Source organism: Microbacterium sp. 22303, from assembly GCF_052045265.1.
In the GTDB taxonomy this organism is placed as follows: Bacteria; Actinomycetota; Actinomycetes; order Actinomycetales; family Microbacteriaceae; genus Microbacterium.
Genome location: NZ_JBQEOQ010000007.1, coordinates 55,882 through 110,845, shown reverse-complemented (window position 1 = coordinate 110,845; position 54,964 = coordinate 55,882). Strand labels below are relative to the sequence as shown.

General features: G+C 70.9%; 54 protein-coding genes (2 of these 54 running past the window's edge). 27 read left to right on the top strand and 27 right to left on the bottom strand.

Features of this window, described 5'->3' with window-relative positions; genetic code table 11:
• A protein-coding gene (locus ACTJI8_RS18205; RefSeq protein ID WP_440734850.1) for a siderophore ABC transporter substrate-binding protein crosses the window boundary here: on the bottom strand, nt 1-895 show its 5' portion. Its footprint begins 98 nt before the window's first position; only the first 895 of its 993 coding nucleotides appear in the window; the start codon lies at nt 893-895; its stop codon lies off the left edge, out of view.
• 102 nt (nt 896-997) lie between these two features.
• Between ACTJI8_RS18205 and ACTJI8_RS18200 the strand changes: the two genes are divergently transcribed.
• The 4 genes from ACTJI8_RS18200 (at nt 998) to ACTJI8_RS18185 (ending at nt 3,219) form a co-directional block, all read left to right on the top strand.
• Nucleotides 998-1,765 carry a siderophore-interacting protein gene (locus tag ACTJI8_RS18200; protein WP_440734849.1) on the top strand — a complete coding sequence of 256 codons (768 nt, stop codon included), beginning with the start codon at nt 998-1,000 and terminating at the stop codon, nt 1,763-1,765.
• 56 nt (nt 1,766-1,821) lie between these two features.
• The gene (locus ACTJI8_RS18195) at nt 1,822-2,238 is read left to right on the top strand and encodes a VOC family protein (protein ID WP_440734848.1); all 417 of its coding nucleotides are present in this window, start codon (nt 1,822-1,824) and stop codon (nt 2,236-2,238) included.
• 59 nt (nt 2,239-2,297) lie between these two features.
• Nucleotides 2,298-2,711 (top strand): VOC family protein, encoded by a 414-nt coding sequence (locus tag ACTJI8_RS18190; protein WP_440734847.1) that lies wholly within the window; start codon nt 2,298-2,300, stop codon nt 2,709-2,711.
• Nucleotides 2,712-2,802: 91 nt separating this feature from the next.
• Complete coding sequence (locus ACTJI8_RS18185; RefSeq protein ID WP_440734846.1) at nt 2,803-3,219, top strand: VOC family protein; 417 nt, start codon at nt 2,803-2,805, stop codon at nt 3,217-3,219.
• A gap of 70 nt (nt 3,220-3,289) precedes the next feature.
• Here ACTJI8_RS18185 and ACTJI8_RS18180 read toward each other — a convergent pair whose 3' ends face one another.
• Complete coding sequence (locus ACTJI8_RS18180; protein ID WP_440734845.1) at nt 3,290-3,916, bottom strand: MarR family winged helix-turn-helix transcriptional regulator; 627 nt, start codon at nt 3,914-3,916, stop codon at nt 3,290-3,292.
• Nucleotides 3,917-4,009: 93 nt separating this feature from the next.
• Here ACTJI8_RS18180 and ACTJI8_RS18175 point away from each other — a divergent pair, with 93 nt between their 5' ends.
• Nucleotides 4,010-6,178, top strand: a complete 2,169-nt coding sequence (locus tag ACTJI8_RS18175) for an MMPL family transporter (RefSeq protein WP_440734844.1) — start codon at nt 4,010-4,012, stop codon at nt 6,176-6,178.
• A gap of 19 nt (nt 6,179-6,197) precedes the next feature.
• Here ACTJI8_RS18175 and ACTJI8_RS18170 read toward each other — a convergent pair whose 3' ends face one another.
• From ACTJI8_RS18170 to ACTJI8_RS18160, 3 genes are all read right to left on the bottom strand, one after another.
• Nucleotides 6,198-7,661: an MFS transporter gene (locus ACTJI8_RS18170; protein ID WP_440734843.1), complete on the bottom strand. Its 1,464-nt coding sequence runs from the start codon at nt 7,659-7,661 to the stop codon at nt 6,198-6,200.
• 84 nt (nt 7,662-7,745) lie between these two features.
• Complete coding sequence (locus tag ACTJI8_RS18165) at nt 7,746-9,077, bottom strand: M20/M25/M40 family metallo-hydrolase (RefSeq protein ID WP_440734842.1); 1,332 nt, start codon at nt 9,075-9,077, stop codon at nt 7,746-7,748.
• 64 nt (nt 9,078-9,141) lie between these two features.
• A complete protein-coding gene (locus ACTJI8_RS18160; RefSeq protein WP_440734841.1) occupies nt 9,142-9,930 on the bottom strand; it encodes a lysostaphin resistance A-like protein in 789 nt (262 codons plus the stop codon).
• 56 nt (nt 9,931-9,986) lie between these two features.
• Here ACTJI8_RS18160 and ACTJI8_RS18155 point away from each other — a divergent pair, with 56 nt between their 5' ends.
• Nucleotides 9,987-10,754: an SDR family NAD(P)-dependent oxidoreductase gene (locus ACTJI8_RS18155; protein ID WP_440734840.1), complete on the top strand. Its 768-nt coding sequence runs from the start codon at nt 9,987-9,989 to the stop codon at nt 10,752-10,754.
• A gap of 75 nt (nt 10,755-10,829) precedes the next feature.
• Here the strand turns inward: ACTJI8_RS18155 and ACTJI8_RS18150 are convergent, their stop codons facing one another.
• Nucleotides 10,830-11,483 (bottom strand): response regulator, encoded by a 654-nt coding sequence (locus ACTJI8_RS18150; protein WP_440734839.1) that lies wholly within the window; start codon nt 11,481-11,483, stop codon nt 10,830-10,832.
• Nucleotides 11,480-13,189, bottom strand: coding sequence for an ATP-binding protein (locus ACTJI8_RS18145; protein WP_440734838.1), 1,710 nt, complete (start codon nt 13,187-13,189; stop codon nt 11,480-11,482). Before ACTJI8_RS18145 ends, ACTJI8_RS18150 begins: the two co-directional genes overlap by 4 nt.
• A 144-nt stretch (nt 13,190-13,333) precedes the next feature.
• Between ACTJI8_RS18145 and ACTJI8_RS18140 the strand changes: the two genes are divergently transcribed.
• A complete protein-coding gene (locus tag ACTJI8_RS18140; RefSeq protein WP_440734837.1) occupies nt 13,334-14,878 on the top strand; it encodes a CitMHS family transporter in 1,545 nt (514 codons plus the stop codon).
• An 18-nt stretch (nt 14,879-14,896) separates the two neighbouring features.
• Here the strand turns inward: ACTJI8_RS18140 and ACTJI8_RS18135 are convergent, their stop codons facing one another.
• Complete coding sequence (locus tag ACTJI8_RS18135) at nt 14,897-15,826, bottom strand: DUF1684 domain-containing protein (protein WP_440734836.1); 930 nt, start codon at nt 15,824-15,826, stop codon at nt 14,897-14,899.
• 226 nt (nt 15,827-16,052) lie between these two features.
• Between ACTJI8_RS18135 and ACTJI8_RS18130 the strand changes: the two genes are divergently transcribed.
• Nucleotides 16,053-16,640: a flavin reductase family protein gene (locus ACTJI8_RS18130; protein ID WP_440734835.1), complete on the top strand. Its 588-nt coding sequence runs from the start codon at nt 16,053-16,055 to the stop codon at nt 16,638-16,640.
• Nucleotides 16,641-16,650: 10 nt separating this feature from the next.
• Here ACTJI8_RS18130 and ACTJI8_RS18125 read toward each other — a convergent pair whose 3' ends face one another.
• Nucleotides 16,651-18,138, bottom strand: a complete 1,488-nt coding sequence (locus ACTJI8_RS18125; RefSeq protein WP_440734834.1) for a protein adenylyltransferase SelO — start codon at nt 18,136-18,138, stop codon at nt 16,651-16,653.
• 187 nt (nt 18,139-18,325) lie between these two features.
• On the opposite strand from ACTJI8_RS18125, the gene ACTJI8_RS18120 reads away from it, so the two are divergent.
• From ACTJI8_RS18120 to ACTJI8_RS18090, 7 genes are all read left to right on the top strand, one after another.
• Nucleotides 18,326-18,703: a carboxymuconolactone decarboxylase family protein gene (locus tag ACTJI8_RS18120; protein ID WP_440734833.1), complete on the top strand. Its 378-nt coding sequence runs from the start codon at nt 18,326-18,328 to the stop codon at nt 18,701-18,703.
• On the top strand, nt 18,700-20,016 hold the full coding sequence (locus ACTJI8_RS18115) for a M20/M25/M40 family metallo-hydrolase (protein ID WP_440734832.1): 1,317 nt from the start codon (nt 18,700-18,702) through the stop codon (nt 20,014-20,016). Before ACTJI8_RS18120 ends, ACTJI8_RS18115 begins: the two co-directional genes overlap by 4 nt.
• A gap of 220 nt (nt 20,017-20,236) precedes the next feature.
• Nucleotides 20,237-21,277: an amino acid ABC transporter permease gene (locus ACTJI8_RS18110; RefSeq protein WP_440734831.1), complete on the top strand. Its 1,041-nt coding sequence runs from the start codon at nt 20,237-20,239 to the stop codon at nt 21,275-21,277.
• Complete coding sequence (locus tag ACTJI8_RS18105; RefSeq protein WP_440734830.1) at nt 21,274-22,065, top strand: amino acid ABC transporter ATP-binding protein; 792 nt, start codon at nt 21,274-21,276, stop codon at nt 22,063-22,065. Before ACTJI8_RS18110 ends, ACTJI8_RS18105 begins: the two co-directional genes overlap by 4 nt.
• A 67-nt stretch (nt 22,066-22,132) precedes the next feature.
• Complete coding sequence (locus tag ACTJI8_RS18100) at nt 22,133-23,131, top strand: ABC transporter substrate-binding protein (protein WP_440734829.1); 999 nt, start codon at nt 22,133-22,135, stop codon at nt 23,129-23,131.
• 73 nt (nt 23,132-23,204) lie between these two features.
• Entirely contained in the window at nt 23,205-24,353 is a 1,149-nt protein-coding gene (locus ACTJI8_RS18095) for an LLM class flavin-dependent oxidoreductase (RefSeq protein ID WP_440734828.1), read from the top strand.
• Nucleotides 24,350-24,886: a GNAT family N-acetyltransferase gene (locus ACTJI8_RS18090; RefSeq protein ID WP_440734827.1), complete on the top strand. Its 537-nt coding sequence runs from the start codon at nt 24,350-24,352 to the stop codon at nt 24,884-24,886. Before ACTJI8_RS18095 ends, ACTJI8_RS18090 begins: the two co-directional genes overlap by 4 nt.
• A 174-nt stretch (nt 24,887-25,060) precedes the next feature.
• Here the strand turns inward: ACTJI8_RS18090 and ACTJI8_RS18085 are convergent, their stop codons facing one another.
• The 8 genes from ACTJI8_RS18085 to ACTJI8_RS18050 form a co-directional block, all read right to left on the bottom strand.
• Nucleotides 25,061-25,948: a DUF1684 domain-containing protein gene (locus ACTJI8_RS18085; RefSeq protein WP_440734826.1), complete on the bottom strand. Its 888-nt coding sequence runs from the start codon at nt 25,946-25,948 to the stop codon at nt 25,061-25,063.
• On the bottom strand, nt 25,945-27,330 hold the full coding sequence (locus ACTJI8_RS18080) for an NtaA/DmoA family FMN-dependent monooxygenase (protein ID WP_440734825.1): 1,386 nt from the start codon (nt 27,328-27,330) through the stop codon (nt 25,945-25,947). Before ACTJI8_RS18080 ends, ACTJI8_RS18085 begins: the two co-directional genes overlap by 4 nt.
• A gap of 19 nt (nt 27,331-27,349) precedes the next feature.
• A complete protein-coding gene (locus ACTJI8_RS18075; protein ID WP_440734824.1) occupies nt 27,350-28,540 on the bottom strand; it encodes an LLM class flavin-dependent oxidoreductase in 1,191 nt (396 codons plus the stop codon).
• A gap of 86 nt (nt 28,541-28,626) precedes the next feature.
• Nucleotides 28,627-29,649 carry an LLM class flavin-dependent oxidoreductase gene (locus ACTJI8_RS18070; protein WP_440734823.1) on the bottom strand — a complete coding sequence of 341 codons (1,023 nt, stop codon included), beginning with the start codon at nt 29,647-29,649 and terminating at the stop codon, nt 28,627-28,629.
• On the bottom strand, nt 29,649-31,304 hold the full coding sequence (locus ACTJI8_RS18065; RefSeq protein ID WP_440734822.1) for an ABC transporter substrate-binding protein: 1,656 nt from the start codon (nt 31,302-31,304) through the stop codon (nt 29,649-29,651). The genes ACTJI8_RS18070 and ACTJI8_RS18065 overlap by 1 nt, the downstream gene beginning before the upstream one ends.
• A 62-nt stretch (nt 31,305-31,366) precedes the next feature.
• On the bottom strand, nt 31,367-33,064 hold the full coding sequence (locus tag ACTJI8_RS18060; protein WP_440734821.1) for a dipeptide ABC transporter ATP-binding protein: 1,698 nt from the start codon (nt 33,062-33,064) through the stop codon (nt 31,367-31,369).
• Complete coding sequence (locus tag ACTJI8_RS18055) at nt 33,061-34,014, bottom strand: ABC transporter permease (RefSeq protein WP_440734820.1); 954 nt, start codon at nt 34,012-34,014, stop codon at nt 33,061-33,063. Before ACTJI8_RS18055 ends, ACTJI8_RS18060 begins: the two co-directional genes overlap by 4 nt.
• Nucleotides 34,011-35,078: an ABC transporter permease gene (locus ACTJI8_RS18050; protein ID WP_440734819.1), complete on the bottom strand. Its 1,068-nt coding sequence runs from the start codon at nt 35,076-35,078 to the stop codon at nt 34,011-34,013. The genes ACTJI8_RS18055 and ACTJI8_RS18050 overlap by 4 nt, the downstream gene beginning before the upstream one ends.
• Nucleotides 35,079-35,346: 268 nt before the next feature.
• Here ACTJI8_RS18050 and ACTJI8_RS18045 point away from each other — a divergent pair, with 268 nt between their 5' ends.
• From ACTJI8_RS18045 to ACTJI8_RS18025, 5 genes are read left to right on the top strand one after another with little or no spacing between them, the layout of a single operon-like run.
• The gene (locus tag ACTJI8_RS18045) at nt 35,347-36,078 is read left to right on the top strand and encodes a GNAT family N-acetyltransferase (protein WP_440734818.1); all 732 of its coding nucleotides are present in this window, start codon (nt 35,347-35,349) and stop codon (nt 36,076-36,078) included.
• A complete protein-coding gene (locus tag ACTJI8_RS18040) occupies nt 36,075-37,397 on the top strand; it encodes an O-acetylhomoserine aminocarboxypropyltransferase/cysteine synthase family protein (protein ID WP_440734817.1) in 1,323 nt (440 codons plus the stop codon). The genes ACTJI8_RS18045 and ACTJI8_RS18040 overlap by 4 nt, the downstream gene beginning before the upstream one ends.
• Nucleotides 37,394-38,722 (top strand): NtaA/DmoA family FMN-dependent monooxygenase, encoded by a 1,329-nt coding sequence (locus ACTJI8_RS18035; protein WP_440734816.1) that lies wholly within the window; start codon nt 37,394-37,396, stop codon nt 38,720-38,722. Before ACTJI8_RS18040 ends, ACTJI8_RS18035 begins: the two co-directional genes overlap by 4 nt.
• Before the next feature lie 28 nt (nt 38,723-38,750).
• Entirely contained in the window at nt 38,751-39,275 is a 525-nt protein-coding gene (locus tag ACTJI8_RS18030; RefSeq protein ID WP_440734815.1) for an NADPH-dependent FMN reductase, read from the top strand.
• Complete coding sequence (locus tag ACTJI8_RS18025; protein WP_440734814.1) at nt 39,272-39,538, top strand: hypothetical protein; 267 nt, start codon at nt 39,272-39,274, stop codon at nt 39,536-39,538. The genes ACTJI8_RS18030 and ACTJI8_RS18025 overlap by 4 nt, the downstream gene beginning before the upstream one ends.
• 89 nt (nt 39,539-39,627) lie before the next feature.
• On the opposite strand, the gene ACTJI8_RS18020 is transcribed toward ACTJI8_RS18025, so the two are convergent.
• Nucleotides 39,628-40,899, bottom strand: a complete 1,272-nt coding sequence (locus ACTJI8_RS18020; RefSeq protein WP_440734813.1) for a DUF222 domain-containing protein — start codon at nt 40,897-40,899, stop codon at nt 39,628-39,630.
• Nucleotides 40,900-40,991: 92 nt separating this feature from the next.
• A complete protein-coding gene (locus ACTJI8_RS18015) occupies nt 40,992-41,507 on the bottom strand; it encodes a methylated-DNA--[protein]-cysteine S-methyltransferase (protein ID WP_440734812.1) in 516 nt (171 codons plus the stop codon).
• A 486-nt stretch (nt 41,508-41,993) separates the two neighbouring features.
• Between ACTJI8_RS18015 and ACTJI8_RS18010 the strand changes: the two genes are divergently transcribed.
• The 5 genes from ACTJI8_RS18010 to ACTJI8_RS17990 all read left to right on the top strand — a co-directional run bounded on the left by ACTJI8_RS18010 (nt 41,994) and on the right by ACTJI8_RS17990 (nt 45,468).
• Nucleotides 41,994-42,452: a carboxymuconolactone decarboxylase family protein gene (locus tag ACTJI8_RS18010; protein WP_440734811.1), complete on the top strand. Its 459-nt coding sequence runs from the start codon at nt 41,994-41,996 to the stop codon at nt 42,450-42,452.
• 33 nt (nt 42,453-42,485) lie between these two features.
• Nucleotides 42,486-43,409, top strand: a complete 924-nt coding sequence (locus tag ACTJI8_RS18005; RefSeq protein WP_440734810.1) for a sigma-70 family RNA polymerase sigma factor — start codon at nt 42,486-42,488, stop codon at nt 43,407-43,409.
• Nucleotides 43,410-43,499: 90 nt separating this feature from the next.
• Nucleotides 43,500-44,081, top strand: coding sequence for a cation transporter (locus ACTJI8_RS18000; protein ID WP_440734809.1), 582 nt, complete (start codon nt 43,500-43,502; stop codon nt 44,079-44,081).
• A gap of 20 nt (nt 44,082-44,101) precedes the next feature.
• Nucleotides 44,102-44,464, top strand: coding sequence for an ArsR/SmtB family transcription factor (locus ACTJI8_RS17995; protein WP_440734808.1), 363 nt, complete (start codon nt 44,102-44,104; stop codon nt 44,462-44,464).
• Nucleotides 44,461-45,468: a cation diffusion facilitator family transporter gene (locus tag ACTJI8_RS17990; RefSeq protein WP_440734807.1), complete on the top strand. Its 1,008-nt coding sequence runs from the start codon at nt 44,461-44,463 to the stop codon at nt 45,466-45,468. Before ACTJI8_RS17995 ends, ACTJI8_RS17990 begins: the two co-directional genes overlap by 4 nt.
• Nucleotides 45,469-45,485: 17 nt before the next feature.
• Here ACTJI8_RS17990 and ACTJI8_RS17985 read toward each other — a convergent pair whose 3' ends face one another.
• On the bottom strand, nt 45,486-46,238 hold the full coding sequence (locus ACTJI8_RS17985; protein ID WP_440734806.1) for an AAA family ATPase: 753 nt from the start codon (nt 46,236-46,238) through the stop codon (nt 45,486-45,488).
• Nucleotides 46,239-46,402: 164 nt separating this feature from the next.
• Between ACTJI8_RS17985 and ACTJI8_RS17980 the strand changes: the two genes are divergently transcribed.
• Nucleotides 46,403-47,350: an endonuclease/exonuclease/phosphatase family protein gene (locus ACTJI8_RS17980; protein ID WP_440734805.1), complete on the top strand. Its 948-nt coding sequence runs from the start codon at nt 46,403-46,405 to the stop codon at nt 47,348-47,350.
• 63 nt (nt 47,351-47,413) lie between these two features.
• Here the strand turns inward: ACTJI8_RS17980 and ACTJI8_RS17975 are convergent, their stop codons facing one another.
• Both ACTJI8_RS17975 and ACTJI8_RS17970 read right to left on the bottom strand, forming a co-directional pair.
• On the bottom strand, nt 47,414-48,046 hold the full coding sequence (locus tag ACTJI8_RS17975) for a hypothetical protein (RefSeq protein ID WP_440734804.1): 633 nt from the start codon (nt 48,044-48,046) through the stop codon (nt 47,414-47,416).
• Nucleotides 48,021-49,289: an ammonium transporter gene (locus tag ACTJI8_RS17970; RefSeq protein ID WP_440734803.1), complete on the bottom strand. Its 1,269-nt coding sequence runs from the start codon at nt 49,287-49,289 to the stop codon at nt 48,021-48,023. Before ACTJI8_RS17970 ends, ACTJI8_RS17975 begins: the two co-directional genes overlap by 26 nt.
• 166 nt (nt 49,290-49,455) lie before the next feature.
• Here ACTJI8_RS17970 and ACTJI8_RS17965 point away from each other — a divergent pair, with 166 nt between their 5' ends.
• Nucleotides 49,456-50,499, top strand: a complete 1,044-nt coding sequence (locus ACTJI8_RS17965) for a zinc-dependent alcohol dehydrogenase family protein (RefSeq protein ID WP_440734802.1) — start codon at nt 49,456-49,458, stop codon at nt 50,497-50,499.
• A 25-nt stretch (nt 50,500-50,524) separates the two neighbouring features.
• On the opposite strand, the gene ACTJI8_RS17960 is transcribed toward ACTJI8_RS17965, so the two are convergent.
• From ACTJI8_RS17960 to ACTJI8_RS17940, 5 genes are all read right to left on the bottom strand, one after another.
• Nucleotides 50,525-51,433: a CPBP family glutamic-type intramembrane protease gene (locus ACTJI8_RS17960; RefSeq protein ID WP_440734801.1), complete on the bottom strand. Its 909-nt coding sequence runs from the start codon at nt 51,431-51,433 to the stop codon at nt 50,525-50,527.
• Between the two features lie 112 nt (nt 51,434-51,545).
• Nucleotides 51,546-52,532, bottom strand: coding sequence for a DNA topoisomerase IB (locus ACTJI8_RS17955; RefSeq protein ID WP_440734800.1), 987 nt, complete (start codon nt 52,530-52,532; stop codon nt 51,546-51,548).
• 255 nt (nt 52,533-52,787) lie between these two features.
• Nucleotides 52,788-54,008 (bottom strand): RNA polymerase sigma factor, encoded by a 1,221-nt coding sequence (locus ACTJI8_RS17950; protein WP_440734799.1) that lies wholly within the window; start codon nt 54,006-54,008, stop codon nt 52,788-52,790.
• Entirely contained in the window at nt 54,005-54,373 is a 369-nt protein-coding gene (locus tag ACTJI8_RS17945) for a YciI family protein (protein WP_440734798.1), read from the bottom strand. Before ACTJI8_RS17945 ends, ACTJI8_RS17950 begins: the two co-directional genes overlap by 4 nt.
• Before the next feature lie 176 nt (nt 54,374-54,549).
• A protein-coding gene (locus ACTJI8_RS17940; protein ID WP_440734797.1) for a LysR family transcriptional regulator crosses the window boundary here: on the bottom strand, nt 54,550-54,964 show its 3' end. 479 nt of this gene lie beyond the right edge of the window; the window shows 415 of its 894 coding nt (coding positions 480-894); its start codon lies off the right edge, out of view; its stop codon occupies nt 54,550-54,552.

The following is a 54,964-nucleotide window of genomic DNA, read 5'->3' as shown; positions in this document are numbered from 1 at the left end:
TGTAGACGACGTGCTTCTGCTGGATCGCGGTGACGGCGGCCAGCGCCTGGTTCTTCTCCAGGATGTCCGCGGCCTGCACGTAGGAGGGGTCGTCCTTCGCGAACACCGCATCGCGATCCATCACCAGGATCCAGGACGGGTTCGAGGCCGCGATGGCCTCGACCGAGATGTCATCGCCCTTGTGATTGTCGTCGGCGCCCTCAACGGTCAGCGCGGGCTTCAGTCCGAGGAGGTCGAACACCGGGCCGAGCGTGCGGCCGACGGTCGGCGCGAGGTAGCCGATCTTCCCACCGGAGGTGGTGACGGCCATCACGCCGGATCCGTCATAGGCCTTCTTGGCGCGGTCCACCGCCGCCTCGAAGTTGGAGACGAGCTTCTTCGCGTCCTTCTGCTTGCCGAAGACCTCGCCGAGCACCGTGACCTGACGCTTCAGCTCCGCGTCGAACGGCTTCCCGTCGCGCGGGTCGAGCTCGAGGATCGTCGCGTCCGGGACGAGCGCGGCGAGCTTGTCGTGGTGCTGGGTGAAGCGCTGCCCGTTGACGATGAGGTCGGGAGCGACCGCGACGACGGCCTCCAGGTCGGGCTCCATGTGCGTGCCGAGGTCGACGATGCTCTTGTCGCGGACGTACGAGACGGTCTCGGGCATGAGCGACACCGCGGCGGCCTTGACCGGGATGCCCCAGTCGGCAAGCGTCTGGAACGTGCGGTTGTCCGTGGCGACGACCGAGGCCGGAGGCGCGGAGAGCGTGTGCTCGCCGTTGTTGTCCTCGACGGTCACGGTGCGCGCGGTCGCGCTTTCCGTGGGCGCGGCGGCGGGGCCGGAGGCGCAGCCGGCGAGGGCGACGGCGGCGACGAGGCCGAGCGCGGTGGCGGTGAGGATCCGAGGCACGGACATGGAGATGCTCCTGTTCTGCGGGATGTGCTGTGTTGACCACCGGTCCACCGGGTTAGGGTTACCTAACTTCGACCGAGGCCGTACACAGGTTAGCCTTACCTTATGAACAACGCGAAATCCGGCTTCGCCCTGGGGCGACGCCCGCTCGAGCTGCGCTTCCGCACGCTGACCCTCTCCTCCCGCGAGTGGATCGCACCCGATTTCGTGCGCGTGCGGCTGACCGGATCCGATCTCGCCGGCTTCGATTCCCTGGGCGCCGACGACCACATGCGGCTGTTCTTCGCTGACGGTCCGACCGAATCGGTCGAAGAGCTGCGGGCGGCTCCGAGTCGTGAGTACACGCCGCTCGCATGGGGCGAGGACTGGCTCGACGTCGAGTTCGCGGTGCACGGCGACGAGGGCGTCGCGGCCCCCTGGGCGGCGAGCGCCCCCCTGGGCTCGACCGTGGGCGTCGGCGGTCCGCGTGGCTCGATGGTGCTGGATGGCGAGCCCGACGGCTGGCTCCTCGCCGGAGATGAGACCGCGATCCCGGCGATCCGCCGCTTCGCCGCGCAGATCCCCGCCGGCACCCCCGCCCGCATCGCGATCGAGGTGCGTGGCGCCGAGCATGAACTGGCTCTCGACGCACCCGTGCCGGTCGAGTGGATCCATCGCGGCGACGCTCCGGCCGGAGCCGCCCTCGTCTCCTTCCTGGAGTCGCTCAGTGCGGACGAGCGCCCGGGTGAGGCCCCGTTCGTCTTCGTCGCGGCGGAATCGTCGATCGTGAAGCCGGGCCGCGCCCTCCTCGCACGCTGGGGTGTCGACACGGCCCACGCCGTCGTGAAGGGCTACTGGAAGCGCGGCGAGGCCGAGTACCACGCACCGCACTGAGCCAGGGTGCGGTTCACGCGAACGACCCGCGTCCCCGGGTCCGGCAGACTGAACCCATGCCTCTTTTCGACCACATCGGCCTCACGGTCGAAGACCTCGACCGCGCCTACGCCCAGTGGGACCCGGTGCTCACCGCGCTCGGCTGCCTCTCCGACGGCAGCGAGCTGGAGGGCGGGATGGCATGGTCCCGCGACGACGAGACCGAGCTGATCCTCTACCGCGCCCCCGAGCCCGACGGCGAGCCGCACCGGTACGGACGGATCGGCTGGCAGCATCTCGCCTTCGCCGTCGACTCGCGCGCCGAGGTGGAGCGCCTGCACGCCATCGCCGTCGACGCCGGCTGGACGACGGTGCGGGATCCGAAGGTCTTCACGCGGTTCTCGGATCGCTACTACGCGTCATTCGTCGAGGACGACAACGGCATCCGGATCGAGTTCATGTACAACCCGCCGCGGGAGTCCGTCGAGGGCTGAGGCCCGCCGTACTGACCGGTCCTCGCGCATTGTCCCCGGCATCCGCGATGCTGGGGGGCATGGCCACTCTCGATCATCTCGGCATCAGCGTCGACCACGTGCCCGGCGCCTCCGCGCAGTTCGATCCGGTGCTGAGCGCACTCGGCTACGTCCGCAGGCACGATGCTCCCGATCTCGCGTACTGGCGGCAGGACGGCCTGCCCGAGATCCTGCTCTACCCCGCGCGCGACAACGCGGATGGCCCGCACGAGCACGGGCGCGTCGGCTGGCAGCACCTCGCGTTCGCGGTCGATTCGCGCGCCGAAGTCGACCGCGTGCACGACATCGCGATCGACGCGGGCTGGACCGCCGTGCGCCCGCCGAAGGAGTACCCCCGCTTCAGCGATCGCTACTACGCGTCCTTCGTCGAGGACGACAACGGCATCAGGCTCGAGATCGTGCACAACCCGCCGCGCGACGCCTCCGTGAGTTGATCCGCGACACACCATTGCCGATGTCGGAGGCCGGCCTCAGACTGAGTGCGGCGCCGATGCGGCGTCGTCGATCCGAGCACGGAGGACACCGATGACCAACCTCAATCCGTACATCTCGTTCCGCGGCGACGCCCGCGCCGCGATGGAGTTCTACCAGCAGGCCCTCGGCGGCGATCTGCAGGTGATGACCTTCGGCGACATGCCGGGCATGCTGCAGGATGAGGCCGAGCAGACGCTCGTCATGCACGCTCAGCTGACCACTCCCGGCGGCCTGGTGCTGATGGCCTCCGACACCCCCGGATACATGGAGTACAAGGCCCCGCAGGGTGTCTCCGTGTCACTGAGCGGCTCCGACGAGGCCGAGATCCACGCCGCGTGGGACAAACTCGCCGACGGCGCCACGGTCAGCCAGGCCTACGGTCCCGCGCCGTGGGGCGGGCAGTTCGGCATGCTCACCGATCGGTTCGGCGTCGACTGGATGTTCTCCGGCGGGGAGGGCAACGCCTGATCCGCACGCACGACCCCGCGGGGCGGAGCCAGGCCTGACCGCGCCGACCGCTCCCCGGGGCCGCCGTGATTCAGAGCTCGGGCTCGGCGGTCGCCCATTCGACGCCGTCGAGCGCGAGTTCCTTGGTCATGTCGCGCAGGAAGCGGATGACGACCTCGCGCTCCGCCTCCGTCAGGCGCGCCGCCGAGTGGAAGCGGCGCGCCTGCTGGCGTCCGACCGTCTCCATGGCCGCCTTCTTCGTCTCGGGCGTGATCGAGATCGCCAGCGCACGTCGATCCGAGGGGTGTGCGGAGCGCACCACGTGGCCGCCGCTCTCCAGCCTGTCGAGCAGCTTGGTGGTCGATGCCGTCGAGATGCCCAGGTGCTGTGCGATCCCGCCGGGGGTCGCCACCGCGCCACGGTTCGCACACACGATCAGGTAGTGCAGCGCCCGCATGTCGGTCTCGTTCAGCTTCATGTACCGGCGGGACGCCTCGGCGAGGCGCTGCTCGGCGTCGCGCAACTCGCCGAGGGACGCCATCAGCTCTGCGATCTGCCGGATCGCGCTCTCGTCGATGCCGGCGCGATCGAGCAGCACGCCGTCCGGATCGCTCGCCTCGATGTCGTAGACGGCGCCCGCCTCGACGCCGTCACGCGCAGTCGCCCCGGCGCGCGTCCCGAGGCCCCGCTCATCCGCCTCGTCGCGCCGCTCCGCCATGCCGTCATGCTACACCGAGCCTTTTTCATGCCAGGATGATTACTTGCCAAGCTAGCTAACTCGAACTATCCTGCCGAGGACGGAAGGAACCCGATGACCGCCTCGCAGCACCTCGCATCACCGCACCGCCTCCGCCGCGCTCTGCGGATCCTCCTACCCGCCCTCATCATCGTCGCGTGGCTGGTCGCGGCATCGCTCGGCGGCCCCCTGTTCGGGAAGGTCGACGAGGTCTCCTCGAACGACCGCACGGCGTACCTCCCGTCCTCCTCCGACTCCGCCCGGGTGCAGGAGCTGCAGACGCGCTTCGCCGGATCCGATGAGATCCCCGCGATCGTCGTCGCCTCCTCCGGCGACGCACTCACGGAGGCGCAGCGCACCGCCCTGTCCGATGCAGTCACGGCCACGACGGACATCGCGGGCGTCGGCGACGACGTCTCCCCCGCGCTGGTCTCGGATGACGGCAAGGCCGTGCAGGCGTTCATCCCGATCCGCTCCGACGCAGAGCTCGGCGATGTGGTCGCGGAGCTGCGGTCATCCCTCGACAAGGCCGCCCCGGAGGGGGTGCACGTCTACATCACCGGGCCTGCCGGGTTCAGCGCCGACCTCGTCGCCGGTTTCGCCGGCATCGACGGGATCCTGCTCGGTGTGGCCCTCGCCGCGGTCTTCGTGATCCTCGTGCTGGTCTACCGCTCGCTGCTGCTGCCCGTCGTCGTGCTCCTGACGAGCCTGTTCGCCCTGTGCACCGCGCTGCTGCTGGTGTGGTGGCTCGCGAAGTGGGGCGTGCTGCTCCTCAGCGGCCAGACCCAGGGGATCCTGTTCATCCTCGTGATCGGCGCCGCGACCGACTACGCGCTGCTGTTCGTGTCGCGTTTCCGCGAAGCCCTGCGCGTCGAGCAGGATCGCGCCAAGGCGGTGCTCTCGGCCTGGAAGGGCTCCTTCGAGCCGATCCTGGCCTCGGGCGGCACGGTGATCGCCGGCCTGCTCTGCCTGCTGCTCAGCGATCTGAAGTCGAACAGCGCGCTGGGCCCCGTCGCGGCGATCGGGATCGCGTTCGCGATGCTGTCGGCGCTCACCCTGCTACCCGCTCTGCTCATGGCGTTCGGGCGCGCGGCGTTCTGGCCGCGCCGACCGGCGTACGCCCCCGAGGTGGTCGCGGCCGAGGGCGGCATGCCCACGACCGGCGTGTGGGCGCGCTTGGCCGAGCTGATCCGGCGCCGCTCGCGGGTGATCTGGATCGCGACGACCCTGGTGCTCGCGATCGGCACGCTCGGCGTGCTCCAGCTCGATGCCTCCGGCGTGCCGCAGTCCGACCTCGTGCTCGGCTCGTCGCAGGCTCGCGACGGCCAGAAGGTGCTGGGCGAGCACTTCCCAGGCGGATCCGGCAGCCCGGTCCAGGTGGTCGTCGCCAAGGACTCCCTGCAGAGGACGGCCGACGTGCTGCTCGCTGACAAGGGCATCGACGGCGTCACCGTCACCGCGAAGGATTCGCCGAGCGGCTCGGCACCCGTGACCCAGGACGGCGTCCAGCAGGTCGGACGACCCGGCACTCCCGCCCCGGAGGCGACCGTGGTCGACGGCGACGTGATGCTGCAGGGCACGCTCACCTCCGCGGCGGATTCGACGGCCGCGGAGGACACGGTGCGGCGGATCCGCACCTCGCTCGAGGGCACCGGTGCGCTCGTCGGCGGCGTCACCGCGACGGCGACCGACACGGACGACGCCTCGCTGCACGACCGCACCCTGATCATCCCCGTGATCCTCGTCGTGATCATGCTCATCCTGATGACCCTGCTGCGCGCGGTCGTCGCGCCCGTGCTGCTGATCGTGACCACCGTGCTGTCGTTCGGCACCGCGATGGGCGTCTCGGCGCTCGTCTTCAACGGGATCCTTCACTTCCCGGGGGCGGATCCGGCCGTGCCGCTGTACGGCTTCGTCTTCCTCGTCGCCCTCGGGATCGACTACAACATCTTCCTCATGACCCGAGTGCGGGAGGAGAGCCGGATCCACGGCACGCGCGAGGGCGTACGCCGCGGTCTTGCGATCACCGGCGGCGTCATCACCTCGGCGGGCCTCGTGCTCGCGACGACGTTCGCCGCGCTCGCGGTGATCCCGATCCTGTTCCTCGCGCAGCTGGCCTTCATCGTGGCGTTCGGCGTGCTCCTGGACACGTTCGTGGTGCGCTCGCTGCTCGTGCCAGCACTCGTGCACGACGTGGGTCGCGCCGTGTGGTGGCCCTCGAAGCTGTCGCGCGGGGAACGCTGAGCGTCATCCGCCCCGGGCGTCAGCCGATCGCAGGTTCCGTGGCGGCGGCGTGGCCGGCGCGATCGGTGAATGCCTGCTTCGGGACGAAGAGCAGCAGGACCGCAGCGGCGAGCGCGGTCACGCCGCACACCACCCACACCGTGACGTAACCCGAGAAGGATCCGGCGGTGCCTTCGGCCGCGGCGGATCCGGCGACCGCGTGCATGAGCGCGATCCCGAACACGCACGAGGCGATCGCGCCGCCCACGGTCTTCACCGAGTTCGTGAGCCCGGTCGCGACCCCGGTCTGGGTGTGCGGCGCCGCCGAGGCCGCCGCAGCGGGCAGGGCGGCGACGAGCGCTCCGGATCCGATCCCGACGATCACCATGTTCGTGATGACTTGCCCGTAGGCCGCGTGGAACGGCAGGAACAGCAGGAACCCGATCCCCACGAGCACAGAGGCGCCGATGAGCGTGATCCGGGGCGTCGCGAACCGGGCGATCTGCGGGTAGCCGAGGGCGCCCGCGATCATCGCGACGAGGTAGACGCCGATGATCAGAGAGGTCGCGAAGCCGGTGGTGCCGAGGCCGTAGCCGTAGACCGCCGGATCCGTGCGGGCGAAGGTCGACAGCGGCGCCTGCGCGCCGAGCACACTCACGCCGAACAGGCCGGCCGTGAGGAACACCGGACCGAGCGCGGGGCTGCGGAACATCCGCACGTCGATGAGCGGATCCTGCTGGCGCAGCTCCCACAGGGCGAACGGCACGATGAGCAGCACGCCGATCACGATCACGATCCAGGACAGCGGGTTCGCGACGCCGCCGGGCAGGCGCAGCAGGCTGAGCCCGCCGGTGAGGCCGATGAGCGACAGCGAGATCAGCACGAGTCCTGTCGTGTCGAAGACGCCGCCGGTCTTCTCCGGCGACTCCTGCACGCCGAAGAGGATCACGAAGAAGCACGCCGCGATGAGCACCGCGGGCACGAGCAGCACGACCGTGAGCGGCAGCACGTCGACGAGAGCCCCGCCAATGAGAGCGCCGATGATCGCGCCGCCCTCGAGGGCTGCGACCAGGATCCCGGCCGCCTTCGCGGTGATCGCCGAGCTGCCCTCGATGCGCCGGGCGCGCGACCAGATCAGGGCGATCTCCAACGGCAGCCACACGACGTAGAAGCCCATCAGCGCCCATGCCACGAGGAAGACGCCGAAGGTCGCGGTGAACGGCAGCACGAAGGCGGCGACCGCGGTGAGGGCCGTCGAGATCAGCAGCATGCGCTTGCGGCCGACCATGTCGCCGAGCTTCGCGAATGCCGGCACGACCAAGGCGGACAGCATGAGCTGCGCGCCCTCGAACCAGTTCACGTCGGCGTCGTGGATGCCCAGGTGCCGCGCGATGTCGCTGAGCATCGGCGTGTAGTAGCCCTGCAGCACACCGCTGGTGAACTCGACGAAGGCCAGGAAACCGACCACGGCGACCAGAGTGCCGAGTGTGGCGGTGCGCGTCATCGCGACTCCTTCGTGCAGTTCCGCGGTGTCGGCGGAACGTGGTGCGGACGCGCCGACGTGCTCGGCGTCCGCGTGCGGGTCAGCTCACTGTAACCGTTCGATGAGCGCGCGGTGGAACAGCTCCCCGCGCTCGAGCGCTGCGATCTCGACGCTCTCGTCCACGCCGTGGATCGTGGCCCGCTGCGCGTTCGACATCTCCAGCGGCGCGAACCGGAACACCGCGGGCGAGAACCGGTGGAAATGCCGGGAGTCGGTGGCCTGCATCGTCACGTACGGCACGGCGGGGATCCCCGGGTGCGACGCAGCGAGCGCCTCCGCAAGAAGAGCGAAGGGCGCCGTGTCCGTGGGCGACTCGGGCGACGGATCGCTGCCCTCCAGTACTTCGACGGTCACGAGCGGATCCGCGATGCGCCGGCGTACGCGTGCGGTTGCGCTCCGCACCGTCTCGCCGAGGGCGATCCGCAGGTTCACGGTGGCCGAGGCCTGCGACGGCAGCACGTTGGCTGCGGTGCCGCCGGATTGCATCGTGGGGGCGACGGTCGTGCGCACGAGGGCCGCCGCCTCGCCGCCGAGCGCGGCGAATACCCGCGCAGACACGGGCGGGAGCGCTCCGAGCGTGCGCAGCAGCAGGCGCGCGGGCCCGGAGGCGGAGCCTGCGAGCTGCGTCAGCATGCGCGAGATCGCCCGCGGCGTGCGCGGACGGAAGGTGCCGGGGCCCAACCGGTCGACCGCACGCGCGATGCGGCGCACGGCGGTGCGCGGCGGCGGGGCCGAGGCGTGACCGCCCTCGCCGCGCGCGCTGAGCCTCACCGTCATCACGCCCTTCTCGCCGACACCGATCATCGCCGCGCTCCCCGGCACGAACGGCAGGGGCGCGTCCACCACCGCGCCGCCCTCGTCGAGCACGAGCCAGGGCACGATCCCGCGGTCCTTCAGCACATCTGCGATCGCGATGGCGGCGGATCCGAACGTCTCCTCGTTGCCTCCGAAGGAGAGGTAGACGTCGCGGGCGGGCGTGAAGCCCTCCGCGAGCAGGTTCTCGACGGCTTCGAGGATCACGATGAGCGGCCCCTTGTCGTCCAGGGCGCCGCGGCCGTAGACGGATCCGTTCTCGATCACGCCCGCGAACGGCGGGTGCGTCCATGCGTCGGACTCGTCCACGGGGACGACGTCGTAGTGCGCCATGAGCACGAGCGGCCCATCGGCCGCCGTGCGCTGCCCTGCCCAGTGGAACAGCAGCCCGAAGTCGGTGTGGCGCTCGAGAGTCAGCTCGGCGTGCACCCGGGGGTAGAGCTCGGCGATGAGCGCCACGAAGTCCTCGAACGGCGCGGATCCGCGCTCGTCGAGTTCGGCGGACACCGTGGGCAGCTGGATCATCCGCGACAGGCGTTCGGCGATCGGGGGCACGTCAGTCATCGTGGCCATGCTAGCCGCGCATGCGCATCCGTCGCGGCGGCGCAGACGGGCGCGCGAGGTCGGGTCAGAGCGCCTGGTGGTACCCGCGTCGCACGGCGACCGCGGTCAGCACGATGCCCCAGGTCAGCTCGGACACCATCACCGCGATCTGGTACCAGAGCGGGGCCGCACCCGGGGAGAGCACCTGGGTCCAGTCCCCCAGGGCGTGCAGGAACGCGAGTGCCCAGATCGACCCGATCATGAGCCGGGCGCCGGCGAAGCAGACGCCGAAGGTAGCCGCACCGAGCACCTGCCACCACGTCTCCTCAACGCTCTTGCCGAAGAACAGCCCGTTGCCGAGGTGCCACAGGCCGAATACGAGCGACGTCGCGGCGACGCCGAGCCAGGGGTGCCGCCTCATCACCGCGCCCAGCGCGAGGCCGCGTGCCGCCGTCTCCTCGGAGATCCCCACGGCGAGCATTCCGGCGGCGACGCTGAGCAGCATTCCCGGCGAGCCCGCGATCCCGGGGATGCCCTGCCGTCCGATCCAGATGTAGGAGAGCTGGATCGCCAGCACCGGCGCGAGCCAGCCGAGGGCGTCGACCCGGCCGGAGCCCCACCCCGCGATCCGCCGCAGCGGAGTGCTTCCCCACCATCCGGCGCGGAGAACCAGGGCTGCGACGAGCCAGGCGACGGCGAGGCTGAGCCCGTTGGTGACCACGACCCCCAGCTGCGGGAACCAGCCCGGCTGCAGGGCAGGGATCGGGACGGAGCCGAAACCGTAGGTGGTGACCCACCAGGCGAGCATGATGAGGAGCGCGCCGGTCCACGTCCGCCACCCGGCGGGATCGATCGGCGTGCGCGCGGTCGTCACGCCAGGAAGGCTACCGGACCGGATCCGACCGCAGGCCCGCGACTTAGGCTGGGCGCATGAGCATCCCGCAGTCGTCCTCCGGATCCGCCCGCCCGCTCGCCGTCATCAGCGGCGGAGGCACGGGCATCGGTCTCGCCTCGGCCCTGCGCCTCGCGCGCGACGGCTTCGACCTCGCGCTCATCGGACGCCGCGCCGGCGTGCTGCAGGAGGCGGCCGACCGCGTCCTCGCGCAGACGCCGGACGCCCGGGTGCAGACGATCACGGCCGACCTGCAGGATCCGGACGCCGTCGAGCGCGCCGCCGGCGAGATCGCCGGCGACGTCGAGGTGCTGCTGAACAACGCCGGCGGCAACGTGCTGGACCGCGGCGAGGGCCTCGCCGGCATCGCCGCCAATTACGAGGCCAACATGCGCCTGAACGTGCTCACCGCGGTGCTGCTCACCGAGGCGCTGCTGCCCCGCATCGCGCGGCCGGGCGGCCGGATCATCTCGATCAGCTCGATCGCGGCGCTTCGAGGAGCGAACGGCTACGGCGCGGCGAAGGCTGCGATCCATGGCTGGATGATGGGCCTCGCCGCCGACCTCGCCCCTGAGGGCGTGACGGTCAATGCCATCGCGCCCGGCTACGTGCCCGACACCGGGTTCTGGGACGGCCGGCGCACGCCGGACATCGTGGCGTCGCGGCTCGCGCAGGTGCCGATGAACCGTGCCGGCACGCCGGACGAGGTCGCCGGCGCTGTGTCCTACCTCGCCGGCCCCGAGGGCGGCTGGACCACCGGGCAGATCATCCAGGTGAACGGCGGCGCTCTCTTCGGGCGGGGCTGACGATCGGTCGCTGAGCCCCGGCGGAGCCCGGATCCGCTGAGCTCGAGTCCGCGCGTCGGGAACGCCGGTGCCCCGTCACCCGCGACGCGTGTAGCGGTGTTCCGGTCGTCCGGTGGCGCCGTAGCGGAGCCGCACCTCGACCTCCTCGCGGTCGGCGAGCGCGGCGAGGTGCCGTTGCGCCGTGGCCCGGGAGATCCCCACGCGCTCGCCGATCTCTGCGGCTGAGGCCTCGGCCTCGCCCAGCGCGGCGAGCACGACCTGCTCCGTCGCCGATCGCGAGGGCGTCGCAGCCTCTCCCGATCCGTACAGGATCGCGAGCGCGCGGTCGAGGTCCTTCTGCTGCAGGGCTCGATCGCCCGCCATCAGGTTGCGGAAGCGGGCGTATCGATCCAGCGCCCCGGTGAGGGTGCGTCTCTCGAAGGGCTTGATCAGGTAGGACAGGGCGCCGGAGCGCAGTGCGCGCCGCACCGTCGCCGGGTCATCGGCGGCCGACACGAGGATCGCATCGATGCCCGCCTCCCGCACGAGGCCGATCCCGTCGCCGTCGGGCAGGTAGACGTCGGCGAGGAGCAGATCCGGAGACAGGTCCCGGATCGCGGCGCGGGCCTCGGCGAGCGTGCGCACGGGCTCCAGCGCGACGAACCCCGGGCGCTCGTCGACGATCGTCTGATGCAGCCGGCCGACCCGGAAGTCGTCGTCCAGCACGAGGGTGCGGATCGGATCCGTCATCTGCTCTCCTCCTTGTCGGGGCGGGTACTGGTTCGTTCGCCGTCGGTGTCCGCGCGGCCGGCCCCTCCCAGCGGTGCGACCGCCCTGTCGAGACGCGCGGCGAAGACTGCTCCGTGCTCGTCGCCGCCGCGGTCGATGATCCACAGATCGCCGCCTCCGCGCCGGGCGATCTCGCGGGACAGAGGCAGGCCCAGCCCATGACCGTGCACGGCCCCGGCGTCGTCGGCGTCGGCACCCTCGGGGTCGGTGTCGCCCGGCGCACCCTCCTCGAGCGCCGCATCGAGGCCTGCCCCCGAATCCGCGACCGTGACGACCAGTGCCGCACCGTCGTCGAGCACGGTGACCTCGACCCAGCGCGGAGCGGCGCCGGCGACCGCCGCGGTCACGGCGTTGTCGACGAGGTTGCCCAGCACCGCGGCGACGTCCTCGGCCTCGACCACGGCGCCGAGCAGGTGCGTGTCCTCGGCGATCCGCAGGACCACGCCGCGCTCGGACGCCTCGAGCGCCTTCGCGCCCAGGAACGAGCGCAGGAACGAGTCGGTCAGCCGCTCCCGCCCCTCCACCGGGAAGTCCACGGATCCCCGGACCATCAACTCGGCGAGGAAGTCCCTGGCGTCCTGCACGCGCTCCGCATTGATGAGCCCGGCGGCGACGTGGATCCGGTTCGCGAACTCATGGCGCTGCACGCGGAGGGCGGCCGTCATCGTGCGCACGGTCTCCAGTCGCTCCGAGAGTGCGACCAGCTCGGTGCGATCGCGGATGACGGCCACCGTGCCGAGCGGTCGCCCGTCGCGCTCGACGGGCCGGGTGTCGAGGTAGAGCACCCGGTCGCCGTGCACCGCCTCCGAGAGTGCCCGTCCTCCGGAGACGGCCTCGCGCACCGCGCCCGGAAGTCCGGCCCGGTCCAACGGCACGCCGACGAGGTCCTGCACCGACAGCAGCCGCTCGGCGGCGGCGTTGCAGACCCGCACGACCCCGTCCGGGTCGACCGCGAGCACGCCGTCGTCGACGCCGTTCAGCACCGCGGTCTGGTTCTGCACGAGCGCGACCAGTTCCTCCGGCTGCACGCCGAGGGTGAGCCGCTCCCAGCGCCGGCGCAGCATGAGCGCGGCGACGCCGGCCAGCAGCAGCGATCCCACGGCGGCGACGCCGATCACGGCGAGCAGCGGCGGCAGATCGTCGAACACGCCCGCGCGAGCGAAGCCGACGCTGACCTCGCCGATCGGGGTTCCTCCGCTGTCCCGCACGGGCACCTTCGCCCGGGCCGAGTCGCCCAGGGTGCCGGTCTCCCATTCGATGACCTCGTGGCCGGCGAGCACGTCCTGGAACGGGGTGCTCACCTCCTGGCCGAGACGAGCCGGATCCGGATGCGCGAGCCGGATCCCGTGGTCGTCGGTGATCACGATGAACAGGGCGCCCGTGCGGGAGGCGGTCGTCGTCGCGGTGCGCTGCAGCACTCCGTCCCGCAGGTCGTCCGCCTGCGGCGTGCCGGGGTCGGCGGAGGCGCGGGCGACCTCGGCGCGGATCTCCGGATCCTCCGCCAGCGTGCGCGCGATACCGAGTGCCGAGGACTCGGCCTCGGCACGCAGCTGCTGCACGGCGAGCAGCAGATACACGCCGGTGCACAGCGCGACGACGAGCACCACCGTCGCGAACTGCAGCAGGAGGGTCCGCGTCGCGAACCGCATCCGGTTTCTGCGGGGCATCCGTCCTCCTTGAGCAATATGCGCAGAAGTCACGCTACGCGCACAACGCGGCGGAATGCGACTTTCCGGATCCGCAGCGCCTGCGTTCCCTAATCTCGGCGAGGTCCGTCGAAGACGACAGGCGGATGACGAAGGAGTCACCTCATGCCCACGGTTCTCACCGGTCTGCTCGCCGCAGCCGACGAAAAGCCCTCGTACGACATCGCCTTCGCGCCGCCCGAATGGGTCCTGGTGATCCTCGGCTTCGTGATGGTGCTGGTGTTCATGACGCTGATCATGACCAAACGCCTCACCCCGATGGTGGCGCTGATCCTGGTCCCCACCGTGTTCGGCCTCTTCGCCGGTGCCGGACTGGGCCTCGGCGACATGATCCTCGACGCGATCGGCAAGATGGCGCCGACGGCGGCGCTGCTGATGTTCGCGATCATGTTCTTCGGCATCATGATCGACGTCGGCCTGTTCGATCCGCTGATCCGCCTGATCACGCGCGTGCTGGGCGATGACCCGGCGAAGGTGGTCATCGGCACGGCTCTGCTCGCCGGCGCCGTGTCGCTGGACGGCGACGGATCCACGACGTTCATCATCACCACCTCGGCGATGCTGCCGATCTACCTGCGCCTGGGCATGAGCCCCGTGGTGCTGACCTGCGTGGCGGGCCTGATGAACGGCACGCTCAACATCGTGCCGTGGGGTGGCCCCACCGTGCGCGCCGCGACCGCGCTCGGTGTGCAGCCGACGGACATCTTCGTGCCGATGCTGCCCTCACTGGGTATCGGGCTGATCGTCTCCCTCGGCTTCGCCTGGATGCTCGGCCTGCAGGAGCGTCGCCGCCTCGGTGCGCTCGACGAGAGCCGCCTGACCGGCACCGCCGAGGGCGGACTGCTCGCCGCGGTGCCCGCGATCTTCCGCGGCTCCGACGCCAAGCCTGGCGCGCGCGCCTCGCTGCGGACCGGCAACATCGTCACCGTCGCCGGCGGTCATGGCGCCGTCGCCGCGGCCGGGGTGGACCCGACCGACACCGCGATGGCCGACACCATGCTCGACCCGAACAGGGCGACGCTGCGCCCGCGGCTGATCTGGTTCAACCTCGCCCTCACGGTCGCCGTCATGGTGCTGCTCATCGCCGACGTGCTGCCGCTGCCCTACGTGTTCATGGTCGGCGCCGCCCTGGCGCTCGTGGTGAACTTCCGAAAGCTCAAGGATCAGGCGTCCGAGATCGTCGCGCACGCGCCCAGCATCGTCGGCGTGGTGTCGATGGTGATCGCGGCGGGCGTGCTCGTCGGCGTGCTCACCGGCACGGGCATGGTCGACGCGATGGCGTCGTGGATCACGAATGTGCTGCCCCCGGCGCTGGGCCCGTTCCTCGCGCCGATCACCGGGATCCTGTCGATCCCGTTCACGTTCTTCATGTCGAACGATGCGTTCTACTACGGGATCCTGCCGGTGCTGTCGCAGAGTGCCGCGCACTTCGGCATCGACCCCGTCGAGATGGCCCGCGCGTCGATCACCGGCCAGCCCGTGCACCTGCAGAGCCCGCTGGTTCCGGCGATCCTGCTGCTGGTCTCGCTCGCGAGCGTGAACCTCGGCGACCACCACCGCAAGGTGCTGTGGCGCGCGCTCGTGGTCTCGCTCGTGATGCTGGCGGTCGGCCTCCTGACCGGCGCGATCCCGTTCTTCGTCGCGCAGTGACCACCCGGGTGATCGTGGTCAGCGCTCGCTGACCACGATCGGCCCGTCGGCTCCCGCGATGAGGCGCAGGCGGGGCGTCTTCTCGCCGGCGGTGATCCTCGTCCGGATCCGGTTCGACCGCGGCGCCAGCGCACACGTCGTCATGTCGCTGTACGCGCACGGGAGGTTGCTGGATCGGGTGAAGTCGATCATCGCCGTCTCGCCGTCCAAGACCGGGTCCACCACGACGTCGCGGCCCCAGACGGTCGTCTCACGGCCCGAGGTCGCATCGGTGAACGGCAGGCGCCAGCCGTTGCCGGACACGCTTTCGAAGACGGCGAGTTCGTGCCCACGCCCGCCGATGGTGAACCGCAGCGTGCCCGGAGACTGCAGGAGATGCAGGAAGTCGCCGACTGCGGCGTCGACCTCGTACGCACGCGGATCCGCGTGGAACACGGCGGGGATCACCCACGCCTCGTTCGGGCGGAACGCGGGAGTGCCTCCGAAGCTCTCCAGGAACGGACTCGGCTGCAGCCGGCTCCGCAGCACCGCATGGCCGCCGAGCCGGGCGAACTCGGCCGTGCCGCCGGCGAACTCGAGGGTGCCGTTCTCACCGGGGTCGATGCGGGCTTCGCCCGTGAGGTCGACGCCCGAGTATCGGGCGCGCTCGTCAGGATCGAGGGAGAGGAGCACGGATCCGCGAATCGCGCGGAACGATCCTGGCACCCTCGGCACGCGCTGCGGGCGCGCGCTCAGCCAGTGCAGTCCTGTGTACGCGAGAGGTCCGTGCGGATCCCGCCTGCGCTCATCGAGATCATCGTGCCAGTGCTGCCAATCCTGCGCGAAGACGTACGAGCCCAGGCTCTCGAATCCGAGGTCGTCGATCGGCGGATCGGGCGACAGCGAGGCGGAGGAGAGCCCTGCGAACGTATCGTCCGCGAGCTCTGAATACCATTCACCGGTCACCATGATCCCTCTCCGTCCGCGTCGCTGTGTCTTGTCCCTCTCACCGCGACGCTAGATCGCGGCCGTGCGCTGGGCGCCGGATGTCGTCACCCGACGTCATCCCGCGCAACAGTTCTGCACCTGACGACACAGAGGCTTCCGCGTGCCGTCGTGACGGCAGGCTGGGCGCCACGGAGCCGGCATGTGCCGCGCACCGCCGCATCGTCTCGAGCAGAAGGAGGGATCCGTCATGTCGACCCAGCAGATCGACCGGCCGCGGAGCGTGGAGAGCCACCGACTCGAGGACAGCAGCCCCGACCGGGTGGAGGCGCTCTCCGCGGAGGAGTTCAGACGCGTGTTCCGGGAGCACCCCGCGGGCGTCGCGCTGGTCACGGCCGAAGCCGGCGACGGGCCGGTCGCGCTGACCGCCACGAGCGTGTCCTCGGTCAGCGCGGAACCGCCTTTGCTCGTGTTCTCGATCTCCGATCAGTCGTCGGCGTCGACCACGATCAACAGCGCGGACACCGTGATCGTCCACCTGCTCTCCTCAGCACAGCTCGGCCTGGCGAAGCTGGGCGCCACCAGCGGCATCGACCGGTTCGCGGATCGCGCGATCTGGAGCCGCCTGGATACGGGTGAGCCCTACTTCCCCGCGGCGCGCACCTGGGTCCGCGGCCGTGTGCTGCATCGCCTGCGGGCGGGCACGTCCACGGTGGTGATCGTGCACGCGCTCGACGCCGCCCTCCCCGAGCCGTCCGAGACCGGGAACGCCGCAACGCCACTGGTCTATGTGAGCCGCACCTGGCATGCCCTGGGAGAGCCGTCCCGGATCGAGTGACGGCGGCCGGTCAGGTGCCGCAGTAGGTGAGGTGTCTCGGCGCGCCGTCCGGTGCGGGGCGGGTATAGCGGCGGTGCTGGTCTCCCGCGCGCTCGATGAAGGGTGTGCGCAGCAGGCCCAGCAGTTGCGTGAACGGCGCGATGTCGCCGTCGACCGCCGCCGCGAGCGCCTCGTCCAGGATGTGGTTGCGTGCGATGTACACGGGGTTGGCCCCGCGGATCAGTTCGTCGTCGGGGCCGAGGGCACGCCACCGGTGCAGCCACGCATCGAGCTCGGGGACGGGACCGAGGAAGCGGCCTCGGAGCGGGCGCTCATCGCCGGCCGCGGCCGCGGCGAGATCCCGCCAGAATCCGGTGAAGTCGACCGCGTGCTCGGTGAGGATCCCGAGGGCCGCGTCGGTCAGGGCATCGATCTCCGTCTGGTCCGCAGCCCGACCGATGCCGAGCTTCCGCCGGAATGCCAGGGATCTGCGAGCGTGGTAGCCGCTGTCGAAGGAGGCGCTGATGTCGGCCGCGATCCGCTCGGCGGTGGCCGCGTCGTCGTCGAGCAGCGGTGCGATCGACTCGGCCAGGCGTTCGAGATTCCACCGCATGATGGCAGGCTGCCTGTCGTAGGCGTAGCGGCCGAACTCGTCGATCGAGCTGAAACGAGCCCCGGGCTCGTAGGCGTCCAGGAACGCGCAGGGCCCGTAGTCGATGGTCTCGGCGGAGACCAGGACGTTGTCCGTGCTGAGCACGCCGTGGACGAACCCGATCCGCATCCAGTCCGCGGTGAGCGCGGCCGCTGCCTCCACGATCTCCGCGAGCAGGGCGCGGTAGGGGTGCTCCGCGCGCGCGGCCTGCGGGTAATGCCGGGCGATGACGTGGTCGGCGAGGCGCCGGAGCAAGCCGGGATCCTCGTGCGTGCCGGCGTACTCGAACGAGCCGAAGCGGACGTGGCTTGCGGCCGTGCGGGCGAGCACAGCACCGGGCAGCACCTGGCCGTCGCGTTCGCGCGGAGCGCCCGTCGACACGACCGCGAGCGCTCGGGTCGTGGGAACGCCGAGGGCGTGCATCGCCTCGCCCATGAGGTATTCGCGCAGCATCGGGCCGACCGTGGCGAAGCCGTCGACGCGCGACATCGAGGTCGGGCCGATGCCTTTGAGGTGCAGGTCGCGCAGCCGTCCCCGCCGGTCGCGTCTCTCCCCGAGCAGGGCGGCGCGGCCGTCGCCGAGGATCGGCCGGAACTCACCCCACTGGTGGCCCGCGTACACCTGGGCGACAGGGGCCGTCCCGTCGGCCCGCGACTCGCCGGTGAGGAAGCGCGCCCCGTCGTCGGACCGGAGCCAGCCGGGTTCGAGGCCGAGCTCACCGGCGATCTCCTCGTTCAGCGCGATCAGCCGCGGATCCGGCGTGCGCACGGGGGACGCAGGGCGGGAGAGCTCGGGCAGGAGCTCCGCCCAGGTCTGCTCGAGGACCGGCGGGCGACGCGCGGCGTGGGGGGCGATCGGATGCGTCATCCCACGAGTCTCCGCTCGCGCCGCGGAGCGCGGATCCCGAGCGAAATCCGGCGACATGCGGCGGAACATTCCGTCGTCGAAGACGCCGCGAGTCGCCCGATGACGGTGCGCTTCGGAAGCATCGCGCCCCCGGATTAGCGTGAGGGCGCGCCGTGCCCTCGCGCGGCCTGGACTCCGAGGAGAGCACGTGTCGGACTACTTCGATCGCACCGCAGACAAGACCTTCACCCGCGTCTACAAGCGCGAGACGCCTGACATCCTCGCCGCGTTCGCCGCGTTCGATCAGGCGGTCTTCGCCGAGGAGGGGCGCGCCATCCCGCTGAAGTTCCGCGAGCTGATCGCCCTGGCGGTGGGCATCACGACGCAGTGCGCCTATTGCATCGACGGACATGCGCAGAACGCGGTGCGCGCTGGCGCCACCGAGGCGGAGCTCGCCGAGGCCGCCTGGGTCGCGACCGCGATCCGCGCGGGAGGCGGCTACGCCCACGGCAGGCTCGCATTCAAGCTCGCCGGCGACGCGCGCGTCGAGCACGCGCACGGGCACGAGCACGCGGGCGCGCAGTGACGACTCCTTCGCCCGTCGAGGCGGAGGCCCTCGAGCTCATCCGCGACCTCATCCGCATCGACAGCGTCAACACCGGCGATGCGGCCACCATCGGCGACGGGGAGACTCGGGCGGCATTGTTCGTGAAGCAGAAGCTCGAGGAGGTCGGCTATCACGTCGACCTGGTCGAACCGCGACCCGGCCGGGCGAGTGTCGTCGCCCGGCTGGCCGGGACGGATCCGGACGCCGGGGCGCTGGTGGTGCACGCGCATCTCGACGTCGTGCCCGTCGTGGAAGCGGACTGGGCCCATCCGCCGTTCGGCGCGGAGATCCACGACGGCATCCTCTACGGACGCGGCGCCGTCGACATGAAGAACTACGCGGGGACCATCCTCGCTCTCGCCCGGGCCTACCGCAGGGAGGGCGTCGTGCCCCGCCGCGATCTCATCTTCGCGTTCTTCGCGGACGAGGAGGCAGGCGGCGTGTGGGGCGCGCGGTGGATCGTGCACAACCGGCCGGAGCTGTTCGACGGCGCCACGGAGGCGATCAGCGAGGTCGGCGGGTTCTCCATCCCGCTCACCGACGAGCGGAGGGCCTACCTGGTCGCCACGGCTGAGAAGGGCGTCACGTGGGCCACCCTCACCGCGCGCGGACACGCGGCGCACGGCTCGCGGCCGACGTCGGACAACGCGGTGGTCCGTCTGTCCCGCGCTGTCGCCGCCGTGGGGGCGCACCGCTTCCCCGTCGTGGCGACCCCCGCCCTGAAGCGCTTCCTGCAGGTGTTCGGCGAGCATCGCGGGATCCGGTTCACGGACGACGGCCTGGACGACGAGCTCGCCGGGCTCGGATTCGTCTCCTCGATCGTCACGGCCTCCGCACGCAACACGGTCTCACCGACGGTGCTCAGCGCCGGGGGCAAGACCAACGTGATCCCCGCCGAAGCCACCGCACGTCTCGATATCCGCACCCTGCCAGGGGCGGATGCCGCACTGCAGCAGGAGCTGGCGGCTCTCGTCGGCGACGACGTCGATCTCTCGTGGGGGCGCCCGGTGCCCGCGATCGAGTCGCCGATCGACTCTCCGCTGCTCGAGGTGCTTCAGGATGCGATCGCGACCGAGGATCCCGACGGCCTCGTCGTGCCCTATCTGCTGCCGGCGAGCACCGACAACAAGCACCTGGCGCAGCTCGGCATCCACGGGTACGGCTTCGTGCCGCTGCGGGTTCCGGCCGACTTCGACGTGTTCGGGGAGTTCCACGCCGCGGACGAGCGGATCCCGGTGGACGCCGTGTACTTCTCGACGCGCGTCACGGATCACATCCTCCGCAACGCCTGAACCGACCTGCCGACGGGGCGCCGATCCGACCATGGTTCGGCGCCCCGTCTCTGCGCCTGGGTGACGCCGGACATCGCTCCGTTACGCCGTATATCAGCCGGTTGCATCGGATATCAGCCGGTTGCCGCGTGTGAATCCCCGGCTGTGGAGGCAGCCGAGGGTGCTCCTACCGTGACTTTCACGCAGCACCCGCTGCGCTGAGGAACCACGAGGGAGCATCATGACCGACATCGCCGCACCGCCTCTCGGCCGCTCGGTCGACCACGAACCGAGCCGACCGGAGGATCGCACTCGGACCAGGGTCGACATCAGTGCCGTCCCCGTGGTGCACACCCGTCACTGGTGGCGCTGGACGTTCGCCGCGCTCATCCTCTTCGTCGTCGCCCAGTTCGGCTGGAGCCTCGTCACGAACAGCCGCTACGAGTGGGGGACGTTCGCCGAGTACTTCTTCTCGGGCCCCGTGCTCATCGGCATCGGGTACACGCTCGCGATCACCGCCGTCTCGGCGATCGTCGGCTTCGTGCTCGGCACGATCATCGCGCTGGGACGGCTGTCGAAGTCCCCGCTGCTCAGCTCCGCCGCGTGGGCGTACATCTGGTTCTTCCGCTCGGTGCCATTGGTCGTGCAGATCATCGTCTGGTACAACCTCGGCTACCTGTACCCGAAGCTGGGACTCGGCACGCCGTTCACCACCGACTTCTGGATCGTGGAGTTCCCCACCGTCCAGCTGGTCAGCGCGTTCGCCGCAGCCATCCTGGGCCTCGGGCTGCACCAGGCCGCATACTCGGCGGAGATCATCCGCGGAGGGCTTCTCTCCGTCGACCAGGGGCAGTCCGAGGCGGCGGCCGCCCTCGGCATTCCGGCGGGCCGGCGGCTGTTCCGGATCATCCTCCCGCAGGCGGCGCGCTCGATCGTCCCGAACGCGACGAACGAGGTCATCGGCCTCGTCAAGGGCGCGTCCGTGGTGTTCGTGATCGCGATCCCCGAACTCTTCTACGCGGTGCAGGTCATCTACAACCGCAACAGCCGGGTCATCCCCCTGCTCCTGGTCGCGGTCGTCTGGTACACGATCATCACCACGATCCTCAGCATCGCGCAGTTCTACATCGAGCGGCACTTCGCGCGCGGCTCCGCCCGGGCGCTGCCGCCCACCCCTCTGCAGCAGGCCCGGCGCTGGGTCGGTTCGCAATGGGCCCGGCTCGGCGATGATCCGACACCGGCCGGTGCCGCGATCCGCTCCACCGGAAAGGCGAGCGCATGAGCACCATCAGCGCGGAGACCGCCACCAGCGGACTCGTCGAGATCCACAACGTCCATAAGAGCTTCGGCGGGCTCGAGGTGCTTTCGGGGATCGATCTCACCGTGCAGCCCGGCGAGGTCATCGCGCTGCTCGGCCCGAGCGGCTCCGGCAAGTCGACCCTGCTGCGCACCATCAATCACCTGGAGAGCGTGGATCGCGGATCGGTCACGGTCGACGGCGAGCTGATCGGCTACGAGCTGCGCGGTGAGAAGCTCCATGAGCTGCACGAGCGGGAGATCCTGCGGCGCCGCACGCAGGTGGGGATCGTCTTCCAGCACTTCAACCTGTTCCCGCATCTCACCGCGCTGGAGAACATCGTCGAGGCGCCGATCGCTCTCAAGCGCCTGGCCGCCTCGGACGCCAGAGAGCTCGCCCTCGGCCTGCTCGATCGCGTCGGCCTCGCCGACAAGGCCGACGCCTACCCCCGGCAGCTCTCGGGAGGCCAGCAGCAGCGCGTGGCGATCGCCCGCGCACTCGCCCTGAAGCCCAAGGTGCTGCTGTTCGACGAGCCGACCAGTGCGCTGGATCCAGAGCTCGTCGGCGAGGTGCTCGAGGTCATCAGCGACCTCGCCCGGTTCGGCACCACGCTCATCATCGTCACCCACGAGATCGGCTTCGCCCGCCAGGTCGCCGACCGCGTCGTCTTCCTCGACCACGGGACCGTGATCGAGGAAGGACGTCCCGCCGACGTCCTGGACCACCCGAAGCATCCGCGAACCCGAGAGTTCCTGGCCAAGGTCCTGAACTGATCCGCACGACCCGAACGCGGCACGGCCGCATCATCGCAAGGCCCCTCACCACAAGGAGAAACACAGCATGGCACTCAGCAAGAAGCAGGGCGCGGTGGTCGGCATCGCCGCCGTCGCGGTCGCGGCGATCGTCGCCGTCGGCGCCGTCGTCGCCCTCAACCAGCCGGCGGCGGCGACCGCTGCCGACAGCACACCGCAGCCCACGAAGAGCGCGGCGAAGGTCTCGGCCGACGACGTGAAGTGGGTCGAGGGCGCCGTCGTTCCGAAGGCCGTCGAGGCTCTCAAGAAGAGCGGCTTCCACCCCGTCGAGCCGGGCAAGCTCACCGTCGCCGTGGGCGCCTTCGTGCCGCCGCTCAGCTACGTCCCGGACGGCAAGACCCTGCCCGCCGGCACCGAGCCGAACATCGGCAGCCTGATCGCGCAGGGACTCGGCCTAACCTACAACCCCGTGGTGGTCGCCTGGGCCGATTGGCCGCTCGGAATCCAGTCCGGCAAGTACGACCTGATCACCTCGAACGTGACGGTCACCGAGGCGCGCAAGGAGCTCTTCGACTTCGCCAGCTACCGTCAGGATCTGCTCGGCTTCTACGTGAAGTCCGACAGCACGATCTCCAAGATCCAGAAGGCCGCGGACATCTCCGGCCTGAAGATCGTCGTCGGATCCGGCACCAACCAGGAGCAGGTGCTCCTGAAGTGGAACGAGGAGCTCAAGACCGCGGGCAAGGCACCGGCCGACCTGCAGTACTACGACGACAACGCGGCCGCGACCCTCGCGCTGCAGTCGGGCCGCGTCGATGCCACCTTCGGCCCGAACGCCTCCTCCGCGTGGGCGGCCAGGGAGACCGGCGCCACCAAGCTCGTGGGCATCGTCCCGGGCGGGTGGCCGCAGGCGGCCGCGATCGCGGCAGGCACCGCGAAGGGCAACGGACTCATCGAGCCCGTCAACATCGTGCTCAACGAGCTCATCGCGAACGGGAAGTACGCCCAGGTGCTCAAGGGGTGGGGGCTCGACTCGGAGGGGGTCACGACCTCGGAGATCAACCCGCCGGGGCTGCCCAAGTCCTGAATCCGAGGTGCGGGCCGGCGGCAGACGCCGGCCCGCACCTTTCCGTGTATCCGCACCCGAGAAAGACGAACACATGACCAACCGTGCACCGCTCAGCATCCTCGAGCTCTCCCCGTTCGGCGAAGGGTCGACCGCGGGCCAGGGCCTCCGTGACACGATCGCGCTCGCGCAGACCGCGGAACGACTCGGCTACCACCGCTTCTGGCTCGCCGAGCACCACCTGAACCCCGGCGTCGCCGGCGCCGCCCCGCACGTGCTGCTCGCGGCCATCGCCGCGGCGACCGAGCGCATCAGGATCGGCACCGCCGCGACCATCATCGGCAACTACGCGGCCCTCCAGGTGGTGGAGGCCGCGGGCGTCGTGGCCGCCCTCCACCCCGGGCGCTTCGACCTCGGCATCGGCCGATCCGGATCCACATCGCGCCCCTCGGCGCCGAGCGCATCGGCCCCTGCGGAGGCCCGCATCGTCGACGGCCTGCTGCTTCCGGCCGCCAAGCCGTTCGCCTTCGACTCCGCCCGGTTCGCCGCGCAGGCGCGCCTGCTGCGCCGCACCGCGGGCGACGCCGATCGGTTCGAACAGGACGTGCACGACATCCTCGCCCTCATCGCGGGCACCTACCTCGCGCCGGAGGGCGTGCCGATCCATGCGACACCGGCCGAGGGACAGGACATCCAGGTGTGGCTGCACGGCAGCACCGCGGGCATCAGCGCAGAGCTCGCCGGGCGCCTCGGGCTGCCGTTCGGCGCCAACTTCCACGTCGCGGGCAGCTTCGTGCTCGACGCCGTGCAGGCCTATCGGCGCGCGTTCCGGCCCGGTGCCATCGCCGAGCCGCGCGTGATCGTCTCGGCCGACGTGCTCGTCGCGGACACGGCGGCCGACGCGGAGCGCATCGGCCGCGGGTACGCCGAATGGGTGCACAGCATCCGCGCGGGCCAGGGCGCGATCGCCTACCCACACCCCGACGATGCGCTCGTGGCGCCGTACCCCGCAGATCTTCTCGACGTGGTCGGCGACCGTCTGGACACGCGCTTCGTCGGCGACGCGGAGACCGTCGTGGAACGTCTCGACACCCTCCAGCGGGTGACGGGCGCCGACGAGCTGCTGCTCACCACGATCACGCACGACCCCGAGGATCGCGCGCGCTCATTCGCGCTGCTCGCCGACGCATGGGGATTCGAGAGCAGCGCACCCCGGGTCCTCGAGACGGCGCGCGGGCGATGAGCCCGACAGCGACGGCGCTCGCCATCCGGCTCGCCGCGCCCGAAGAGTACGGAATCGTCGGGCGCCTCACCGAGGACGCCTACGTCACGAGCTATTCCGAGCTGTCGGCCGCATACCTCCAGTCGCTGCGCGACGTGGCCGCGCGTGCGGCGCTGGGAGACATATGGGTCGCGCTGGAGGCGGATGTGATCGTCGGCAGTGTCTGGGTCCCGCGCCCCGGTGCGCATCTGTCGGAGGTGGCGCGCGACGGCGAACTCGATTTCCGCCAGCTCGCCGTCGCACCGACGGCCCGGGGACGCGGCGTCGGGGAGGCCCTCACCCGGCATGTCATCGCCCTCGCCGCCGAGCGGCGGGCCGAACGAGTGGTCATGAACAGCGGACCCGAGATGACGGGTGCGCACGCCCTCTACGCGAAGCTCGGCTTCCGCAGGCTGTACGAACGCGAGCAGAGCGTCGAGGTCGAGCCAGGGGTGTTCCTCGAGCTTCTGGCGTTCGGTCTGGAAATCGCGCCGACGGAGACCTCCAACGCATGACGTAGCCTGCGGAGAGCACTGTCGACGCGGCACCCAAGACTCAGCGCCGAGGTCGGGTACTCAGAGCGATGGGTCCGAAAGTATTGGGGTCGTTGAGCGAGGACGCGCGCAGCGCGACCGAGACGAAACGCGGTGCCCTCGCGAGAGCACCGCGTTTCGTCTCGCTGCGCTCGCTCAACGACCCCCGGGGTGTTCGGCTGGGATCAGGCCCTCGGCGGAGACCTCGCCGTGCACCCGTCGGTCCGGCGTCCGCTCCCCCGCGGTCACCGCCACGCGGAGCCTGTTCTCGGCAGGAGGCAGCGGGCAGGTGGCGAAGTCGGTGTAGGCGCACGGCAGGTTCGTCGCACGATTGAAGTCGATCACCGTCGTGTCGGATCCCTCGGCCACCTCGAACGACACGGTCCGGTTCGCGGCGTACGTGGTGACGCCGCTGGTCGCGTCGGTGAACAACGCGAACAGCGAACCGGGCCGGTGCCCGTCGAACGCGAGCAGCCGGAACGGCTCGTCGTCGACGAGGAACTCGACGTAGCCCGGGGAGTCGTACACGTGGCTGATGCCGTCGACGGCTGCACCGACCTCGATCGCCCGCGGCGCGACGAACCGGACGAACCGGCCCGGGATCCGCCAGCTCGGGTCCGCCGGGAACGCGGCCGTCCCCGTGTAGGTCGCCAGGAAGGGGAAGTCGGGACGGCGCGGACGCAGGATGTCCCGCCCGCCGCGCTTGGCGACCTCGACGACGCCGCCTTCGAAACCGACCGTCACGCCGTCGCGCTCCGCGAGGGGGCCGAACGCATGCGTGCCCGTGACCTCGGCGCCGTCGACGGTGAGCGTCTCGTCGTCCCCGAGGACCACGACGGGTCCGGTGACGCCGGTGAACCACTCGCCGGGCAGGCCGGGGTAGCGGCGCGGTTCCGCCGTCAGCCAGAACAGGCCGGTGACGGCGAGGAACCCGTGCGGGTCGGCACGGCGCTCCTCATGCGTTTCGTGCCAGTCCTCCCACTCCCGCGCGAACGCGTCCGCCGTCTCGGCGGGTGCCGTCTCGACCGCGGCCGGGAGCGTCATCGTGCCGTCTCCGTCGCTGCGGAGGCCAGGGCCTCGGAGCGCGCCGGCAACGGCAGACGCAGGTTCGCGCGCAGCGTCGTGCCGTCGTACTCGGTGCGCAGCGAACCGCGCTCCTGCAGCAGCGGCACGACCTCGTCGACGAACTCGTCGAGCCCCGAGGGCACGAGGTGGGAGCCGAGCACGACCCCGTCTCCGCCGTCCTCCTGCACGAAAGCGTCGAGCTGATCCGCGACCTGCGCGGCGGTGCCCACGTATCCCGGTCCGCGGCTGATCTCGTGCGCAAGGCCGCGCAGCGTGAGACCCCGCTCGTCGGCGAGCTCACGCCATCTGCGCACCGTCTCGAACCGATCCTGGAACACGAATGCGCGGCCCTGGATGATCGGCGGCGCTGCGGGGTCCGGGTCCACGTCCGGCAGCGGTCCGTCGGGGTCGTAGGCCGACAGATCGCGGTTCCACACCTGCTCGAACGTGACCTGGATGGTCTTGTCCGTCAGCTGCTGCTCGAGGATGTGGCGCGCCTTCTCCTCGGCGTCCGCGGCCGAGTCCCCGATCACGAATCCCGCCGCGGGCAGGATCTTGATCTCGTCCGGTCCGCGACCGAAACGGGCCGCGCGCTCCCGGATGTCGGCGGAGAACGCTTTGCCCTCGGCGAGCGTCGCGTAGGGCGAGAAGATCGCATCCGCCGTGGAGGCCGCGAAGTCGCGGCCCTGCGGCGAGACCCCGGCCTGCACGATCACCGGGCGCCCCTGCGGGCTGCGCGGCACGGTGAAGCGGCCCGCGATGTCGAACTGCGTGCTGGACTGGGCGAATGCGCCGGCGTCGGCGTCCGCGAGGAAGACGCCCGTCGCCTTGTCCGCGACGATCGCCTCCTCGGCCCACGAGTCCCACAGCCGGCGGATGGTCGCGACGGTCTCCTCCGCGCGCACGTAGCGTTCGCTGTGCGGAAGGAAGCCGCCACGGCGGAAGTTCGCGCCGGTGAAGGCGTCGAACGAGGTGACGACGTTCCATCCGGCCCGGCCGCCCGACAGGTGGTCCAGGCTGGCGATCTGGCGGGCGAGCTCGTAGGGCTCGTTGAACGTCGCGTTCAGCGTGCCCACCAGGCCGATGTGGTCGGTCACCGCGGCCAGCGCCGCGAGCACGGCGAGCGTGTCGGGGCGTCCCGCGATGTCGTGGTCGAAGATGCGGCCTGCCCTGGCGCGCAGGGCGAGCCCCTCCGCCAGGAAGAAGTAGTCGAAGCGCCCGCGCTCCGCCGTCTGCGCGACGTGCCGGAACGTGGAGAAGTCGATCTGACTGCCCGCATCCGGGTGCTCCCACAGGGTGTGCTCGTTCACTCCGCCGACGTACGCGGCGAGGATGATCTGCTTGCGTGCTCTCGTGGTCATGGTGTTCTCCTCTGATCGATCAGACGGCGGCGTAACGACTGGGGACGTGCTCGGGCAGGCCGAGCAGCCCGCGCAGGGTGCCCGCCTCGTAGGCGTCGTGGAAGAGGCCTCGTGCGCGCAGCTCCGCGGCGAACGCGCCGGCGATGCGGGGCAGGTCGTCGGTCAGCACCCCGGGGCGCAGGCGGACCCCGGCGTAACCGAGGGCTCCGAGCTGGGCGACGAGGTCGGCGAGCTCGGATGCGGAGCCGGTGAAGACACGCGCGTCGCTCGCGAGCGGGCGGCCGAGCGCGTCGAGACGCCGGAGTCGATCGGCGGCGGACTCCCCGTCCGGATCGTCGAGGAACACCACGAGATCGGCGAAGACCTGGAGGGGCTCTCCCCCGCGGCCGTCCGCGGCGGCGGCGACCTCCGTCAGGATCCGCTCCGCGTGCGCGGCGTCGGCCGGGGTGACGAAGACGAGGTCCGCCGAGCGCGCGGCCAGCCGGTAGGGCACCTCGGCGTGCGCGAGCGCGGCGACGACCGGCTGGCCCTGGGGCGGGCGCGGGGTGATCGACGGCCCTCGCACACTGAACCAGCGGCCCTCGAAGTCGATCTCGTGCACCTTGTCAGCGTCGAGGAACCGGTCGGTCGCGACGTCGCGGATCTCGGCATCGTCCTCCCAGCTGTCCCAGAGCCGCCGAACGACCTCGACGTGGTCGGCGGCCTCGTCGAAGAGCTCGCCGACCAGGGCGTCGAAGGCAGGATCGCCCCAGGCGATCTGATCGCCAGGGTGCGCGCGGCGCCCGAAATGGGCGGCCTCGTCGGCCCGCCCGGACACCTTCACCTGCCACCCCGCGCGGCCCTCGCTCGCGAAGTCGAGCGTGGCGATGCCCGTGGAGACGTGGAACGGCTCGGTGTGCGTGGTCGTCACGGTCGGGATCAGCCCGATGCGAGAGGTGACGGGCGCCACACGGGACGCGATCAGCAGGGCGTCCAGGCGTCCGCGCACCTCGTCGGTGCGTTCGTCCCCGCGGACGGGATCCGAGGACTGCAGCGCGAGGGAGTCCTCGATCGTGACGAAGTCGAGGAGCCCTTCCTCCGCGGTGCGGACGAGGTCGGTCCAGTACCCGGGGGTGAACAGCTCGGCGGGCCGCGATGACGGCTCCCGCCAGGAGGCAGGGTGCCAGCCGGCGCCCTCGAGGGCGACGCCGACGCGAAGTCGTGAACTCATGATGTGCTCCTTGTCTGGGACGGTCAATGTGTCTGGGACGGTCAATGTGTCTGGGGCGGTCGAGGGGACGATCGAGAGGGGACCCGCTACGCGGCGGCCGAGGCGAGCGCCCCGGCGGCCGGCACCCAGCCGAGTCGGGGCAGGACCGCGTGGCGGATGTCGGAGAGGATCTGCCGGTAGTCGTCGAGCGACAGCGCGTACGGCAGCGCGATGCGCAGCTCGGTGAGGCCGTCGATCGCGGGGTCGGAGGCGAGCCGCTCGACGATCTCCTCGGCGGTGCCGAACAGGTCGCGTTGGAACAGGTGCCCGTTCGTGGGCTGCTCGGTGCGCGCCTGCCTGCTCTCTGCGAACGCGGTGTACCGCTCGCGCTGATCCGCCGTGGCGCTGTCGACCGGCAGGATCACCCGCTCGACGCCGACCGATCCCGTGCCTGCGCCGGCGAAGTGCGCGTGGTAATCATCGATGTGGGCGCGCTGCGCGTCCTCGAAGGAGGCGGCTCCCGCGGCGGCCGTGATGTTCCCGAGCAGGAGCTTGAGCCCCTGGTCGGCGGCCCAGCGCACCGAGCGGGCGGATCCGCCGCCGAGCCACACCCGATCCCGCAGGCCCGCGATGTGCGGCTGCACCCGCGGGGTCTGCGGGCCGTACGGCGTGGGGATGTCCGCGCCGAGCGCGTGGCCTTCCAGCGCCTCGAGGAAGCGTCCGATCAGGACGTAGGCGTCGACGTCGCCGTCGTCCTCGATGCGGCCGAGGTGTCGCAGCAGCGCCCCGTGCGGCGCGGACGAACTGACTCCGACGTTCAACCGCCCGTTCGACAGGGCATCGACCGTGCCGAAGTCCTCAGCGAGGCGGAACGGCGTCTCGTAGCCGAGCGGCACCACCGCCGTCTCCAGGCGGATCCGCTCGGTGCGCTGCGTGGCTGCGGCGAGGAAGGTCAGCGCCGACGAGACGCCGCGCTCGAGATGGCGCTGGCGGATCCCGGCCACCTGCAGACCGATCTCCTCGGCGAACTCGAACAGCCGCAGCGTGTCCTCGAGCCCTGCCGTGGGATCGGCCTCGGGGTAGTTCCCGGCCAGAGTGAAGCCGGCGGAGGCGATGGTCGCGGTGCTCATCAGTGTGCGTCCTTCCAGGCGGAGACCAGCGAGTCCAGACGTGAGTCCGCTCCGAGCCGGATGCCGTGCACGGTGGACTGGGTCGACAGGATCGAGGTGAGCTCGTGCACCGGGATCTGGTAGTACTGCGCCGCGATGCGCGCCTGCGCCTCGGCGAGGATCTTGTCGCGCGCGGCGGGGTTGCCCGCCGCCAGCTGCCCCTGCAGCAGCGTCTCGAGCTCGGGGTCATCGATATGCAGCTTCGTGGTGGCCTTGGAGTACTGCGTGCGCAGCACATCGCCGTCGGCGCGGGAGAGGTTGCCCCACACGATGTCGAAGTCGCCCGACGCCTGCTTCGCGAGGAACTCGGGCACGGTGCTGCCGGAGAGGACCACGTCGATGCCGACCTTCTTGAGCTGCTGCTGGATGAGTTCGAGCGAGGTCTGGTTCGGCCCGAAGTTCGTGATCCACGCCAGCTGCAGCGTCAGCGGGGTGCCGCCCTTGGTACGGATCCCGTTCGCGCCCTTGGTCCAGCCCGCCTTGTCGAGGAGCGCCCCGGCGCGCTTCGGGTCGTACGAGAAATGCTTGCCCTCGTCGGCCCAGGACGGCGTGTTCTTCGCCAGCGTGCTCGTGGCGACGTTGAAGAGCTTGTTCAGGGCGGTGTCCCGCACGACCGTCGGATCGATCGCCGCGGAGATGGCCTCCCGCACGGCGATGTCCGAGACGATGGGGCGGGCCAGATTGAACGAGAGTCCGAAGCTGATGCCCGGATTGCCGCGCGAGATCAGCGGGTACCCGGCGTCCTGAAGCGTCTGCACATCGGTGGGCTGGACGCCGCCGATGACATCGACCTGGTCGCTGGTCAGGCTGCCGGTGCGCACGCCCGCCTCGGGCGCGACCTGGAACGTGACGGTGTCGAGGTGGGCGCGACCGGTGTTGCCGAGCGCTTTGGGCGCCCAGGCGTAGTTCTTGCGGGCGGCGAGCACGGTCGAGACGTTCTTGGTGTAGCTGTCGAGCGTGAACGGGCCGGTGCCGACGATGGCCTTGCCGTCGGCGCGGTTGGCGAAGGGCACGGCGAGGGTGGCGTTGCCGACGATGCCCAGGCCGACGCTGGCCGTCGAGTTCGGGAACGCGGCGTTCGGGGTGCTGAAGTCGACCTCGACCGTGTCGTCGTCGATGACCTTGGTCTCCTTGTAGCCGACGAAGTTGCTGGTCGTCTGCGTCAGGGCGCCTCCGGTCTGGATGTCGTCGAAGGTGGCCTTGACGTTCGCCGCGGTGAACGGCGTGCCATCGGAGAAGGTGACGCCGTGACGCAGCTCGAAGGTGAACGATGTCGCGTCGGCGTTGCTCTTGTACGAGGTGGCGAGCCACGGCTCGAGCTCGTCGGTCTGGGGGTTCTGGTAGAGCAGGGAGTCGACCAGCTGCCGGGTGACGTACCAGGTGTCGTTGCCGGAGCCGATCCCGGAGGGGTTCAGTGAGATCGGGTCGTTGGCGATCGCGAACGTGAGCGCCCCGCCGTCGACGGGCTTGGCTCCGGCACTCGTCGGTGCGGCCGCGGGCGCGGCGGGCGCGCAGGCGCTGAGGGCGAGGCCGGCGATGACGGCGATCGAGGCGAGCGCCGTCGTTCGCAGGCGCAGGGCGGCGCGCGGGCGCGACGCCGTTCGGGTCGGGTTCATGGTGGCTCCTTGGTGGGGGTGCCGTCCGGTGCGGGACGGAGGGGGAATCGGGTGGGAGATGGTCAGAGGGCGATCCGCAGGCCGCCGGGGATCGCGTCGAGCAGGGTGCGGGTGTACTCGGTGCGCGGGTAGTCGAAGATCTCCCGCGCGATGCCGGACTCGACGATGCGACCGCGCTGCATGACGCCGACGGTGTGCGCGATCTGCCGGACGACGGCGAGGTCGTGCGAGATGAAGAGGTAGCTGAGGCCGAATTCGCGCTGGATGGTGCTGAGCAGCGTGAGGATCTGGTGCTGGATCGACACGTCGAGGGCGGAGACGGGCTCGTCCAGCACGATGAGCTCGGGCGAGATCGCGAGCGCACGGGCGATCGCGACGCGCTGCCGTTGCCCGCCGGACAGCTCCGATGGCTTGCGCTGCAGCACCGAGGAAGGCAGTGCGACGACGTCGACGAGTTCCGCGGCGCGGGCGCGGCGCTGGGTCCGGTCTCCGAGGCGGTACGCGATCAGCGGGTCGCTGATGATGCGCTCGATGGTCAGTCGCGGATTCAGCGCGGCATAGGGGTTCTGCTGCACGAGCTGCACCCGGCGGCGCAGCTGTCGCAGCTCCGCGCCGTGGAGTGCGGTGACGTCGGCGCCGTCGAACCGGACGGTGCCGGAGGTCGGGTCGGTGAGGCGCAGCGCCAGCCGGGCGGTGGTCGTCTTGCCCGACCCCGACTCGCCGACCAGGGCGAGCGTCTGGCCGCGTTCGATCCGGAAGCCGACGCCGTCGACGGCGCGCTGCACGGCCCCGCCCGTCCCGGGCACCGCGAACTCCTTCACGAGCGCGTCGACTTCCAGCACGGGCTCGACGACGGCCGGGCTGGTCGGCGGCACTCCCGCGTCCCGGGCGGCGAAGGGATCGCCGGGGCGTCCGCGCAGCACGATCGGCGCTGAGGCTGCGGCGATCACCGGCTCGTGACGCGCGTTCAGGCCGGGGGCGGCCGCGATCAGCTGACGGGTGTACGGATGCTCGGGCGCCAGCAGCACCTGCTCGGGGGTGCCCTCCTCGACGATGCGGCCCTGGGACATCACGATGATGCGATCGGCGCGGTCCGCGGCGACGCCGAGATCGTGCGTGATGAGCAGCAGGCTCGCCCCGCGCTCGCGCTTGAGCCCGTCCAGATGGTCGAGGATCTGCCGCTGCACGGTGACGTCGAGCGCGCTCGTCGGCTCGTCGGCGATGATCAGCTGCGGGTCGGCCGCGATCGCGATCGCGATGAGAACGCGCTGCCGCATCCCCCCGGACAACTCGTGCGGATACTGGCGGGCGCGCAGCGCGGCATCGGGGAGCCCGGCGCGCTCCAGCGCCTGCACCGCGCGCTCCGCGGCGCCCTGCCGATCGGCGAGCCCGTGCACGCGCAGCACCTCGGCGACCTGCGTGCCGATGCGTTGAACCGGGTTGAGGCTCACCGTCGGGTCCTGCGGCACGAACCCGATCCGGCGTCCGCGCACCGAGCGCAATGCCGCGTTCGACGCCGCGGCCAGGTCGGTTCCGTCGAAGCGGATGGCGCCGGAGGCGATGTCCGCCGCACCGGGGAGCAGCCGGATCACGGCGTGCACGGTCGTCGACTTGCCGGATCCGGATTCGCCGACGATCGCGACGGTCTCGCCGTGCGCGACCGACAGGCTCACGTCGCGCACTGCTTCGACGCGTCCGCGCGACGTCCGGTACGCCACCGACAGCGACTCGATCTCCAGCAGCGGGCTCTGCGCGTTCATGATCCGTCCGTCCGTTCGGTGTCGAGCCCCCGTGCGAGCCGGTTCGCGGCGAGGACGGTGAGGGCGATGACGAGTCCCGGGATGGTGGTGAGCCACCAGGCGTTGCGGAGGAAGTCGCGGCCGCCGGACACCAGGGCGCCCCATTCGGGCGCAGGCGCGGGCGCGCCGTATCCGAGGAAGCTGAGCGCGGAGACGGCGAGGATCGCGCCCCCGAACTCGAGCACGCCGAGGGCGATCACCGGCCCGGTGGAGTTGGGCAGGACGTGCCGGAGAAGCAGCCGGATCCAGCTGTTGCCCGAGGCGCGCGCGGCCTCGACGTAGGCGGAGCCGCGCACCTTGATGACCTCGGCGCGCATGATGCGCGACACCGAGGCGACGCTCGCGATACCGACGGCGATCGCGACGTTGACGGTGCCGAAGCCCAGAGCCGTGATGACGGCGAGCGAGAGCAGCAGGCTCGGGATCGCCAGGAGCACGTCCGCGGCCCGCATCAGGACGGCGTCGGTCCGGCCACCGGCGAAACCGCTCAGCAGGCCGATCGCGGATCCCGCGATCACACCCACGGCCACGGCCAGCGACGCGGCGCTGATCGTCAACGAGGTGCCGTGCACGACCCGGGTGTAGAGGTCGCGCCCGATCTGGTCGGTACCGAACCAGTGCGCCGCGGAGGGCGCCTGGAGGTGATCGGCGGGGACGCCGGCCAGCGGATCGCCAGGAGCGAGCAGAACCGGTGCGACCGCGGCGACGAGCACGACGACCAACCAGAGCAGGGAGGCGGCGGCCGCCGGGCGCCGGGCGAACCAGCTCCGCCTGCGCGAGCTGGACGCCTCGCGACCGCGGTGCGAGGCGCGCTCCGCGACCGCGTCGTCGAACCGGTTCGCGGCCGTCCCGCCGAATCCGTCCGCGGGGTGCTGGGTGCCGTCGGGCAGCAGGGCGACGGTGTCGCTCATCGGACTTCCTCCAGGACGGCGTCGATGTCGACCGAGGTCGACGCGGCGGCAGCGGGGGTCGTGGTGGGGGTCGCGGCGCGCGGGCGACGCCGGCGGCGCGGCGCCGATGTCAGCTCGATCCGCGGATCCAGGAGCGGATAGATCAGATCCACGACGAGATTCACGGTGACGAAGACGACAGCGGCGAACAGCACGACGCCCTGGACCACGGGGATGTCCTGCTGCTGCACGGCCGTCGCGGTGACCCGGCCGATGCCCGGTCGGGAGAAGACCGTCTCGGTGACGACCGTGCCGCTGAGCAGCTGACCGACGATGAGTCCCGTCACCGTCAGCGCCGGCAGCGCCGCGTTGCGCAGCGCGTGGTGCAGATGGATCCGTGCACGGCCCGCGCCCTTGGCTCGGGCGGTGTCGATGTAGGGCTCGCGCAGCGCGGCCGTGAGGCTCTTCGACAGCAGCTGGGCGATCATCGCTCCGGTCGGCAACGCGAGGGCGACGGACGGGAGCACGAGCGAGGGGAAGCCGCGGTCTCCCATCGCGGGGAACAGCGGCAGCTGGAACGAGAACAGCTGGATGAGGATCAGTCCGAACCAGAACGCCGGAATGGCGACGCCGAGCGGCGGCAGTCCGAGCAGGAAGGTCGACAGCGCACGGCTGCGCACGAACGTCGCGACCACGGCGAGCGCGGCGCCGGTGAGCACGGCGATGGCGAAGCCGAGGCCCGCGAGCTGCAGGGTCGGCGGGATCGCCTCGCCGATCACCTGCGAGACGGGTCGCCCCGTGTCGATCGACGTGCCCAGGTCGCCCGTGAGCGCGTGGCCCAGGCGCAGCACGTACTGCACGAGGAGGGGCCGATCGAGCCCGTACTTCGCCTTCAGCGCGGCGAGCTGCTCCGGGGTGATGTCGCTGGCGTCGCCGCCGGTCTTGAGCGCCACCGGATCGCTGGGCAGCGCGTAGAGCACGAGGAACGACACCGTATACGCGGCCCAGAGCACGATCACTGCCTGGCCGAGTCTCGATGCGACAAAGCGCGCAACGGCCGATCGAGACGAGTTCGCAGTCGACATGGGTGCTCCTTTCGCGCTTCGCAGCATGGATCCGGGGAATCGGCGGAGCACGAGGGCTCCGTTCGAGCGATGCTCCCATCGGCGGCGGTACGGGTCGCGAGAAGGGGTCATCGGCTGATGCAGACGGTCAAGAACCGTCGTGCTCCGTCACGCGGCGTCGCATCGTGTCACCGGGCGACACAGTCGGCTGCAGCCCTCGCCGAGAGCGCCACGCGGTACCTACTGTTGGTGTCCCTGACCCATCGAATGCAGGAGAGGGATCCGCATCATGGCATCCACAACCTCGGGCGACCACGTGCTCGACAACCCGGCGTGGCATGCACTGACCGGCCCGCACGCCGCGTTCGCGCTCGGCGGCGACCTGGTACGCCGGTATCCGTCCGACGTCGCCCCCTTCGTCGCGGTGCGCACCTGGGAGGACCCGACCGTATGGCAGGCCCTCGCCGAGCTGGTCGGCCCCGGGCAGGAGATCGGCATCTCGGGCGCCGATCCCGCACTCCCCGTGGGGTGGGAGGAGCTCGGCCGTGGCGAGGGAGTGCAGCTGGTGCAGACCGACGCGCTGCGACCGGTCCCGGACGACGAGGCGATCGAGCTGGGTGCTGACGACGTTCCCGAGATGCTCGCCCTCGTCGAGCGCAACCAGCCGGGCCCCTTCCGTCCTCGCACGGTCGAACTGGGTCGCTACATCGGGATCCGGCGCGGGGGCCGCCTCATCGCGATGGCCGGGGAACGACTGCATCCGCAGGGGTGGACGGAGATCAGCGCGGTCTCGACGGATGCGGAGCACCGCGGTCAGGGCATCGCATCGCGTCTCGTCCTCGATGTCGCCTTCCACATCCAGCGGCGCGGAGACAAGGCGCTGCTGCACGCGGCGGCGACGAACGTCGGAGCCATCCGCGTCTATGAGCGCCTCGGGTTCGTCCTGCGCCGGCACACCACTTTTCTCGCTGTCCGCACGCCCGCCGCCGCGGACGACCGCGTGCTTGCGGAGACGCGATGACCCGTTCCTCCGGCTTCGGCTTCGCGACCAGGCAGCTGCACGCGGGCGCCGACTCCGCTGATCCGCATCGGCCGCGTGCCACGCCGATCCACCTCAGCGCGGGTTTCGTGTTCGACGATTTCGACGAGGCGCACGCACGGTTCGCGGGGTCCGCGGACGGGTTCTCCTACACCCGGGTGTCGAATCCCACGAATGCCGCTGCGGAACGTCGCATCGCCGATCTGGAGTCCGGTGCCGGAGCCCTCCTGGTGGGCAGCGGGCAAGCGGCCGTCGCGGTCACGCTCCTGTCCCTCGTCTCCGCGGGCGATCACATCCTCGCCTCACCGAGCATCTATGAGGGCACCCGAGAGCTTCTGCGCGACGACCTCTCCCGCCTGGGCGTGCACACCTCGTTCGTCTCGGAGCTGAACGACCTCGCCGCCTGGGAGGCCGGGATCCGGCCGGAGACCCGCGCACTGTTCGCCGAATCGATCGCGAACCCGAAGAACGAACTGCTCGACATCGCCGGCGTCGCCGCGATCGCCCGGCGGCATGGGATCCCCCTCATCGTCGACAACACGCTGGCGACGCCCTACCTGCTGCGTCCGATCGAGCACGGCGCGGACGTCGTGGTGCACTCGGCGAGCAAGTTCCTCGCCGGTCACGGCACCGTGCTCGGCGGTGTCATCGTCGACGGCGGACGCTTTCCCTGGGATGCCCAGGCCACCCGGTACCCACAGCTCGCCGTCGACCGCGGGGCGGACGGACTGACCCGGGTCGAGCGCTCGGGAGCGGGCGCGTTCCTGGAGCAGGCCAGGCACGTCGCGATGCGCTACGGTCCCACCCCCTCTCCGTTCAACGCCTTCCTGATCCTGCAGGGCATCGAAACGCTGTCCCTGCGCGTGCAGCGGCAGTCGGCGACGGCCCTGCGCCTCGCCCAGTGGCTGGAGAGCCACCCGGCGGTCGCATCGGTGGACTACAGCGGCCTGTCATCGAGCCCGCAGCGACGGCTCGCCGAGCACTACCTCCCACGGGGCCACGGCGCCGTTCTCTCCGTCACCGTGCACGGCGGACGCGATGCCGCGCGCGCGTTCACGGATGCGCTGGGCCTGTTCACCCGGATGACTCATCTCGGCGACACCCGTTCGCTCGTGCTGCACCCGGCATCGACGACGCACGTGCTGCGCGGCGAGACCGAGCTCGCCGCGGCCGGCATCGGGCAGGGGCTGCTGCGCCTGTCGATCGGGCTGGAGGATCCGGAAGACCTCATCGCCGACCTCGATCAGGCGCTCACCGTGGCGTCCGAGGCGGAGATCCTCACGAGAGCAGGAGTGAGATGACCCGTCCCCAGCACTTCGGCTGGTTCTTGTCACGCGGCTTCGGCCCGCACGGCTGGGCCCGCCCGTACCAGGAATGGAACTACGCCTGGCAGCGTCCCGACATCTATCAGCAGTCCGCTCGGGACCTGGAGCAGGCCGGGTTCGATTTCGTCCTCATCGAGGACGCACTGTCGGTCGGGATCACCCCCGCGACGCTGGATCTGCGGGTGCGCAAGGCGTACGGCGGCCCCAAGCACGACCCCTGGACACTTGCCCCGTACCTGTTCGCGGCGACCAGCCACCTCGGTGTGATCCCGACGGCGAATCCCGCGGCGTACCCGCCCTACCTCGCGGCACGGCAGTTCGCATCGCTCGCACATCTGAGCGGCAACCGCCTGGGTCTCAACGTGGTCACGGACGTCGGCAGCGCCCATCACTTCGGCACCGACCGGCTGCCGCACGATCAGGCCTACGACAGGGCGCAGGAGTGGCTGGACGCGTTGCGGCTGCTCTGGCACAGCTGGGACGACGACGCGCTCATCGCCGACCCGATCTCGCAGGTGTACGCCGACGGATCCAAGATCCGAGCTGTGCAGCACCGCGGGCATTACTTCTCGTTCGATGGGCCGCTCAACGCCGAACCGCTGCCGGCCGGGGATCCCATCGTCGCCTCACCCGGCGGGTCGCCACGCGGGATCGATTTCGCCGGACGCAACTCCGAGATCCAGCTCGCGCTCTCGAATCTCGACGTCGAGAGCATCCGGGCGTACCGCACGCGCGTGCACGAGGCTGCGGCCGCGCAGGGGCGCACCCCGGAGGACATCTCGATCCTGTTCGTGTTCAAGCCGATCGTTGCGGCGAGCGTCGAAGAAGCCGACCGCATCGTGCGGGCGTCGCTGTCCCCCAGCGAGGCGGCGCTTCGGGAGGTCGCGGAGGCCTGGTCCAGCGACCTGGAGACGGATCTGACGGCGTTCGATCTGGACAGTCCCCTGGATCCCGCCGCCGCATTCGGCGATCACGTGTCGAAGGGCACGATACGGGGACTCCTCGGCCACCACGACTCCTTCGACGGGGTGCCGCTGCGGGAGATCCTGGCCGGCAAGGCGCGGCTGGGCCGCATCACCGACGGTCGCGGCGGGACGGTCGGCACCGCGGAGGAGATCGCCGATGTCATCCAAGCGCTCGGCGACGACGCCGACAACGACGGCCTCATCTTCTCCGGCGACCTGCACCCGGTCACGATCCACCGCACGCTCGATGAACTCGTGCCGGTGCTTCGTCGCCGCGGCATCCTGCGCGACGGCTATGCCGACGGCGGTCTGCGCGCCAACCTGACGTCATTCTGACCAAGACATCACTCTCGGAGGCAAGCCCATGACCCGGATCGCAGTGCTGGTGGGAAACCCCCAGCCCGCTTCGCGCACCCGTCTCGTCGCGGAGGAGGTGGCGGCCCTGCTCGGTGCGCGCAGCGGCGCGGACATCGACGCCACGATCGACCTCGCGGACGTCGCGGACGCGCTCTTCCGCTTCCCCGAGCCCAGGCTCGACGACCTGCTGAACCGGGTGGCGACCGCGGACGTGGCGGTGATCGCGAGCCCCACGTACAAGGCCGCCTACACGGGCCTGCTGAAGGCGTTCCTGGACCGCTACGGATCCGACGGGCTACGCGGTCTCACCGCGGTGCCGGTGCTCACGATCGGGGCCCCGACGCATGCGCTCGCGGTGGAGACGACCCTTCGGCCGCTCCTCGTGGAGCTCGGCGCGAGCGTACCCACCCGCGGGCTGGCGTTCCCTGCCGCTGCCGTCGAGGATCGTGCGAGCGTCGTCGGCGAGTGGGTCGATTCCGAGTGGCCGCGGATCCGCCACGCGTTCGGCATCGGCGCGGAGACAGAGCGATGAACGACCGCTTCCGCCCGGCCGAGTCGCTGGCCTCTGTCGCCGTCGCCGCGTCCGAGACCATCCTGGGCCGCGGATCCGGAGTGACGCCTCGCGCGGAGACGCCTCGTACGGAAACGCCTCGTGCGGAGACGCCTCGTGCGGAGACGCCTCCCACGAAGACGCCTCGTACGGGAACGCCTCGTGCGGAAACAAAGAGCGTGCAGCTCGAGCCGGCCTGCCTGGAGGTCGCGCACCGGGCGCAGCTGTTCGCCGCCCGGTTCTGACCCGGTCGGGTCGAGTCGGCTGGTGGCAGGCGGCTTGCGGGGTGATGGCGGTCACCACGGGGTGATGACAGGGTCGACGCCCGCGTGTTTCAGGCAGCGTCGGCCCTGCTGTCTTCCGCATCCGTGAACATCACGCGCGGCGGCGGTGCGTCGGTGTACTCGACGCCGGACGGACTGGTCCAGACGATGACGCCGCCAGGACGCTGTCGCGCGGTCCAGCGCCAGCGCGGGTCGAGGTCGGGATGCTTGAGCGCGTGGTGGGTCTCGCAGAAGCACGCGAGGTTCACGGGATCGGTGGGCCCGAACCGGGCATAGTCGTGGTTGTGGTCGATCTGGCATCGCCGGGCCGGCATCCGGCAGTTCAGGAACCGGCAGTTCCGATCTCGGGCGCGGAGGTACCGTTTCATCGCTTCCGGAGGCCGGTACGGGCTGGTCCGGACGATCATTCCGCTGCCGTCGAGCTCGAGTCGTTCCCAGCTGAACGCGGCGGCGGCGAAGCGGCGGGCGAGGTCGGGATCCATCGGCCCGCGTCCGTCGAGTTCCGCCATCCGGTCATCGTGGCCGGAAAGAGTGGTCTCTGCGACCGTGACCTGAACAGTGGCATGGACGCGGTCGAGGAGGTCGGCGTCGTCGGCGATGCGGCCGGTGAGGATCTTCAGCAGGAACCGGTCGAAGCGCACCTGGTCCAGCCGTCGCATGTCTTCGACGGCACCCTCCTGCTTGGCGGCGTCGAGGACGGCACGGCCTTCCTGCGTGAGCAGGTCGAACGCGGCGTGGATGAGCGCCGCCGGCCCGGTCGCGTGCATCGTGGCCTGCCCGGCGCCGTCGTCGGTCACGCTCACAGCGCGATCATCGTGGGCGCGTCGGTGCAACTCGGTCAGGGCGACCGGAGCGACCGCCGCGGCCACGGTCTCGGCGAAGGCCTTCGTGCGCGCCCGCGATTCGGCGGCGGCGAACGGCACGACCTGCGCCTCGTATTCGGCCAGCGCGCCGGTGTCGTCATGGGGGATGTCCGCGGCGGCTTCGAGGATCGCCTCGACGTGACCGAGCGAGACCTCCCCCGTCTCGAGCGCCGCGCAGGTGACGGGGAATCGTTCGTGCAGGGAAAACCCGGTGGCGAGGAGCTTTGCGGCGGCGTAGCGGGACAGGTGCATGCCCACCGAGAACTCACTGATCATCGACCGCTCAGCCGGGTCGAACCCGTCGGATCCGGGGCGGATCTCATCGAGCAGCAGCGCCACGCGCTCGTGGGCGAGAGCCGCCTGGCGTGCCTGCAGTCGAGCGATCTCGCGGCCCAGTTCTGCGCACTCCCCGACGATCTCCGCGCTACGGCGGAGGTAGTGATCGCGGGGCTTCTCCATACGTCAATTGTAGAACATATCTTCGATGATTGGAAGAGTTCTCCACAGCCGGATCCATCGCGGAACGGAACCCGACGAGGATCGGATCCGGCTCAGAACAGCGCCTGCGGCAGCGCCCCCTCATGCTCGAGCAGCCAGCGCTTCGTGTGCAGTCCCTCGCCGGGCGCACCGCCGGAGTAGCCGCCGAGGCCGTCGCTCGCGACCACGCGATGACAGGGCACGATGATCGGGATCGGGTTCGCTCCCATGATGGATCCGATCACGCGGGCCGGGACCGACGTGCCGCTGCGCTCGGCGAGCTCGCCGTAGGTCACGGTCTCGCCGTGCAGGACCGTGTCGTAGAGCGCGTGCAGCACCGCGTTCGTGACATCGGACTGCGGTCCGAGGTCGAACGGCAGGTCGAACACGGCCCGCTCCCCCGCGAAGTAGGCGCCGAGCTGGGCGAGGGCATCGGCGAGCAGCGGATCCCGCTCGGCGTCGGACGGCATGCCCGGAACCGCCGGCGTGGAATGCCCGCGGCGCGGCCAATGCACCCGGCGGATCGCCGTGCCGTCGCTGTGCACGGAGAGCACGCCCACGGGCGTCGCGATCGAGCCGGAGAAGGTCACGCGCCGATCGTACGCCGGGGATCCGACATCGCGACCCGCCTCTCCGCTGGACATGATGCGGCCTCGCCACCCGGCATGAGGTCAGCCCGACCAGCACCGAAAAGGACAGCGGTTGGGCTTCCGACCCGGCGCACGATGTCGGCTCGGCCGGCGCCGTGACGATCAGCACACCATGTGACGATCAGCACAGGGATCCGGCGATTCGATGTGCTGATCGTGCCAATCTGTGCCGATCGCGACAACGTCCGCCGGTCATCGCACGACCCGCAGATCGTGCCAACCTGTTCCGATCGCGACAGCATCTCGCGGATCCTCCCAGCCTCCGCGAGTCGCCCCAGCGTCCGCGGACCGCCGCACGCATCGCGGATCCGGCGACGAGCGCCGGGCCCCTGTCACACTTCCCTCGCCCGATCCGACATCCCCGATGAGAGCCGCACGAACGCCGACGAGATCCGCCGACGGCGTCGGCAAAGGAGAGGAACGACGATGACCAGGATCGACATGGGCCGCACCAACAAGCTCGGCTACGCCGCGGTGCTCGGGCTGGAGGCGTACTCCCGCAAGAGCGTGGAGCCGCGGCTGTACGAACTGATCAAGCTGCGCGCCTCGATCCTGAACGGATGCGGGTTCTGCGTCGACATGCACGCGACCGAGGGCGCCAAGCGTGGCATCCCGCAGCGCACTCTGCATGCGGTCGGCGCCTGGCAGCACACCAAGGGCTTCTACTCGGAGCGGGAGCTGGCGGCGCTCGCGCTGACCGACGCGGTCACGCAGCTCGGACCGGAGACCGTGACGGACGAGATCTGGAACGCCGCCGCGCAGCACTTCGACGACGGCGAGCTCGGCGCCCTCGTCCTGGCGATCTGCACGATCAATGTCTGGAACCGCGTGGCCATCGCCACCGAGATGGCGCCGCCGATCGACGACAAGCACCCGATCGTCTGAACGGTGCCCGAATCCGGGCGTTACCGTAGGCCCATGACCCTCGTCTCGCCTGCCACGCGCGCGTGGCAGGCGGAGCGCGGGCGCCTGATCGGCATCGCGTACCGGATGCTCGGCGACCACGGCCATGCCGAGGACGTGGTGTCGGAGGTCGCGATCGAGGCGCTGCAGCAGGAGCGCGCCGAACGATCGAGCCAGGACGACGCCGTGGCCGACGGGGCGTCGACGAGCCGCGTGCGTTCCTGGCCCGCGTGGCTGACGACCGTGTGCGTGCGCCGCTCGATCGACCGCGTGCGCGCGCTCGCGGCGGTGCGGGAGGACTACGTCGGCCCGTGGCTGCCGGAGCCGGTCGCGACCTCGCGGCTGCCCGAGGATGCGGTGGCCGATCGCGAGCTGCTCTCGCTCGCGCTGCTGCACATGGCCGAGCAGCTCGCGCCCGATGCGCGAGCGGCGGTCGTGCTGCACCGCGCATTCGGGATGTCGGCCGTGGAGATCGGCCGCATCCTGGAGAAGTCGGCCGCCGCCGTGCGGCAGCTCGTCTCGCGCGCCGAGCGCCGGCTGCGCCTCGCCGACGACCCCGCCCTCACGCGAGCAGCGGATCCGACCGCCCTCGGCGCGCTGCTCGTCGCCGTCGAACACGGCGACGTCTCCGGGGTGCTCGCCCTGCTCTCCGACGACGCGATCCTGTGGAACGACGGGGGCGGCAAGGTGAGCGCCGCACGCAATCCGATCTTCGGCGCCGACCGCGTGCGGCGCTTCCTCGTGGGAGTGCTGCAGAAGGCGGCCGCCGACCCCGCGCTGCCGTTCTCGGTGAAGCGCCTCGACGTCAACGGGGAGCCGGCGATCGCGTTCCTGCGTTCGGGCCGCGTCGACGTGCTCGCGCTCGAGTTCGGCGCCGACGGGCTGATCCACGGCCTGCGCCAGGTCTGCAACCCGGACAAGCTCGCGTACGTGCTCTGACCGGCCGCCTCACGACGGAGCCGCTCCACCGGTCGAAGCCGACGCCACCATCCACAGCGCCTTCATCGGATCCTTCTCTACCTTCGGGCCGTGCCCGCCGATCGTCTCCGTCTCCGGCGCGCCGGCATCGCGCTGGAAGTCGTCACCCTGGCCTGGAACGTGGTCGGCGTGGCACTGCTCGCGATCCTCGCGTATCGTTCCGGATCCGTCGCGCTGCTCGGCTTCGGACTGGACAGCCTGATCGAGATCGGCGCATCGACGGTGGTGATCTGGGAACTGACCGGGTCGGACGAGCGCCGCCAGCGTCTCGGCCTCCGCCTGATCCGCGTCGCGTTCGCCCTGCTCGCGGTCTACCTTCTCGTCCAGGCGGTCTTCGCCCTCGGGTCGGGCCACCGGGCGACGCCGCTCCTGGGCGGCATCTGGTGGACGGCGCTCACGGCGATCGCGATGTTCCTGCTCGCGTTCGGCAAGCACCGCGTCGGACGTGCTCTGGGGGATCCGGTCCTGCTCACGGAGGGCAGGGTGACGCTCGTCGACGGGATCCTGGCCGCCTCCGTCCTCGTCGGCATCCTGCTGAACGCGCTGTTCGGGCTGTGGTGGGCGGATCCTGTCGCCGGTCTCGTCATCGTGTTCTACGCAGTCCGCGAGGCGCTGAGCGCCCTTCGGATCTGACCATCCATTAGTATCTGCGTATGAGTGCAGATAAGCAGGCTTGCGGCTACTCGCCCGAGAGCTCCTACGTGGAGCTGGCCGTCGAGGTGTTCTCGATGCTCGCCGATGCGACCCGCGTGCGGATCGTGCTCGCACTCGGCGAAGCTGGCGAGCTCTCCGTCAACCACCTCGCCGACATCGTCGACAAGTCGCCGGCGGCGGTCTCCCAGCATCTTGCAAAACTGCGCCTCGCCCGCATCGTCTCGACCAGGCAGGACGGCCAGCGCGTGTTCTACCGACTCGAGAACGAGCACGCCTCCCGGCTCGTCGCGGACGCGATCTTCCAGGCCGAGCACTCGCTCGGAGGAACTCCCCGCCACCACCACGCCGACCAGGACTCATGATGCACGACCACCCGCGGGGTCGCCACGACCACGACCACGACCACGACCACGACCACGAGCACGAGCACGAGCACGAGCATCCCACCGGCTTCCGGGGCGTGCTGCACGGCCTTTTCGTGCCGCACACGCACGACGCGGCGGATGCGATCGACGATGCAATGGAGGCCTCCGACGCCGGCATCCGGGCGCTCAAGCTGAGCTTGGTCATCCTGTTGGTCACCACGATCCTGCAGGCGGTCGTCTTCTTCCTCAGCGGATCCGTCGCTCTGCTCGCCGATACCGTGCACAACTTCTCCGACGCGCTCACGGCGATCCCGCTCTGGGTGGCCTTCGTGCTCGGTCGCCGTGCGGCCACGCGCCGCTACACGTACGGGTTCGGGCGGGCGGAGGATCTCGCGGGCCTGTTCATCGTGTTCGTGGTGCTGCTGTCGGCGGTCGTCGCCGCTTGGCAGTCGATCGAACGTCTCCTGAACCCGCAGCCGTTGCACAACGTCGGCTGGGTCATCGTCGCGGGCGTCATCGGCTTCCTCGGCAACGAGGCCGTCGCGATCTACCGCATCCGCGTGGGCCGCCGCATCGGCTCCGCGGCGCTGGTCGCCGATGGCGTGCACGCCCGCACCGACGGCTTCACCTCGCTCGCCGTCGTCTTCGGCGGGCTCGGGGTGCTCGCAGGATTCCCGTTGGCGGATCCGATCGTGGGTGCGCTCATCTCGGTCGCCATCTTCGTGCTGCTCATCGGCACCGCGCGCAGCATCGGCAGGCGGCTGCTCGATGGCATCGAACCGGCGCTCGTGGAGCAGGCCCGGCACGCCCTGGAACAGGTCGAAGGGATCACCGCGGTCGAGCAAGTGCGTCTGCGCTGGGTCGGCCACCGGCTCGAGGGCGACGCCGTCATCTCGACCACCGGCGATGCCGCCGCGATCGCCGCAGAGGCGGAGCAGAGCGTCCGCACGCACGTTCGCAACCTCGACGGATTCCTCGTCGGGGTGCGCGCCACGCGCTGACCGTCGATCCCGGGGCTTCAGTCCAGCAGGTGCCGGGTGTAGCGTCCGGGTTCGTCGAGGAAGGACCGCCAGTGCCGCACGAGCTCCAGGTCCTCCCAGACCGCCGGGCGCAGGCCCCACTCCCCGACCTCGAGGATCGTCGCGCCCGGCAGCGCGGCGAGCACCGGCGAGTGCGTCGCGCAGAGCACCTGCCCTCCCTCGTCGGCGATCCGGCGCAGCACGGCGATGAGGCTCAGGGTCGAGGAGAACGAGAGCGCCGCCTCGGGCTCGTCGAGGCAGTAGAAGCCGGGATCGTCGAAGCGCGTCTCGAGCACGGCGAGGAATGACTCGCCGTGGCTCATCTCGTGGAACAGCGGCTCCGGTCCGGTTGACGGGTTCTCCTCGAGGTACGTGTAGAACGAGTGCATCGTCTCGGCGCGCAGGAAGAAGCCCCACCGGTTCGCGCCCACACCGCGCTGGATGCGGAGCCACTCCGACAGCGGCGACTCAGTCGGGCGGGTGCTGTGCCGGGCCTGGCGGGATCCGCCCTCCGGCGAGAGCCCGTAGGCGACCGCGATGCCCTCGACCAGCGTCGACTTGCCGCTGCCGTTCTCGCCGACCAGGAACGTCACTCCCGGATCCAGGTCGATGCCCTCCCGCAGCATCTGGGCGACCGCGGGAATGCTCGCCGGCCAGGTGTCGCTCGTGGAGGGGGCGTCATCGGCCGGGTGCACCGCGACGACCGGCTGCTGCCGGCGCCGGCGGCTGCGCGGGTCCCAGAACGGATCCATGGCGCTCCCCTCCGGCGATCGGCTCGGATCCATTGTGCCCGGCCTGACCGACACGGGGCCCGAGCCTGGGCGGCCGTGCCGCTCGCACGACTGACGAGACCAGCAGCAGCACCCGGATCCGGACCGTCAGCCGTTCCTCAGACCGGGACCGGAAGGATGGATCCGTGAGTCAGGCGACGCGGGACCCGGTCAGGACGACACGCGCCGCGCCCCGCCGCGGCGCCATCGTCGCACTGCTGCTGGCCGCCATGGCGCTGACCGTCGCCGTGCTGCTCGGATCGGTCCCCGGCCCGCTCGGCACGGCGATCGCCGTGGCCCTGCCCTGGCTGGGGCTGTTCCTGGCCCCGCTCGTGATCGCCGCCCTGCTGATCCGGCCGCGGACGGCATGGATCGCAGCGGTGCCCGTCGTCGCCTGGACCGTGGCGCTGTGGGGGTTCCTCCCCGTGCCGTGGCAGGGCGATCCGTCGCCCGGCGCCTCCGGCCTGCTGGTCGCCACGCAGAACGTGCAGGCAGGATCGGGCACCGGGGCGGCGTCCGCACGCGCCCTCGCCGGCCAGGGCGCCCAGATCCTGGCATTCACGGAGCTCGACGGCGATTCGGGGGCGGCGATCGCGGACGAGCTCGCCGATGCGTACCCGCACGCCTACCGGGTCGGCACCGTCGGGGTCTGGAGCCGGTACCCGATCCTCGACGAGGAAGCGCTCGACCTCGGGCTGGGTTGGAAGCGCGCGCTGCGCGTCGAGGTGGACGCACCCGGCGGCCCCGTCAGCGTCTACGTGGTGCACGCCGCCTCGCTGCGCCCGGGCGCGCAGAGCGCCAGAGATGGGATGCTCTCCGCGCTGGGCGAACAGATCTGTGCGGATCGGAGCCATCGAGTGATCGCCCTCGGCGATTTCAATGCCGTGTCGACGGATCCGGCTCTCGCCGCGATCGCCGGGAGGCTCGGCGAGGTGCGGTTCGGCGGGATCGGCCCCTCGTTCACCTGGCCCGCCTCGTTCCCCGCAGTCCGGATCGACCATGTCTTCCAGCGCGGCTTCGCAGCCGCCTCCGGACGGACGGAATCGGCCGGCGCCAGCGATCACCTCGCGATCCTCGCCGCCCTGAGCGGCTGATCCTGAGCGACTGATCCGACGCGGCTGATCCGGCCGGCTGAGGGCCGCCGGTTCGAGGCGGCCTCAGCCGACGACCATGAGGACCCGGGCGTCATCGGCGACGATCCCGGGTCCGCGAGTGACCGCACTGTCCCCCGTCATTGCGGACGGCAGCACCAGCGCTTCCATCGCCGATGCCGTGCTGCCGCCCATGCTCACCCGCCCCGAGCGCACGACCACCGCGCGCGTATCCTCGGGCAGATCGGATGCACCGTGCAGGTCGGCGAAGACCAGCGCCGGCCTCGCCCGGGATGTCACCGTGGACAGGACGAGGATCCGGCTCAGCTCCGCGGCACGGAGCCGGGGCCGGCGCAGTTCCAGGAGCGGGCCCGTGTGCCGCAGCACCCGCTCCTTGCGGAGCCCGACCGGCGCGCCAGGACCGACGTCGACCTGCGGGCCGCCGATCCCGGCGAGCACGTGCGTCGCCTCGTCCACCAGATGCAGGATGCCCACCGGGCCCCGCAGCTCGACGAGCTGCAGGGCCCAGTGCAGCTCTCCATTCGGACCGCGCAGTCCGCAGATCTCGCGCACATGGCCGCCTCCTGCGGCGAGCCCGCGCCTCGGCAGGTTCCGCAACTGCAGGAGACCGGCCGTGGCGGAGCTCGCCGCGAGGAAGGCGGGGTTCACCGGCTCAGACCCGCGCGCCGATGAGGACATAGCCCTCTTCGCCGTGCACCACGGTGTCGAGCCCTGCGATCTCGTCCTCGTTCTTCACCCGGAATCCGAGGAGCTTCTCGATGACGAATCCGATCCCGAAGGCGAGTGCGAACGAGTAGACGAGCACTGCGCCTGCTGCGAGCGCCTGGGCCGCGAGCTGTGCGAAGCTGCCGCTGAAGATCAGGCCGGTGCCGTTGGCGAACACGCCCAGGTAGAGCGTTCCCAGGATGCCGCCGATGAGGTGGATGCCGACCACGTCGAGCGAGTCATCGAAGCCGAGCTTGAACTTCAGGTCGATCGCGAGCTGGCAGACCGCACCGGCGAGGAGGCCGAGCACGACCGCCCAGATCGGGGTGAGCGCGGCGCAGGCCGGGGTGATCGCGACGAGACCGGCGACAGCACCGGATGCGGCGCCGACCGAGGTCGGCTTGCCGTTGCGGATCTTCTCCATCACCAGCCAGCTGAGCAGAGCGGCCGCGGGAGCCGCGAGGGTGTTCACGAACGCGATCGCGGCGGTGCCGTCGGCGCCGAGCTCGGAACCGGCGTTGAACCCGAACCAGCCGAACCACAGCAGGCCGGCGCCGAGCAGCACGAACGGCGGGTTGTGCGGCACGTCGGCTCCCTTCTGGAAGCCGATGCGGCGGCCGAGCACGAGGGCGAGCGCGAGACCGGCGGCTCCGGCGTTGATGTGCACCGCGGTGCCGCCTGCGAAGTCGATCGCGCCGACGCCGAGCCAGTCCTGAAGGCCCTTGGTGACCCAGCCGCCGTAGGCGAAGGTGCCGTCCTTGTTCAGGCCGAAGTTGAAGACCCAGCTCGCGACCGGGAAGTAGACGACCGTCGCCCAGATGCCGGCGAAGATCATCCAGGATCCGAACTTGGCACGGTCGGCGATGGCGCCGGAGACGAGGGCGACGGTGATGATCGCGAAGGTCGCCTGGAACGCGACGAACGCGAGCGGCGGGTACGCTGCGCCCTTCGGAACCTCGAGCAGGCTGTTCAGGCCGATCGCGGACCAGTCGATGGTCCACGGGGCGATCAGGCCCTTACCGCTGGGGAACGCGATCGCATAGCCGAAGACGACCCACAGCACGCCGATCAGACCGATCGCGCCGAAGCTCATCATCATCATGCTGATCACGCTCTTGGCCTTGACGAGGCCACCGTAGAAGAACGCCAGACCTGGCGTCATGAGCAGCACGAGGGCTGCACAGATCAAAACGAAGGCGGTGTTTCCCTGATCCATGGGTCCGCTCCTCTCTCAGTGAGAACGCTCCTGCAGCGTCGGGTGAGGTCAGACTGTCACCCGTGCGTTTCGCCTCGACGCGCGCTGTGTTTCCATTCCGTTTCGTCGAACGCACCCGACGTGAACAAGCTGTAACGCGGGGCCCGCCGCCTGGCAGGATGAGCCCATGCGTGCAGTGGTGTTCGATGCGGTCCGCTCCCAGCCGGAGGTGCGTTCGGTTCCCGAGCCGGACGTGCCCGATGACGGCGTCCTCGTCCAGGTCATGGCCACGGGGATGTGCCGCAGCGATTGGCACGCCTGGGCCGGGCACGACGACATCGCGTTCCCGCATGTGCCGGGGCACGAGCTCGCCGGGATCATCACCGAGGTGGGGCCGCGGGTCACCCGCTGGCAGGTGGGCGACCGCGTGACCGTTCCGTTCGTGTGCGGCTGCGGGCGTTGCGAATGGTGCCTCTCCGGCAACGCGCAGGTCTGCCCCGACCAGCAGCAGCCCGGCTTCACGCACTGGGGATCCTTCGCCGAGGTCGTCACCCTGCACGCAGCCGACGTGAACCTGGTCGCGCTGCCGGACGAGGTGGACTTCGCCACGGCGGCGAGCCTCGGCTGCCGCTTCGCCACCGCGTTCCGCGCGCTCGTCGGACGCGCGCAGGTGCGCGACGGCGAATGGGTCACGGTGATCGGAGCCGGCGGTGTCGGGCTCAGCGCCGTGATGATCGCCCGGGCGGCCGGTGCGCGCGTGATCGCCGTGGACCGCAACCCGGAGGCCCTCACCGTGGCCGCCGAAGTCGGCGCCGCGCACACGCTCCTCGCGGACGGGACCGACATCCCGGCCGCCGTGGCCGCGCTGACCGGAGGCGGAAGCCACGTCTCCGTCGATGCGGTAGGCAGCGAGCAGACCCTCGCCGACGCGATTCTCGGGCTGCGCCGGCGCGGCCGGCACGTGCAGATCGGCCTCCTCCCACCGATCGACGGGCATCCCCGCGTGCCGATGGACCGCGTGATCGGCTGGGAGCTCGACCTGCTCGGCAGCCACGGCATGGCGGCCGCCGACTACCCCGCGATGATGGCGCTGATCGCCGAGGGGCGCCTCGCCCCGCAGCGCCTCATCGAGCGCACCATCGGTCTCGAGGAGGCCGCGGCGCTGCTGCCGGGCTTCGACCGGGCCACCGTGGCGGGCATGACCATGGTGGATCCGCAGCGGATCGGCTGATCGCCGCGTGCCGCCGAGACGCGGCTCACGTCGCTGTCGTCGTCGCGTCCAGTCCGGGCGATCGCGCCCCCTTCGGGAGGCCGAGCCGGCCGCGGGTCACGAGGATCAGCACGAGAGCCGTGACCGTGAAGCCGATCAGCACCGGCAGAAGCCCGTACTCGTTGAAGATCGGCGCGGGGAAGAGCGGCGCGCCCACCTTGTTCGCGAAGGTGTTGAAGGAGGCGTGCATCAGCATTGTGATCAGCACGCTGCCCGCCGCGTGGTTGAAGACCCAGGTCATCATGATCGTCAGCGCCGTGATCATCACCACGAACATCACCATGTTCGTGAGCGTCGGCGGCGTCCACACCCCGCTCCAGAAGAGCGGGAAGTGCCAGAACGCCCACAGCAGGCCGAGGATGACACTCCCCGTCAGCGGACCGTAGCGGTCCTGCAGCCGCGGCAGGGCGAACCCTCGCCATCCAGGTTCCTCGCCCAGCGGGCCGCCGAGGAGGAACGTCATCAGGAATGCCAGCGGGTAGGCGGCGAGCAGCGGCCCGACGATCGGCTGGAACGACGACAGCGCCCCCGGCACGACGATCGTGCCCAGCACGATGATGATCGGCACCCCGACGAGCAGGAACAGGTACCAGACGATCCCGACCCGCCATTGCACGTACCGGTGGAGCAGGTGGGTGATTCCTGCCTTCCCCTCCAGCACGCCCGTCATGACGAAGGCACCGACCGTGGGTCCGAAGGTCGCGGCGACGACCGCGATCGCGATCACCGGTTTCGGCAGGGCCGGCAGCACGCCCTGCGCCGACAGCGCGACCGGCACCTCGATCAGCCACGAGACGAGGTAGGCGATCACGAAGTAGGAGGTGAGCGGATTCCGGGCGAGCAGCCCGCGGGGCGCCGCGTGGGATGACCGACCGAGGTTGCCGACGACTGCCATGATGCTGACCTTTCCGCCAGCGACGGGCCCGCGACGACGCGGGTCAGCCGTTCGCCATGCCTCAGTGTGGCACTCGGCGGGGCACGCCACCAGAGGCTCCGCCAGACCCGGATCAGTCCTCGAGCAGGTGCCGGATCGCGGACTCGGGAGTGACGGTCGTATCGAGCACCCGACCCCGGGCGTAGCGGCGGAACACCCGCGGATCGATATAGCTCGCCCGCGCCACCGCGGCCGTGTTGCCGAGCGCCGCGGCGGCGGCCTCGACCGCATCCCGTTCCGCACGTCGGCGCTGAGCCGCGTCGTCCGCCGCTCCCGCGGCTGCCAGCGCACTCGCCGCCGCGATCGTGCCGCGGAGCGTCCGGAAGTCCTTCGCCGTGAAGGCCGTGCCGGTGAGGGCGCGCACGTGCTCGTTCACTTCCCGGGCCGTCACCGCGACCCGCCGCCGTCCGCGGCGATAGGCGAGCAGCGGCGCGCTCGGGCGGGAGCCCTCCACGAGGCTCGCGAGCACCGCCGAGAGCGCCGGATCCTCGACCTCGAGATGCATGCGACGCCCGCTCTTGGCGGGGAAGGCGAGCACGGTCGTGGCCCCGTCGATACGCACATCACGGCAGCGGAGAGTGGTGAGCCCGCGACTGCCGTGGCGTGCCAGATAACGCTGCGAGCCGACGCGCGGCGCCGCATCGTCCAGCAACCGGAAGGCGGCGGCCAGCACCCGCTCCCGGTCCGCCTCGTCGTCCTGCACGAGCACGCGCGTCACCCTGGCGCGCGCCCCCGGCAGCGCCGCGGCGAGCGCCATCGCGCGGCGGAACTTCCTCCGGTCCCGGCGCTGCCGCCATTGCGGGTGGTACAGGTACTGCCGCCGCCCCGCCGCGTCGACGCCCACCGCCTGGATGTGGGCGCGTGGATCCTTCGCGATCCAGACGTCCTGCCACGCCGGCGGGATGGCGAGCGCGCGGATCCGCTCGAGGTCGGCGTCCGACACCGCGTGCCCCTGCGCATCCGTGTAGCGGAACCCGGATCCGGACCGCCTCCGCCGATAGCCCGGGTCGCTGTCGGGACGCGCACGGACGAGGCCCGACCCCGCGGCACCGCGCGTCATCCGCCGGCTCCGTGGAACCAGGACCCGCCGTCGAGCCGCCCGGCCATCCGCGCCTCCTCTCGCCCCGGCGGCACTCCGCCCGGTCACGATGACTCTGCCGCGCCGTCGGTCGCCCGGGAAGGGGCTGGTGGCCGATCTTCTCCGTCGGCTACGATCCTTCGGCGCCGCGTCGGGGGATCCGCTCCGCAGCCGGCGCCGAGCCGGCGGGTCCGGGGATCCGCTCCGCTCCGGCGCCGAGCCCGCCCGGACCGAAGCTCAGTCCCGCAGTCGTGCGGCGCGAGCCCGCAGGTAATCGCGTTCAGGGACCGAGAGGGTCGCCCGGGCCGCGTCGAGGTACTCGGCGATCGCCTCCGATGCGCGCCCCGCGCGTTCCAGCAGGTGCGCGCGCACCGACGCGATGCGCCGGCGGTCACCGCGCACCCTCGGATCCGCGATCCCGTCGATCACGGCCAGACCCGATTCCGGGCCGTGCACCATCGCCTGGGCCACGGCGCGATTGATCGTCGCGACCGGGTTGCCGGTCTCCCGTTCGAGCAGGCGGTACAGGGCCAGGATCTGCGGCCAGTCCGTGGTCGCAGTGCTCGGGGCGTCATCGTGCAGCGCCGCGATCGCGGCCTGGATCGCGTAGGGTCCGTGGCGGCCCGCGGCGAGCGCCGCGTCCAGGATCTCGATGCCCTCCTCGATCCGGTCCCGGTCCCAGCGGGTGCGATCCTGATCGTCGAGCGGGATCAGCTCGCCGCGGGTGCCGGTGCGCGCGGCCCGGCGGGCGTCGGTGAGCAGCATCAGCGCGAGCAGGCCCGCGACCTCGACGTCGTCCGGGCGTTCGCAATGCAGCATCCGGGCAAGGCGGATCGCCTCGTCGCTGAGCCGGACGTCGTTGATCTCCGCGCCCTCGGTCGTGGTGTGCCCCTCGGTGAACATGACGTAGAGGACGGCGAGCACCGGATCCAGACGGTCCTCGGGGTCGGACGGCTCAGGGAAAACGGCCCCGGCGGCACGGATCCTCGCCTTCGCACGGCTGATCCGCTGGGCGATCGTCGCCTCGGGCAGCAGGTGTGCGCGGGCGATCTGCGCAGTCGAGAGGCCCGCGACCGCGCGCAGGGTCAGCGCCACCTGGGCGGGCATGCTGAGCGCGGGATGGCAGCACAGCCGCAGCACCTGCACGCTGTCGTCGGCGTGCGCGGCCGAGGCGTCCTCGAGCGGCCTCCACGCGTCGGCGTAGGCGTGCTCGCGTTCCCGGCGCTGGTGCTCGCTGCGGATCCGGTCGATCATCCGGCGGCGTGCGACGGTGAGCAGCCAGCCTTTCGCGTCCGTCGGGGCGCCCTCGGACGGCCACTGCTGATGCGCGGCGAGGAGCGCCTCCTGCACCGCGTCCTCGCAGAGGTCCAGCTGCGCGGCGCCGTAGCGGCGCAGCAGCGCGGCGAGGACCTGCGGCGCGCTGCTGCGCCACAGGTCCTCGTAGCGGCGATCGGTCACACGTCGGACCCGGCGGAGAACATCACGGGGCGGACCTCCAGCGCGAGACCGTCGATCGCCGCGTCCGGGATCTGCTGGGCGAGCTCGACCGCGCGCTCCTCGGACTCGACCTCGATCAGGTAGTACCCGCCCATGAACTCCTTGGTCTCGGCGAAGGGTCCATCGACCACTTCGGGAGCGCCCGCCGAGGCGCGCACCACCTTCGACTGGCTGGGGTCGGCGAGCGCGACGGTGCCGAGCATCTCGCCCGAAGCGGTGATGGAATCCATGAACGCCTGGTGGCCCTCCCCGATCGCCTGCATCTGCTCCGCCGTCAGCGCATCCAGCACGTCCTGACGCACCTGCATGAGGATCATGTACTTCATGGTCGTTCTCCTTCTGTTCGTCGGGCGACCCGATGTCCGCCTCGGTATGTGGTCGGAGTCGATGCGCGTTTCTCGACAACATTCTGCGCGCCGATTCCGACAACCGCGCTCCGGCGCTCTCCAGCGGGCTGTGTCCCCCGGATGCGCGGGGTTTGTCGAGGCCCTGCTGGTGCCGCTCAGCCGCCGGCCGTCGTGCGCAGCGCCTGCTCGAGCGCGGTCCGCGCCGCCGCGCCGACGGTCGGCGCGGTGACGAGGAAGATGCGCCGCTCGAACACGGCGTCGGCGATCTCGACGGTCGCCACGGTGTCCAGATGCGCGGGAAGCGCCAGCTCCGGCACGAGGGCGGCACCGAACCCGGCGGCGACATAGGCCGCCACGACGGCGTAGTCGTCGCTGCGCATCGCGATCCGCGGGGTGAAGCCGGCCTGCTCGGCGGCTCGGGTCAGGGCCGCGTCGACCGGATCCGCCTCCGTCGCACCCGCGATCCAGGCTTCGTCGTCGAGATCCGCAAGGGGAACGCCGGTGCGCCCGGCGAGAGGGTGCGCCCGCGGGACGATGACGGCGAGGCGCTCCTGGCGGACCGGGATCATC

Excerpts from the sequence above, each read along its gene's own strand:
- ACTJI8_RS18060 (WP_440734821.1), bottom strand. The coding sequence starts at position 33,064 with ATGAACGCGCAGAGCCCGCTGCTGGAGATCGAGTCGCTGTCGGTGGCG.
- ACTJI8_RS18080 (WP_440734825.1), bottom strand. The coding sequence starts at position 27,330 with ATGACCACGAGAGCACGCAAGCAGATCATCCTCGCCGCGTACGTCGGC.
- ACTJI8_RS18130 (WP_440734835.1), top strand. The coding sequence starts at position 16,053 with ATGTCGACCCAGCAGATCGACCGGCCGCGGAGCGTGGAGAGCCACCGA.
- ACTJI8_RS18200 (WP_440734849.1), top strand. The coding sequence starts at position 998 with ATGAACAACGCGAAATCCGGCTTCGCCCTGGGGCGACGCCCGCTCGAG.
- ACTJI8_RS18085 (WP_440734826.1), bottom strand. The coding sequence starts at position 25,948 with ATGACGCTCCCGGCCGCGGTCGAGACGGCACCCGCCGAGACGGCGGAC.
- ACTJI8_RS18105 (WP_440734830.1), top strand. The coding sequence starts at position 21,274 with ATGAGCACCATCAGCGCGGAGACCGCCACCAGCGGACTCGTCGAGATC.
- ACTJI8_RS18135 (WP_440734836.1), bottom strand. The coding sequence starts at position 15,826 with ATGGTGACCGGTGAATGGTATTCAGAGCTCGCGGACGATACGTTCGCA.
- ACTJI8_RS17985 (WP_440734806.1), bottom strand. The coding sequence starts at position 46,238 with ATGGATCCGTTCTGGGACCCGCGCAGCCGCCGGCGCCGGCAGCAGCCG.
- ACTJI8_RS18010 (WP_440734811.1), top strand. The coding sequence starts at position 41,994 with ATGACCAGGATCGACATGGGCCGCACCAACAAGCTCGGCTACGCCGCG.
- ACTJI8_RS18195 (WP_440734848.1), top strand. The coding sequence starts at position 1,822 with ATGCCTCTTTTCGACCACATCGGCCTCACGGTCGAAGACCTCGACCGC.
- ACTJI8_RS17955 (WP_440734800.1), bottom strand. The coding sequence starts at position 52,532 with ATGACGCGCGGTGCCGCGGGGTCGGGCCTCGTCCGTGCGCGTCCCGAC.
- ACTJI8_RS18170 (WP_440734843.1), bottom strand. The coding sequence starts at position 7,661 with ATGACGCGCACCGCCACACTCGGCACTCTGGTCGCCGTGGTCGGTTTC.
- ACTJI8_RS17960 (WP_440734801.1), bottom strand. The coding sequence starts at position 51,433 with ATGGCAGTCGTCGGCAACCTCGGTCGGTCATCCCACGCGGCGCCCCGC.
- ACTJI8_RS18155 (WP_440734840.1), top strand. The coding sequence starts at position 9,987 with ATGAGCATCCCGCAGTCGTCCTCCGGATCCGCCCGCCCGCTCGCCGTC.
- ACTJI8_RS18070 (WP_440734823.1), bottom strand. The coding sequence starts at position 29,649 with ATGAGCACCGCGACCATCGCCTCCGCCGGCTTCACTCTGGCCGGGAAC.
- ACTJI8_RS17970 (WP_440734803.1), bottom strand. The coding sequence starts at position 49,289 with ATGGATCAGGGAAACACCGCCTTCGTTTTGATCTGTGCAGCCCTCGTG.
- ACTJI8_RS18005 (WP_440734810.1), top strand. The coding sequence starts at position 42,486 with ATGACCCTCGTCTCGCCTGCCACGCGCGCGTGGCAGGCGGAGCGCGGG.
- ACTJI8_RS18040 (WP_440734817.1), top strand. The coding sequence starts at position 36,075 with ATGACCCGTTCCTCCGGCTTCGGCTTCGCGACCAGGCAGCTGCACGCG.
- ACTJI8_RS18150 (WP_440734839.1), bottom strand. The coding sequence starts at position 11,483 with ATGACGGATCCGATCCGCACCCTCGTGCTGGACGACGACTTCCGGGTC.
- ACTJI8_RS18030 (WP_440734815.1), top strand. The coding sequence starts at position 38,751 with ATGACCCGGATCGCAGTGCTGGTGGGAAACCCCCAGCCCGCTTCGCGC.
- ACTJI8_RS18190 (WP_440734847.1), top strand. The coding sequence starts at position 2,298 with ATGGCCACTCTCGATCATCTCGGCATCAGCGTCGACCACGTGCCCGGC.
- ACTJI8_RS17990 (WP_440734807.1), top strand. The coding sequence starts at position 44,461 with ATGATGCACGACCACCCGCGGGGTCGCCACGACCACGACCACGACCAC.
- ACTJI8_RS17965 (WP_440734802.1), top strand. The coding sequence starts at position 49,456 with ATGCGTGCAGTGGTGTTCGATGCGGTCCGCTCCCAGCCGGAGGTGCGT.
- ACTJI8_RS17945 (WP_440734798.1), bottom strand. The coding sequence starts at position 54,373 with ATGAAGTACATGATCCTCATGCAGGTGCGTCAGGACGTGCTGGATGCG.
- ACTJI8_RS18075 (WP_440734824.1), bottom strand. The coding sequence starts at position 28,540 with ATGAGTTCACGACTTCGCGTCGGCGTCGCCCTCGAGGGCGCCGGCTGG.
- ACTJI8_RS17975 (WP_440734804.1), bottom strand. The coding sequence starts at position 48,046 with ATGTCCTCATCGGCGCGCGGGTCTGAGCCGGTGAACCCCGCCTTCCTC.
- ACTJI8_RS18065 (WP_440734822.1), bottom strand. The coding sequence starts at position 31,304 with ATGAACCCGACCCGAACGGCGTCGCGCCCGCGCGCCGCCCTGCGCCTG.
- ACTJI8_RS18165 (WP_440734842.1), bottom strand. The coding sequence starts at position 9,077 with ATGACTGACGTGCCCCCGATCGCCGAACGCCTGTCGCGGATGATCCAG.
- ACTJI8_RS18055 (WP_440734820.1), bottom strand. The coding sequence starts at position 34,014 with ATGAGCGACACCGTCGCCCTGCTGCCCGACGGCACCCAGCACCCCGCG.
- ACTJI8_RS18100 (WP_440734829.1), top strand. The coding sequence starts at position 22,133 with ATGGCACTCAGCAAGAAGCAGGGCGCGGTGGTCGGCATCGCCGCCGTC.
- ACTJI8_RS18175 (WP_440734844.1), top strand. The coding sequence starts at position 4,010 with ATGACCGCCTCGCAGCACCTCGCATCACCGCACCGCCTCCGCCGCGCT.
- ACTJI8_RS18025 (WP_440734814.1), top strand. The coding sequence starts at position 39,272 with ATGAACGACCGCTTCCGCCCGGCCGAGTCGCTGGCCTCTGTCGCCGTC.
- ACTJI8_RS18180 (WP_440734845.1), bottom strand. The coding sequence starts at position 3,916 with ATGGCGGAGCGGCGCGACGAGGCGGATGAGCGGGGCCTCGGGACGCGC.
- ACTJI8_RS18035 (WP_440734816.1), top strand. The coding sequence starts at position 37,394 with ATGACCCGTCCCCAGCACTTCGGCTGGTTCTTGTCACGCGGCTTCGGC.
- ACTJI8_RS18045 (WP_440734818.1), top strand. The coding sequence starts at position 35,347 with ATGGCATCCACAACCTCGGGCGACCACGTGCTCGACAACCCGGCGTGG.
- ACTJI8_RS18185 (WP_440734846.1), top strand. The coding sequence starts at position 2,803 with ATGACCAACCTCAATCCGTACATCTCGTTCCGCGGCGACGCCCGCGCC.
- ACTJI8_RS18125 (WP_440734834.1), bottom strand. The coding sequence starts at position 18,138 with ATGACGCATCCGATCGCCCCCCACGCCGCGCGTCGCCCGCCGGTCCTC.
- ACTJI8_RS18140 (WP_440734837.1), top strand. The coding sequence starts at position 13,334 with ATGCCCACGGTTCTCACCGGTCTGCTCGCCGCAGCCGACGAAAAGCCC.
- ACTJI8_RS18050 (WP_440734819.1), bottom strand. The coding sequence starts at position 35,078 with ATGTCGACTGCGAACTCGTCTCGATCGGCCGTTGCGCGCTTTGTCGCA.
- ACTJI8_RS18095 (WP_440734828.1), top strand. The coding sequence starts at position 23,205 with ATGACCAACCGTGCACCGCTCAGCATCCTCGAGCTCTCCCCGTTCGGC.
- ACTJI8_RS18110 (WP_440734831.1), top strand. The coding sequence starts at position 20,237 with ATGACCGACATCGCCGCACCGCCTCTCGGCCGCTCGGTCGACCACGAA.
- ACTJI8_RS18020 (WP_440734813.1), bottom strand. The coding sequence starts at position 40,899 with ATGGAGAAGCCCCGCGATCACTACCTCCGCCGTAGCGCGGAGATCGTC.
- ACTJI8_RS17995 (WP_440734808.1), top strand. The coding sequence starts at position 44,102 with ATGAGTGCAGATAAGCAGGCTTGCGGCTACTCGCCCGAGAGCTCCTAC.
- ACTJI8_RS18090 (WP_440734827.1), top strand. The coding sequence starts at position 24,350 with ATGAGCCCGACAGCGACGGCGCTCGCCATCCGGCTCGCCGCGCCCGAA.
- ACTJI8_RS18145 (WP_440734838.1), bottom strand. The coding sequence starts at position 13,189 with ATGCCCCGCAGAAACCGGATGCGGTTCGCGACGCGGACCCTCCTGCTG.